Below are 55,710 nucleotides of genomic sequence, written 5' to 3'. Positions count from 1 at the left end.
CGGGCAGCCTTCGGGCTGCCCAATGCATTACAGCAGCCCTTTATCACGGAACGTCGCGGCGGTGGCTTCATTCAGATCGTAGCTCGCCAGATCCTGCGGGCTGACCCACGCGTACTGCTCAAACTCTTCGTTAAGGGTTATCTCGCGGTTTTCGCTGATGCAGTCGAACATCAGATAAATCATGTACACCTGCTCCTGGCTGCCGTCGGTGTAGGTTTTCACCCGCACGTCATCGCGGAAGGTCCACGGCTCAATGTGCGAGATAATCAGCGCTTCCCCCAGCTCTTCCCGGATCTCACGCCGTAGCCCTTCTGCCATGGTTTCACCCGGCTCAATGCCGCCACCGGAGAGCGCCCACTGGCCGGGAAACACCCCGCGATCTTGTGGCATTTTGCACAGCAAATATTGGCCCTGATTCTGGATTATCGGGCAGGCAATCACTCTTTGTCGCATGGTCATCTCCCTGAAAATAAGCCGCTGAGTTATAGCACAGATAAGAAAAAGGGTCTGCGCGCTGGCAGACACCTGGGGGAGAATTTTATCCGTTAATACAATAATATTTTTATAATAATTTCATTCAATATATTAATTAGATGAATGCATAAAGATAAATAAAGTAATTTTGTTTTATGTTGTGAGTGAAAATAATGATTGAGGTCTAAGTTTTTACTGTAAATATAAAAAGCATTACGCACCGTATGTATCTGCCGCTTATCATAAGTGACGCTCAAGATGAGCCTCGTTAACAATATACCAGGAAGGTATTTATGCCGGCACTTCAGTTCCCCTGTAAGATATTCAAAACCCAGAAAAAGATGGATGACTATACCGCCAGCGATATGAAATGCGGCGATCTGTCTGACATCGTTTTGAGGGCGCGGTTTCATTTGGTGGATATTTCCACCAGAGTGAACCCTTACACGTTGACGGCAATCAGCCCCTTCAGCCAGCCGCAGTCAATGTTCCACGGATCCCGAGGGGAAGGTGATAAACTGACCCAGAGGGAGTGCGCAAACATCCTTTTTGATGAGTTTCGGCACCTATCCCGTCCGTTTGCGTGCCACCCCCCTTACAACGTGCTGATTAAGCTGATGATTTCTCATATGCAGAAAAATAGCGACAAATCGTTCTGCCATCCATTACTGGATAGCGCGTTGGAGGCGCATATTTTAAGTGATAGTTCGTCTGAAAACAGTACAAGACTCCGTTTGCAGAAAGTTTTCGGGCAGTATATTGACTGGGAAAACAAACGTTATCCATTAAAAGACATAAAAAAATTAGGGGAGGCAATTATGCGTGGAAAATTGCCAAAATTTGACCGCTTCCAGGACAACTTTAACGGCCTGGGCATCACTGTGCACGATACCTGGGCAACGCATATCACGATTAAGTCCCTGGTAGTTGGTAAAGAGCGATATCGTGCCGTTGTGCATTATAAAGTCCAGGACCACTTTGGGCTGGATGATGAGGACATTTCAAAGGTGAAATTTAACCAGTTCCGTTTTTTCCGGATCTGGTTTGTCCTTCAGCGCTACAGCGAGTTTGTCTTTAAACCCTTTATGACCAATATGCAAGCCACCATTGAAATTACCGGGGGGCGCAATGACATTCAAAAATAAGAAAGCAGTTTCCTTGCTAGTTTTTGCGAGCTGTGTGTTAGCAGGTTACCTGCTATGGGAGTCACTTCGCCCGGTGGAGATTGTCGCCGTGCATCAGAGAAATACCTATAGCGATGTTTTAGTTAAAAATTTCCCTTTGACGAGTAGAGGTAAAATAAACTGGTGGCTGCAAAATCAAGAGATGCTAAAAGCGAAGTATGATATTCCAGGGCCTGAATACTACAGTGGCCACACTATTACGATTTGGCTTTTCGGTGAGGGCTATAAAGAAGAGGGGAAGTATGACCGACTCTGTTTCGATGATATGAAAACAAAAGTTAACTGCATTGATAAGGATGTGGTTTTCATTGTTGACTACAGTAAAAATACGGGGTTAGAGCTCACTGTTAATGGCAGTATCTATAGGCTGGAAGAAAATGGAAATCTTATAAAGATATATTGAGATGTTTTGTTTTTTTGATGTTCAATGTGATCGCTACCATTGAAATTACCGGGGGGCGCAATGACATTCAAAAATAAGAAAGCAGTTTCCTTGCTAGTTTTTGTGAGCTGTGTGTTAGCGGGCTATCTGCTATGGCAGTCACTTCGTTCGGTGGAGATTGTCGCTGTTCATTACGATGGTAACTATAGCGATGTTTTGGTTAAAAATTTTCCTTTGACGAGTAGAGGTAAAATAAACTGGTGGCTGGAAAATAAAGATATGCTGAAAGCGAAGTATGATATCCCAAGACCTGCATCCTACGGCGGCTATACGATTATTTTTTGGCTATTCGGTGAGGGGTATAAAGAAGAAGGAAAGTATGATCGACTTTGTTTCTATGATATGAAAACAAAAGTCAACTGTATTGAGAAAGATTTAGTTTTTAGAATCAATTACAGTAAAAACGCAGGGTTGGAGCTCACTGTTAATGGCAGTATCTACAGGCTGGAAGAAAATGGAAATCTTATAAAGATATATTGAGGGTATGTTTTTTATTGATGATTACTGTGGTGGGGGCATTAACAATATAGCACTTTCTCTGCTATTCAAGCATAAGAACATCTCTCAGCCCGGCTGGTGAAAATCACACAATCCGGGCTGAGTTTCCTCAACTTAATCTGCAAAACCCTTTAGAAGCGATACTGAATTCCGACGCCATAGGTGTAGCTGTCGTTACTCAGGCCCGCTGACCCGCTGCCCTGGGTCCAGGTTTCCCCAGTATTATTATTACGGGTTTTTGTTGATGCTTTTGCTTCGGAAAAACGCGTCCACGTTAATTCCGTGTACAGCCGGGTATTTGGCGTGACGTAATAACCGGCGGAGACGGTTGCAGCATAATAATTGGAATGACTACTTTTCTCGCTAAAGCTCAGCTGACGCATATAGTGCTCGTCATTATCCTGAGCATTAACCAGCGGGCTGAATTTAAATTGCCCTGCAATATCAAAGTCCTGATAGCGGTAGCTACTGGTCAGCCCAATATACGGCACGCTGAATTTCTGACTATACCCAATTCCCGGTTTCCCGGCGGGGAATTCACCGATAAGTGCACCGTTGAAATAATTGTATGAGCCGCCTCTCGCCGTCCAGCTATAGCGAGTTTCCTGGTAGCCGGTTACCACGCCGAGATTGTATGTCGGCTCCTTCAGCAGCCAGCCGGTAAGATTGAAATCGAGCTGGTTGGCATAATTCAGGCTGGTATCCGGGTGGGTAGATTTGTCGCTCCAGTGGCTCTGGCCAGGCGTTTGCCAGTCATAGTCGGACATATGCGAGCCGCGAGAGGCGAAGGTTGTCCAGCCGTTAGCATTGAGGGTGATGTAGCGCTGTGCGTCCCAGCTAATACCGCCTTTAATAATAGGGGTATTTTTGATTTTCCATTTCAGTTCACTTAATTTACTGCCATCGCCTTGATTATAAACGAGCTCTTTAGATTCTCCGTTTAAAATGCTGGTGGAAATATTGGTGGTGAATGCATCGGGTGAAAAATTAAAGCTGGTTGAAGCTAGCAGCGCCGGGCTAAACAGCAATGCGGCGGCTACAGGCAGGTATTTTTGCTTGTGCATGATGTATCGTTCTGTTTTCTATCACATTGGTTTGGTGTTGCAAAAAATAAACCTGTACGGACAGGTTAAGGGCCGTAAAGGGTTATTGTTGCGCGATAAATTATGTTGTTGAAAATTATTATTAGTTTGTCTTGCCAGGCAAAACGGGAGCTATTTTATGGACCGTTCCTTGACAGGGGAAAGATTATTTTCTGCTGGTGAATATTTGAGCGGTGAATCGTTTGATTTTAAAGAAAATTAAAATTGTAGCTTTTTGTTACAAGGATATATCATAACTATTCATATGTATTTATTGAGAAAATTTAGCTTAAGTCGCGTTTAGTGAATTTAAATATGTAAGCGAACTAATAATTATTTGGCGATGAAAGTTTTGCTGCTCGTAGCATATTCATTTCATTCTCTTTTTTACATAATGCGTGCCACCGCGCCGCTGAGCACTCGGCGTAATATCGAAAAAACGTAAAGCTGCTACCCTGCATGCCGACACTACATCCAGATACTTTGACCAGGAATGACTTATGGAGCCGTTACTGACCACCCCGCGCCTGACGCTGCGCAAGTTTACTCGTGCCGATTTGCCCGCTTTTATTGAATACCGTAACCAGCCGGAAGTTGCTCGCTACCAGAGCTGGGATGGCTATAGCGATGCCGATGCCGAGGCGTTTTATGCCCAGCAGGCGTCGCTGGGCTTTAATACCGATGAAAGCTGGTTTCAGATTGCGGTGGTGCGCAGCGAAGACCAGCGTTTATTGGGTGACGTTGCCGTTCACTTCTTCGATGAAGGCCAGCAGGCAGAGTTGGGCATGACCTTTGATGAGAGGCATCAGCGTCAGGGCTTTGCTTTTGAAGCTTTGCGCGGCGCGATTGATCTGTTGTTCACCACCTTCAACAAGCATCGCCTGGTGGCGACGGTTGATGCTAGGAATGACGCCGCCGCTGGCCTGCTGGAAAAGCTGGGTTTTCGTCGGGAAGCACACTTTCACAAGAATATTTTCTTTAAAGGTGAGTGGGGGAATGAATATGCCTATGCGCTATTGCGCAGCGAGTGGAAATAAACAATGGCCTGCTTAGCGGGCCATTGTTTATTTAGCCGTGGCGAATAGCGAATAATATCAGTGGGCCAGTGAAATATTCACTTAGCGTTATTTTATGATTTTGTGCGTTTTAATTTAGCGCCTAATGCGATGTTTAGCTTTTGTTTAACCTTTAATTTACATTCTTACTATACTCGTTCGAATCCCTTTCAGGTATGCATTCGCTGTCTTCCGGCGGCGTGCTTCTATTCGTCTTTCAAAAAATAAAATGTTCCGGAAATTCATCTGTTAAAGACATTATCCGGAGCAGTGGCAAGGACATCAATATGTCAGATTTAAACATCACTCTTGATACCGCAGCCCTGACGCATCCGCTTTCTCAATGGGGCAATACGGCTGCTGAGTCGGCTGTGAGCGAGCTGGAACAGGGCAAAGTTGTTTTTCTGCCGCAGCTGGCGTTTGCGCTGACCGAACAGGAAACCGCGCTGCTTAACCCCGCGGTCGTGGATCCGAAACGTAAAAACATCAGCTATCAGCCCCTGAAGGATAAATTGACCGGCGTGGCTGTAGCCGATCAGGAGCCAGAAGTTCGCGCCTTGCTAAAACGGCATTACGAATCTTGCCTGCAGCTGATTGCCACTCTTCTGCCGGAATACCAGCAGGTGCTACATTCGCCGACCAACAGCCTGCGCCTGCACCCCGTTAAGCAGTGGACGCAGAACACTTCCTGGCGTAAGGACGACAGCCGCCTGCACGTGGACGCGTTCCCGTCCCGGCCCAACTATGGCGAGCGTATTTTGCGTATTTTCACCAACATTAATCCGGCCGGTGAAAGCCGCAGCTGGCGCGTGGGTGAAGCCTTCCCGACGCTGGCCGAACGCTTCCTGCCGTGCCTGAAAAGCTATTCCCCGGTAAGCAGCTGGCTGCAGAACGCCGTCGGCATTACCAAAAGCCGCCGCAGCCATTACGACCACCTGATGCTGCAGATGCACGACGCGATGAAGGCCGATGCGGATTATCAGAAGCAGGGCCCGCAGGTGGCCATTGATTTCCCACCGGGCAGCAGCTGGATCTGTTTCTCTGACCAGACGCCGCATGCCGCGATGGGCGGGCAGTTTATGCTGGAGCAGACGTTTTTACTGCCGGTAGACGCCATGCAAAATCCACAGCATTCCCCGCTGAAGGTGCTGGAAGGACTGCTGCGTAAGCCGCTGATTTAGCCATAATGAGCGCGTGTAAAAAGCCGCTGGTGCGGCTTTTTTATTGGTAATCCGTAGAGGCAAGACTGCGCTATTTATTTTCTGAAGTAAGTAATGATTTTTTGTAGAAATGAAGGTGAAATTTCTTTTTTTGCCCACGATGGATTAAGTAAATCATCGGGCGATAAGTATAAGTTGCCGTCATCGTCCAGGACTTTTGCATTGAGCGCGGCGGCGATATCCAGCATTTTGCAATACAATGCCTGAGCAGGCGATTTTGCAGAAATATTCCCTGTATGCCAGTCCAGCCAGTTAATTTCATCCCCTCGCCAGATGACATGATAGGGTCCATTTATGGGCGAAAAGCTGAGTTCAGGATCGTTATTTACATACTGAATCCATTCTTCTGCAAGAATAGGATTACTCTCCCCATCCCATGCATGTTCCGTTCTGGTGATATACATTTCCCAGCCCATAATATATCTCCGCTTTGTACATTATTTTTGATATCAGTTTATGCAGAGATAAATATCATGGCTGGATGTTTTTCCACAGATATAAAAAAGGCCAGAGCGATCTCTGACCTTTTAGGCGTTTCCCAGGGGAATTAACGCATGGTGACAAACTCTTCCGCTGCGGTCGGGTGGATCGCCACGGTGTTGTCGAAGTCTTTCTTGGTCGCGCCCATTTTCAGCGCCACGGCGAAGCCCTGCAGGATTTCATCCATGCCGAAGCCGATGCCGTGGATCCCGACGATTTTCTCGTCCGGGCCAGCACAGACCAACTTCATGCGGCACGGCTGGCGGTGAGAGGTCACGGCGGTGTACATGGCGGTGAAGGAGGATTTGTAGACCTTCACGTTATCGTCGCCGTACTGCTCGCGCGCCTGCGGTTCGGTCAGGCCCACGGTGCCGATTGGTGGGTGGCTGAACACCACGGTCGGCACGTTGCTGTAGTCCAGATGCTCGTCCGGCTTGTTGTTAAACAGGCGCTCGGACAGGCGGCGACCGGCGGCAACCGCCACCGGGGTCAGCTCAACCGCGCCGGTGTTATCGCCCACGGCATAAATCCCCGGCACGTTGGTGTTCTGGAACTTATCTACCTTGATGTAGCCTTTGGCGTCCAGCTCAACCCCGGTTACCTGCAGGTTGAAGTTGTCGTTAGCCGGTTCGCGGCCGATCGCCCAAATCAGGGTGTCGACGGTTTCCGCCCGGCCATCTTCCAGCTCAAGCGTCAGGCTGCCGTCTGCATTTTTCACGACCGCTTTCGGAATCGCGTTGGTGTGCAGGGTTGGGCCTTCTGCTTCGATAACCTCCAGCAGCGTTTCAACGATCAGCGGGTCGAAGGTGCGCAGCGGCGCATGTTTGCGCACGAACAGGTGCGTTTCTGAACCCAGAGCGTTAATCACGCCCGCGATTTCCACCGCGATATAGCCTGCGCCAACAACCGCCACGCGTTTTGGCAGGCCCGGCAGCTCGAAGAAGCCGTCGGAGTCGATGCCGTACTCAGCGCCAGGGATGTTCGGGTGGCTTGGGCGGCCGCCGGTAGCGATCAGAATATGGTCTGCGGTGATGGTTTCGCCGTTAACTTCCACGGTGTGGGCATCCACGAACTTCGCAAAGCCGCGGATCACGTCCACTTTATTCTTACCCAGTACGTTGTCGTAAGAGGTATGAATACGGTCGATATAGGCGGTGCGGCTGGCGATCAGCTTGTCCCAGTCGAAGTGGTTCAGCGTGGTGTCAAAGCCGTAGTCCGGGCCGTAGTTGTGGATCGCTTCGGCGATCTGCGCCGCATGCCACATCACTTTTTTAGGCACGCAGCCGACGTTCACACAGGTGCCACCCAGATCCTTCGCCTCAATCAGTGCGCATTTCTGCCCATACATTGCCGCACGGTTAATCGAGGCGATACCGCCGCTGCCGCCGCCAATGGCGAGGTAGTCATAATGTTTGGTCATGATGTTTCCCTTTTGAGTCGAAAATTAGGCGCGATTGTAGCGCGCCGGGATAAAGGTTCTACCGATTACTGTGATAGCCACGTCATACTTCAAGCTGCAGCGGCATTGGCTAGCTTTCTTATTCAGGCACAATCCAGCTCAGCGTGGTGGAGCCGGTCCCCGTTGGCACCAGCTTTTTGTGCAGCCACGGCAGCACGTTCGCCATCTGCTGTTCCAGCTTCCACGGCGGGTTAATCACAATCATGCCGGAAGCCGTCATGCCGCGCTGGTCGCTGTCCGGGCGAACCGCCAGTTCGATCTGCAGGATGCGGCGGATGCCGGTCTCTTCCAGGTCGCGGATCATGCGTTTGATTTGCTGACGCAGCACCACCGGGTACCACAGCGCGTAGGTGCCTGTGGCAAAACGCTTATAGCCTTCGGCAATCCCTTTCACCACGTCCTGATAGTCGGTTTTGATCTCATACGGTGGGTCGATGAGGATCAGACCGCGACGGGAAACCGGCGGCAACTTGGCTTTCAACTGCTGGTAGCCGTCGGCGCGCTCGACGCGGGCCCGGTCGTCTTTCTGGAACTCAGAGCGCAGCAGCGGGAAGTCGGACGGATGCAGCTCGGTCAGCTGCAGGCTGTCCTGCTCGCGCAGCAGGTGGCGGGCAATCAGCGGAGAGCCAGGGTAATAACGCAGGTTGCCGCTGCGGTTCAGATGCTTCACCGCGCCAATATAGGCTTCCAGTTCGGCAGGCAAATCGTCCTGCTGCCAGATGCGGGAGATACCTTCCAGATACTCGCCGGTGCGCTCCGCATGTTCGCTGCTCAGCTGGTAACGACCGGCGCCTGCGTGAGTGTCGAGATAGAGAAACGGTTTCTCCTTCTCTTTAAGCGATTCAATAATCAGGCTTTGAACGGTGTGTTTTAGTACGTCGGCATGGTTACCGGCGTGAAAGCTGTGGCGATAGCTGAGCATGAGGGATGGTGTTCCGCAAATAAGAAAACAAATTTCCCACAGTTTACCGCAGATTGCGGCGGATTACCGCCCGGGCGCGGCGCTGTTTCAGTTCGGGAGAAAGCGTTTCAAAACATAACGGTGTCATAAAAATGTCAAATCACCAGGATAGCGTCGCTGCCAGGCAAGGTAATCGTTTGAATAAAAGGAAAAATAATGAAACTTCGTATTTCTGTGCTGGCCGCCGCGTTAGCCGTCTCTCTGTCCGCGCTGGCGAAAGATGTGTCTCTTCCTCAGGCCGCGGCGATAGCCAATAGTGTGACCCCGGCCAACAGCAGCCAGGCGTTTGATGAGATTGAAATGCAGTCTCTGGCGGCGTTGCGCGCTGCCCTGAAAGGCGATGCGGATAAACTGACCCGCGACCAACTGGATAAAGCGAAGCAAAGCAAAAAGCTGGCGGATACCGCCTGGCTGAAGGCGAGCGGCTATGACTTCCAGACTAAAGCTAACCAGAAGGCGGGTATTGAGCTGCTTTCTGCCTTCAGCAAGTTGCCGGACTCGGTGATTAAGCAGAACCTTGAAACCGTCACCAACATCAACCTGAACGCCGTGCAGACTTCGCGCCATCAGGCGCTGGCGGATGCCGAGGGCATCAACCACCTTTACTTCCTGAGCGATGCCATGGGGCCGCGCCTGGGGAAAGCCTTCCTGGCCGCCTACGATAAAGGCGAGCTGAGCAAAGCCGCGGCGCTGATTAAAGCCTCCGAAGTCAGCACCAGCGCAGCGAAGAAGCACTTCAATAACCCGCGTCCGTTCCTGATCCAGGGCAACACCATTCACCTCGTGCCGGACGATGTGGTGATTAAAGACAACAAACCGTACACCGCAGACGGCGGCTCCTTCCCAAGCGGCCACACCAACACCGGCTACACCGATGCGCTGCTGATGGCCGAAATGGTGCCGGAGCGCTTTGAAGCCCTGGTTGAGCGCGGTGCGCGCTACGGTTACTCGCGCATTGTGCTGGGCGTGCATTACCCGCTGGACGTGATGGGCTCCCGCATGGTGGCGCAGCGCAACGTCGCCAACTATCTGAACGACCCGAAATACCGTGCGTTGTTTAACGAAGCTCGCGATCAGCTGCGTACCGCGCTGGAAAAAGAGTGCGGCACCACTTTGGCCGAATGTGCGAAATCTTCCGCAAAAGACGATCCGTACCGCGCCCCGGCGATGAAAGAACTTTACCGCTTCACCATGACTTACGACCTGCCGCAGCAGAAGGGTGAGAAGCAAGCCCTGAAAGTACCGCAAGGGGCGGAAATTTTGCTGGAAGCCGCGCTGCCTAAGCTTTCCGCCTCCCAGCGCCGCGACCTTATGGTGAAAACTGCGCTGCCTGCGGGCTACCCGCTGTCCGGCACGACGGCAGACCAGCAGTTCTGGCAGCGCCTGAACCTGCCAGCGGCCTACGCCATGGCCGCGAAATCCCACTGATTTATCCCCTGGGGCAGCGCCTGCTGCCCCATTTCCCGGCGACCGCAGCGCAACGCCCGGGATTGAAATTCGCTACACTTAACCCCATGCTAGACTCCATGCACAAAGCGCCGCTTGAGCGCTTCTCTCTCCCTTTTAATCAGGAACGCGCTTATGACCAATCCTTTACTGACCTCTTTTGAGCTGCCGCCGTTTTCCGCCATCAAACCTGAGCATGTTGTTCCGGCCGTGACTAAAGCGTTGGACGACTGCCGTGCGGCGGTGGAAAGCGTGGTTGCGCAGGGCGCGCCTTATAGCTGGCAGAACCTGGTTCAGCCGCTGGCAGAAGTGGACGATCGCCTGGGCCGCCTGTTCTCCCCGGTCAGCCATCTGAACTCGGTACAGAACAGCCCGGAGCTGCGCGAAGCCTATGAGCAGACGCTGCCGCTGCTGTCCGAATACAGCACCTGGGTTGGCCAGCACGAAGGCCTGTATAATGCCTACCGCGACCTGCGTGACGGGGCGAACTACGCCAGCCTGAGCGTCGCCGAGAAGAAAGCGGTGGATAACGCGCTGCGCGACTTTGAGCTGTCCGGGATTGGTCTGCCAAAAGACAAACAGCAGCGCTACGGGGAGATCTCCGCTCGCCTGTCCGAGCTGGGGTCCACCTACAGCAACAATGTGCTCGATGCCACCATGGGCTGGAGCAAACTGATCGCCGACGAAGCCGAGCTTGCCGGAATGCCGGAAAGCGCCTTAGCCGCAGCGCGCGCTCAGGCGGAAGCCAAAGAGCAAGACGGCTGGCTGCTGACGCTGGATATCCCAAGCTACCTGCCGGTGCTGACCTACTGCGACAACCGTGCGCTGCGCGAAGAGATGTACCGCGCCTATTCCACTCGCGCTTCTGACCAGGGCCCGAATGCCGGGAAGTGGGATAACACCCCGGTGATGGAAGAGATTCTGGAGCTGCGCCACGAGTTGGCTCAGCTCCTGGGCTTTGGCAACTACGCGGAAAAATCCCTGGCCACCAAAATGGCGGAAAACCCGCAGCAGGTACTGGAGTTCCTGTCAGACCTGGCCAAACGCGCCCGTCCGCAGGGTGAAGCCGAGCTGGCTCAGCTGCGCGCCTATGCGAAAGAGCATTACGGCGTGGAAGAGCTGGAGCCGTGGGACATCACCTGGTACAGCGAAAAACAGAAACAGCATCTCTACAGCATCAGCGACGAACAGCTGCGCCCGTACTTCCCGGAAGAGCGCGCGGTAAATGGTCTGTTCGAAGTCGTGAAGCGCATCTACGGCATCACCGCCAAAGAGCGGAAAGATATCGACGTCTGGCACCCGGACGTGCGCTTCTTCGAGCTGTATGACGACCAGGGCGAGCTGCGCGGCAGCTTCTATCTCGACCTCTACGCTCGCGAGCACAAACGCGGCGGGGCGTGGATGGATGACTGCGTGGGCAAAATGCGCCGCGCCGATGGCTCACTGCAAAAACCGGTGGCCTATCTGACCTGTAACTTCAACCGCCCGGTGAACGGCAAACCTGCGCTGTTTACCCACGATGAAGTGATCACCCTGTTCCATGAATTTGGTCACGTCCTGCACCACATGCTGACCAAAATCGAAACCGCGGGCGTGTCCGGTATCAACGGCGTGCCGTGGGATGCGGTCGAGCTGCCGAGCCAGTTTATGGAAAACTGGTGCTGGGAGCCGGAAGCGCTGGCGTTTATCTCCGGTCATTATGAAACCGGTGAATCTCTGCCTGTTGAGCTGCTGGAAAAAATGCTGGCGGCGAAAAACTACCAGGCAGCGCTGTTTATTCTGCGTCAGCTGGAGTTCGGCCTGTTCGACTTCCGCCTGCATGCGGAATTCAACCCGGAGCAGGGCGCGAAAGTGCTGCAGACGCTGGCCGAAATTAAGAAACAGGTTGCCGTGGTGCCGGGGCCGAGCTGGGGCCGCTTCCCGCACGCCTTCAGCCATATATTTGCCGGTGGTTACGCGGCGGGTTACTACAGCTACCTGTGGGCCGACGTGCTGGCGGCGGACGCGTTCTCTCGCTTCGAAGAAGAGGGTATTTTCAACCGCGAAACCGGCCAGTCGTTCCTCGATAACATCCTGACCCGTGGCGGTTCGGAAGAGCCGATGGAGCTGTTCAAACGCTTCCGCGGGCGCGAGCCGCAGCTGGACGCGATGCTGGATCACTACGGTATTCAGGGTTAAGCCACCACGTGAAAATCTGTTTACTGACTGAAGCAGGCGCCGACTCCGGCGCCTTATCTGTTTTGAGCGAGCGCTGGCAGCTCGAGCATGATGAAGAGGCGCTGATGGCGCTGGTGCTGACGCCTGAAAGGCTGGAGTTACGCAAACGCGACGAGCCAAAGCTAGGCGGCATTTTTGTTGATTTTGCCTCCGGCGCGATGGCGCACCGCCGTAAGTTTGGCGGCGGGCGTGGCGAAGCGGTGGCAAAAGCCGTGGGCGTGAAGGGCAGCTATCTGCCAGACGTGGTTGACGCGACGGCGGGGTTAGGGCGAGATGCCTTTGTGCTGGCGTCCGTCGGTTGCCGCGTGCGGATGCTGGAGCGCAATCCGGTGGTAGCCGCGTTGCTGGATGACGGCCTGCGCCGAGGCTACGAAGCTCCTGAAATCGGTGGTTGGCTGCAGGAGCGATTACAGCTGATTCATGCCTCAAGCCTGACGGCGCTCAGCGATATCACGCCGAGACCGGATGTGGTGTATCTCGACCCGATGTTCCCCCACAAGCAGAAAAGCGCGCTGGTGAAGAAAGAGATGCGCGTTTTCCAGTCTTTGGTGGGGCCGGATGAAGATGCAGACGGGCTGCTTGCCCCAGCCAGAGCGCTCGCGAAGAAAAGGGTCGTTGTGAAGCGTCCGGACTACGCGCCGCCGCTGGCCGACGTCGCCACGCAGAATGCTGTGGTGACCAAAGGGCACCGGTTTGATATTTATGCCGGGACGCCGGAGTAATTACTAAAACGCTGGAAAGTGCCTCGCAGAAGAGATTGCTTCCCCTCGCAACTTTACGGCTGCATCGGCATGTTGTATGCCATGCAGCCGATCCGACGTTATGCCCGCCAGCTCAGGCACCAGATGACTCCCGAAGATAACTTGCTGTGGTATCAACCCCGCAGCAGGTGTTTTGCTACGTTTAAGTTTCGTCGCCAGCATCCGGTTGGGCTTTATATCGTGGACTTTGCCTGCTGCGCTGTTCGCCTGGTGATCGAGCTGGACGGTGGGCAGCATGAGATGCAAAAGGGCTATGATGAACGAAGAACGACGTATTTGAATGAGCAAGGGTGGCGGGTGAGGCGGTTCTGGAATAACGAACTGCGGGAGAATCTGGAGGGGATGTTGACGGTGATTCTGCAGGATTTGAGTGAGCTGTGACCCTCACCCCGGCCCTCTCCCTGGAAGGGAAAGGGGGGAAAATCAAAGGATTGGGCTCTATCGAGTCCCCTCTCCCCTTTGGGGAGAGGGTTAGGGTGAGGGGCAATACCGTTACTCGTCTTCTTCATCACGCAGTGGAACAATCAGCATATCCACATGCACGGTATTGATCAGCTGGCGTGCAGAGGACATCAACTTGCTCCAGAAATCCTGGTGGTGACCACAAACCACTAAATCCATATCGTATTTTTTAATGGCATCGACCAGCACCTGGCCCAGATCGCCGCTGCCGCTCAGGGTTTCGGTAATCGGGTAACCTGCCCCGGTAGACAGCTCGGTGAGCGCGTGGTGAGTCTCTTCGGAAATGCGTTTCTGCATATCGCCCAGATTGACATCAATCAGCCCGGTATACAGATCGGAGTAATTCACATCGACATGAATCAGGGAAACTTTCGCGTTGTAAGGCCGAGCCATGGAGACGGCTTTTTCTACCAGGACTTTACTCTCAGGGGAGAGGTCAACCGCGATCAGAATGTGTTTGTAAGCCATAATGTTACTCCTTCCATAAGTTATCGATGACTCTCGCCGTCATCTTTTAAACCGTAGCGGCATGAGCTACGGTCACCCGATCTAAAGACTTCAATTGTAGATGGTATTTCGCTTTTATCGAACCTTCTTCAGCCCGACAATGCGCCATCCCTCAATCACATTCAAGCGAAAAATGAATGCGGCCACTTTGATAAAGATTAACGCGGTGGTAAAAAAATTAAGGGATCTCCTACACTATTAAATGAGCCGGGCGGGAAGAGATCTGTGACCTGTATCGGTTATTCGTTGCAGGATTGTCTGACAGGGTTTTCGGGGAGAGCGGTCGTCCCGAAGCAAAGGCTTCGAGGGCTTCGCCGGGAGGGGTACATGATCAGCACCGTCGCGCTGTTCTGGGCGCTTTGTGTAGTTTGTGTAGTGAATATGGCGCGTTATTACTCTTCACTGCGCGCGTTACTGGTGGTGCTGCGCGGGTGCGATCCGCTGCTGTATCAATACGTTGATGGCGGCGGTTTTTTCACCTCACATGGTCAACCCAGCAAGCAGGTCAGGCTGGTGCGCTATATCTACGGCCAGCGCTATGTCGATCATCATGATGAAGAGTTTATTCGCCGCTGTGAGCGCCTGCGCCGCCAGTTTATTCTGACGAGTTCGCTGTGTGGTCTGGTGGTGATTAGCCTGATTGGATTAATTATCTGGCACTAGTTGTAGGGCAGCGTTATGGACAAGCATAAAAAAAGCGGGCCAGTTTCCTGACCCGCTTTTTCTTTGGCTACGGCTTACACGAAGCGCAGCGCAATCCAGTACAGCCCGCCGGAGAGCAGAATCGAAGCCGGTAAGGTGAATATCCAGGCCATCAGGATATTGGTTACCGTCTTACGCTGCAGGCCGCCGCCGTCCACGATCATGGTCCCTGCCACGGAGGAAGAGAGCACGTGGGTAGTGGAAACCGGCATCCCGGTGTAGCTTGCCAGACCGATAGAAACGGCTGCCGTCATCTGCGCGGACATCCCTTGCGCATAGGTCATGCCTTTCTTACCGATCTTCTCGCCGATGGTGGTCGCCACGCGACGCCAGCCGATCATTGTACCCAGACCAAGAGCCAGAGCCACCGCCAGAATAATCCAGACCGGCGCGTACTCGATGGTGCTAAGCATGTCGCCTTTCAGTTTCTTCAGCAGGCGCTGGTCGTCGGCGCTCACTTCCGGCAGCTTCGCCACTTTATCGGTGGTGTCGGAGATGCACAGCATAATGCGACGCAGCTGGCTACGCTGCTCAATACTGAGCTTGTCGTAGCTTTCGATATCCGTCAGCATCAGCTTCGCGCGATCCAGCGCGTTAATCGCGTTGGCCGGGTGGCAGTGGAACTGAGCCGGTTCAGTTGCGCCCGCTTCCGGAGAAGGGATCAGCTGTTCCGAGCCGGTGGCTTTCTTCAGCAGGTCAGGGCGTTGCTGGAAGAAAGTTTCGACGTTGTTCACCGCATCGCGAGTACGGGTGATTTCGTAGCCGGAAGCATTCATGTTAACCACGAAGCCCGCCGGTGCGACGCCAATCAGTACCAGCATAATCAGACCGATGCCTTTCTGGCCGTCGTTAGCGCCGTGAGAGAAACTCACGCCGATAGCGGACAGGATCAGCGCGATACGCGTCCAGAAAGGCGGCTTTTTCTTGCCGTCTTGCTTTTCACGTTCCGCAGGCGTCAGGTGAATACGCTGCTTTTTCTTGGTGTTGCTCCAGTAACGGCGCAGCAGGAAAATCAACCCACCGGCAATCACCAGCCCGACAATCGGGGACAGAATTAAGGAAGCGAAGATCCCAATGACTTTCGGGATATTCAGCGCGTCGACAACCGAGGTGCCGGTCAGCAGCGCGTTGGTCAAACCGATACCGATGATGGCACCGATAAGCGTATGGGAGCTGGAGGCCGGCAGACCAAAATACCAGGTGCCGAGGTTCCAGATAATAGCGGCCAGTAACATAGAGAACACCATGGCGAGACCATGAGAAGACCCTACGTTTAACAGCAGATCTGTAGGCAGCATATGCACAATGGCATAGGCCACGCTCAGCCCACCGAGCAGAACGCCGAAGAAGTTAAACAACGCAGCCATTGCCACCGCAAGTTGCGATCGCATAGCGCGGGTATAAATTACCGTTGCTACTGCGTTGGCCGTATCGTGGAAACCATTAATGGCTTCGTAGAACAGCACAAATGCCAGAGCAAGCAAAAGTAAAAGCCCGGTGTGAAGATCCAGGCCGGCAAACAAATGTAGCATAGACGTTACGCCATTTTGAGGACATGAACGCGGCGCATTATGTAAGACAACCTCCACCGCGGCAAAGTGAAATCTGGACTTTTTTTGATTTTAGTCGCCATCTGGCGCACAGGTGGAATGATTTACATTTTGTTTATCAATCACCTGCATTTGTTATTCACCTTAAAGCTGGTGCGACCAGCCTCAGGTCTTTACAATCCGTTGCCTTAAGCATAGTCGGGAGTCGGTCGTGGAAAAGTTTGATGCCATTATTATAGGTGCGGGTGCAGCTGGAATGTTTTGTGCGGCGGTTGCCGGGCAGGCGGGCAGCCGCGTATTGCTGATTGATAATGGGAAAAAACCGGGCCGTAAAATCCTGATGTCCGGCGGCGGACGCTGCAACTTTACCAACCTTTATGTCGAGCCTGCGGCGTATCTGAGCCAAAACCCGCATTTCTGCAAATCTGCGCTGGCCCGCTACACCCAATGGGACTTTATCGACATGGTGGGCAAGCACGGCATCGCCTGGCACGAGAAAACCCTCGGGCAGCTGTTCTGCGACGATTCTGCCCAGCAGGTAGTCGATATGCTGGTGGCCGAATGCGAGAAAGGCAAAGTAACAATGCGCCTGCGCAGCGAAGTGCTGAGTATTGAACGCGACGAGCAGGGGTACACCCTGCAGCTAAACGGCGGCAGCGTGCAGGGCGCGAAACTGGTTATCGCCAGCGGCGGTCTGTCGATGCCGGGGCTGGGGGCGACGCCGTTCGGCTATAAAGTCGCCGAACAGTTTGGCCTGAAGGTGCTGCCGACCCGCGCGGGCCTGGTGCCGTTCACGCTGCATAAACCTTTGCTCGAACAGTTGCAGGTGCTGTCCGGTGTCTCGGTGCCGTCCGTCATCACCGCAGAAAACGGCGTCAGCTTCCGTGAAAGCCTGTTGTTTACCCATCGCGGCCTGTCCGGCCCTGCCGTTCTGCAGCTTTCCAGCTACTGGCAGCCGGGCGAATTCGTCAGCGTGAATCTGCTGCCGGACACCGATCTGGACGGTTTTATTCACGAGCAGCGCAACGCGCACCCAAACCAGAGCCTGAAAAACACGCTGGCGATGGTGCTACCGAAACGCCTGGTTGAGTGCCTGCAGCAGCTGCAGCAGATCCCGGACGTCACGCTGAAGCAGCTCAACAGCCGCCAGCAAAGCGAGCTGATTGACACCCTGCAAGCCTGGCGCGTTCAGCCCAACGGCACCGAAGGCTATCGCACGGCGGAAGTGACCCTCGGCGGCGTGGATACCAACGAACTTTCCTCCCGCACCATGGAAGCGAAAAAATCCCCGGGCCTCTATTTTATCGGCGAAGTGATGGACGTCAGCGGCTGGCTGGGCGGCTATAACTTCCAGTGGGCCTGGAGCTCCGCCTGGGCGTGCGCGCAGGCGCTGGTTGATGCAGGTTAAGCATTGTTGTCCCCTGCCAGCATGAAAAGGAAGCCATGATGAAGATAGAAAACTATCAGGAAACGGATTTTGCTGGCGTACAGCGCCTTTTAACCAGCGTTTTTGGGAAGGATCATGCGGTTGCCCTTACTCAGGAATTGGCGCTTCGCCTGGTCATTCATCATCCTCAACATTCAGACGTCATTATCGGCCATGCAGCGCTTTATATGCGTGAAATGTCCTGCCAGGAGCAGCGCTTTTTAGCTGGAATCATCGGCGATGTGGCTGTTGCCCCCGAGTTTCAACGGCAGGGATTAGCGGCAAGCATGCTGAAAGAACTTCATCAGTGTTTGAAAGATAAAAAGAGCGATTATTCCTTTTTGTTTGCCTACCAGGAAGGCGTCTATAAATCCTCAGGTTACCGGCAGCTAACGCTGCCTATTCGCTACTTCGATGTGGTGGATAACAGGTGGAATACCTACTTCTATAACGGTGGCATGATTCGCGCTACGTCGAAGGTAGCGCTTGAGGGGATAATCGATTTTAACGGCAGGCAGGGTTTATTAATGAAGCCCGGTATGCCGGTGAACGGCAGGCGCCGTGATAGATTGTGATATGTTATGCACTATTGCAGCTATTTGAGGGCTAAACGTGACAGATTATGACGCATTGCCTGAACAGCGCCAGGCGATGATCCACCAGATCCTGACCGAAACGGGCAGGGTGATCGGGGCTGATGTGGCGCGGAAGCTGGGCGTATCCGAGCACACCATCCGCCGGGATCTGCAGGAGCTGGCGCGTCGCGGCCTGTGCAAAAAGGTTTATGGCGGGGCCATCAGTCAGTTCCAGCAGTCTGCCAGCTTCGAAACCCGCGTGTCCCAGGATGTGGGTGAGAAATCCCAGGTGGCACGGAAGTGCGCCGGGATGATCCAAGCTAATACCTGCGTGTTTCTCGACGCCGGTTCAACCTATCTGGCGATGGTGGAGTTTATCCCCGAAGAGCTGGATCTCACCATTGTCACCAATTCCCCGCAGATTGCAGCGGCGCTGAGCGGGCGCACGCGGGGCGAACTGATTCTGTTGGGCGGCAAAGTTAACCCGCTGACCGGCAGCACGCTGGGTTCCGACACGGTCAATCAGCTGCGCGGCATGGTTTTCGACCAGACCTTTATCGGTGTGTGCGGGCTGGATCCGCAGGCTGGCCTGAGCGCGGTTTATTACGAAGACGCCTGTTTTAAGCGGGAAGTGCTGAGCCAGAGTAATGAGGTGATCGCCGCCGTAACGGCCAACAAGATGTCCCAGGTGGCTCGCTATAAAGTGGCACCCTGCGAAGACATTGATATTGCGGTGGTGAGCGCCGAAACCAAAATTGCCGATTTCGGCGGCGTTAACCTGCGGATTGAAATCGCGGGCTAGCGGAACGGGCGGCTAAGAACCCGCCCTTCTTCAGACTTTGCTTTGCAACGCCAGCAGGCTTTTTATCGTGTGCTGGACCGCGCTTTCATCATTGCTGCCGGTAATAAACCGGGCTGCGGCCTTGGTCTCTTCAAACGCATTACGCATCGCGAAGCTGTATTCCGCCTGAGCCAACAGTTCCAGGTCATTATACCCGTCGCCAAAGGCGAGAGTCTCCGCCGGGCTGACGTTCAGTAACTGCTGGAGCCTTTGCACCGTTGTCCCTTTATGGACGCCATAATCCGCAATATCTATCCACGCCGCTTCGGACACCACGATGTAGACGTCCTGCTCAAACGGCTTGAGTACCGGGCGAGTCTGCGGGCAGTTTCCGGCTTCGTCATAGACGCTTATCTTCACGAAATCACAATTGAGTTCGGCAAAAGAGTCCACCAGCGCCAGGCTGGCGTAGGACTGGCGCATTTTGTCCTGCAGCCGCTGCGGCACGTCTTTGCGAATAAACGCGCTTTCGCTGCCGCAGGCAACAATCACGTGGCTGTCACTGGCTGCTTCCAGCGTGTCGATAATGCGTAATCCCAGCGCATTGTTGATAAGCGATTCGTAGACATATTCGCCGTTCCTTTTAATGCGCGTGGCGCTGTCGCCGATGATCCATAAATCCTCGCGGTAATCGGCGAACAGCTCTTCTACCCGCTGGCACTGCTTGCCGGTACAGGCGGCGAAATGGACGCCTTGCTCGGCCATTAAGCGGTGGGTCTGGGCAAATAATTTACGGTCATAGTCGCCGTGGCTATTGAGAAAAGTGCCGTCCAGGTCGGTAATAATTAGCTTTATCATGTTGTTATCCCATCGGTAAGTGTTCTGTAGGCGTTTATATTTTTAGTTTTGAAACGAAGGGCAGGTTGCGGTACTTGTTTTGCCACGGCATGCCGTAGCCAATGAGCAAATCGTCATTGTCCATCATCCAGGCATAAGATTGCTCGGCGGGGATCTCTACGCGACCAGGCTTCACAAATAAGGTGGCGATGGAGAGCGATTTCGGAGCGTAATGTTCGATTAAATGCTCGACCAGACGCTTCATGGTCCCACCGGACTCAATGGCGTCATCCACCAGGATAACGTCCTTCCCCCTGATGCCAATATTGTCATGGTAAACGATGGTAGAGCTGTTGTTTCTGTCGCCGGGCGTGTGCGGGCAGGAAATATAGTCCATTGAAATATCGAAGGTGAGCTGCCTGACCAGATCGGCGGTAAACAGAATCCCACCGGGCACGACCGTGATCACTACCGCTTCGTGATAGCGACTGTTCAGCAGCCGGGCGACTTTGGTGACGCCTTCGGCAATCGTCGACTCATTCATCACGATCTGTCCTACATGATTGTTTCTCACTGCTGCATCCTCGCTAAAGTGTCATTGCTCGTTGTTGCTCGATTAAAATAAGATCGAATGCTCGATTGTGCAATATTAGCGTGATGACAGCGTATTTTTTGTGATCTAAAACGATCGTGCAGGCAGGGTATGCTCAATGCTGCATTACCGAGCATTGAGCAAAGGGATCTACTGGCGGAGATTGAAACGGATTGGCAGCGTGAGGGTTATTTGCGGCTGGCCTGGCGCGATATCATCCGTGGGGGCGGGCAGCGGAACCGCGCGCGTCGGCAGGGCAAGGGCTTCGCGATCCAGCGTTGGCGTACCGCTGCTTTTTGCCAGCGCCACGCTAAGGACCTGGCCCTCCCGATTCAGCGTCAGGCTCAGATAAACCACGCCCTGGGCCTGCTGGCGTAAAGCCTGAGCCGGGTAACGTTTGAAGCGGTCGAGCCGCTGGCGCAGTAGCCCGACCCAGTTCACTTCGCCTGGGCTGGGGGCGCTCACCGCGCTGCTTCCTGCCCTGCCGGCGCTTTGCTGCGGGTAGCTGGCGGGTGCATGCGTTTCAGGTGCAGGAGGTGTAGGGGCCGGCGGCACTTCCGCATCGTGCGGCTTAACCGGCTGAGGTTTGGCGATGATTTTATGGTGCATTTTTTTAGCCACAACGAGCTCCGGGTTCGGGGCCTCCACGCTCTTCACCGCTTCTTTTGACTCGGCCTTTTCCTGAGGTGCGGCCGACTGGATCTGTTTGATCTTATCGGGCTGCTTGGCTGGCGTGGCGACAGAGGCCGGATCGTCTGTCGGGAGGATCATCAGCGCAATAGGCGGTGGCGCGGTGGCCGGTTGTTCCTGCGTGGGCCGGTTGGTTAGCCAGAGAAAAACGCCCGCGTGCAGCAAGAGCGCCAGCACCAGCCCGATGCTGCGGCGTGTGGGAGGCAGGCCGTCGGACCAGGCAGGAAAGGGCTGTCTTATCGGCAGGGTAGAAGGCATGACAAAATACTCCGCAGCCGGGCTAAAGGCTGTTGTTTCAGTGGGGATAAGAGAGAGGACACGCGAAACGCCCAAACGGGCAGGCTGACATGAATAACGAGACAACTGACATGGATTACTCCGTCTCGAAGCATTATTCACTGCGTGAAAGGCTGACCCAGTAACGAGATAGCGTATTTATTCTGACGGGCAGGACGCGGGGGAGCACAGCCAGAATCTGGTCAGTATCTGCCAGCGGAAAAACGCCGGACAGCCGCAGGGCCGCAATATCCTCGTCGCAGCGCAGGACGCCGGGGCGGTAGCGGTTAACTTCCCGCAGGAAATCGCTCAGCGGCATATTGTCGGCCAGCAGTTTGCCGTGCGCCCAGCCAGGCTCTTTTTCACCGCCGTGCAGGCCCCCGGATTCAGCCCCGCTGAGCCATGCGCCCTGGCCTGCCGCGAGCTGTAGCCCGGCGAGGCCAGAGCTGCGCGGATAAAGCCGGACTGCGCCGTGGTAAACCGCCACGCGGGTAAGCCCCGGTTCCAGCTTTACCCGGAATTGGGTGCCCAGCGCGAGCACTTTGCCCTGTGGCGTCGTCACGCTAAAGGGCCGGGGCCATGCCGCCAGCTTTTCCTGCTGCCCGGTCGTAATCAGCAGGTCGCCGCCGAGCAGCTCAATCTGGCGCTGTTGCCCGGTAAAATCCACGTTTAGTGCGGTTTGGGTGTCCAGTAATAGGCGGCTGCCTTCGCTGAGTTCAACCTGCCGCTGCTCCCCCGTCCCGGTGCGATAATCGGCAATGAACGCTTCCCAGCCGTGCTGCTGTCGCCCCCATTCCAGCGAACCACCGAGTAGCAGCAGAGCGCCTAATCCTTTTAGCGCCCGACGCCTGCCGCTGTTTTTTAACGAAGAGAGGCTCTGCCGCGCCAGTTTGCCGTCAACCTGCCGGAAGCTGGCGCAAACCGCCTCGACGTGCCGCCAGGCTCGCTGATTCTCGGCGCTGGACGCCAGCCATTTTTGCCAGTCGGCTTTATCCTGCTCGCTAACGTCGTCCGACATCATCAGCGTCAGCCATGAGGCGGCGGCCCAGGCGCTGTCCCGGTCGATGGCTTGCCCGTTTTGGTCAATAAAAGGATGGGAGGTCATGAGCTGAGCGCGAAGAAACAGTGCAGGTTGGCTCGCTGGAGATACTGCTTCACGGAGCTGCTGGAAACGCGCAGGCGCTCGGCGATATCGCAATAGCGCATTCCCTGCAGGTGGGCCAGCAAAAAGGCTTCCCGCACCTGCGGCGGCAGGCCGTCCAGCGCCGCATCAATCTGTTCCAGCACTTCCAGAATCAGCAGTCGGGTTTCAGGGGAAGGGTGTTCTATTTCCGGCTGAGTCGCCAGCGCCTCCAGCCAGGCCTCTTCGATTTTCTTGCGGCGATAATGGTTGGCAATCAGCCGTCTGGCGACCGTGGCAAGAAAAGGACGTGGCTGGCGAATGGAGGCCAGATCGGGGCTGACCAGAATATTAATAAAGGTGTCCTGAGTCAGATCCTGCGCCTGTTCCGGGCAGCCGACTTTGTTGCGAAGCCAGTGGTAAAGCCAGCGCTGATGATCGCAGTAAAGCTGCTGCGCAACCTGTTGGGAACGGGACATGATGTGACTCACCATTGATCGGTATCAGGGCGTGATAAATATTTAAATGATAATCATTATTATTTTCATTTCTCTATTTTTATGTCAAGAGATTGCGAAGTATTAATGTATTTTTGCGGGCGACGAGAACGCAGCGCCAGCACTGGCGCTGCGGGTAACACACTAGAATTTCTGCGAAATGGTCAGTTTAACGTTGCGGCCGATACCGGACACGGATTCACCCAAGTACGGGTAGTAGTCGGTGTTAAACAGGTTGTCGACGGCAATGCGGGCTTCCATGCCTTTCACCTGCTCCGGCTGCCAGGACGCAAACAGGCCCTGCAGCGCGTAGCCGCTGGTTTTTGGCAGCGCCCAGATGCCCGCTAACGGGTCGCCATCCTGCGGGGAGCGATCCTGTTTACGCACCATGTCCATGGTCCAGCCGAACGTCATGTTCCACTCCGGGGCTTTTACGCCCAGCGTGGTGTGGGCGGTGACCGGCGGAATTTCTGCGATCCAGGTTTGGTTGCCCCACGGGTCGCGCGGAGAAGCGTCACGCTGCCCACGAATGGTGGAGAAGGAGAAGCTGCCGAAGATACGGCGGCTGTCGTAAAACGATTCAATCTCCAGACCCTGGATGGTGTAGCCCGGCAGGTTACGATAGTTCGACAGCGGAGAACCGCAGTTAGCGCCACTTTTCACCGACTGCGCCTCGCACAGCACGCCGCGACGGTAGAAGATTTCATCTTTGCCGCGGTTGCGGAATAGCGTGGTACGAATCTGTACGCTGTCGTCGTCCGCCAGCAAATTATTGAAGTTCAGGATCATCCCGCCGCGAACGCTGTTAATGGTTTCCACTTTCAGGTCGCGGCTGGTGCCGGACACGTTAGACAGCGCGTACTGCACGGTGTACTGCTCATCAATGGTCGGCGCTCGCCACGTGCGGGTCACATCGGCAAACAGCGACACATTCGGCGTGGCTTTCCAGACCAGCCCAAGCGCAGGCGTAAAGCCGTGATAACTTTTGCTGCTGTAGTCGTGGCCGACTTTAGGATTACTGCTGTTGTACATTGAGGCGATGTTTGGCTCACCGGTATTGGTGACGCTGTCGTAGCGCACGCCCGGCGTTACGGTGACGCTGCCGAGCGTCATGCTGTCCTGCAGATACAGGCCGCGCGTTTGCTGTTCCCCGGCGGGCATGTAGTACGGCTGGAAGTAGCCGTAGTTGTAGGCGGCATTTTTCTTGTAGCCTGGGTAGTACATCAGCGCATCGCGTTGGTTTTTATGCCAGCTTGCGCCGATTTCCAGCAGGTGATCCACCGGCCCGGTGCTGAAGCGGCTCTTGTTGCTGATCTCCACCAGGTTGTCTTTGTAATCCACCCAGCTCTCATTGCCGAGCGAGCCCAGGAAGCTGGACGCTCCGGCGGAGTCGGGGCGGGTATCATGCTGTTTGGTTTTGGAGTAAGCGTAGTTCAGCGTCAGATCCAGCCAGGGCTTGTCCGCCGGGGCCAGGTTCCACTTCACGGAGTAGTTTTCGTCGGTCTGGTTGCGGTACACCAGCTTCCTGCGCCAGGCCTCGTCTAACCCGTATTTGTCGACATCCGCCTGACTCGGGGCGGCAATTTCGTCCCGCTTGGCGGCGAAGGGCTGCCAGCCGGTGGATTCGGAATGCATGGCCGAAAGCGTCAGCGTCTGCGCGTCGGTCAGGTAGAGATTGGTTTTGGCAAGCCAGGTCCCCTGGCGGTTAGCGGAATAGTCGAAATGCGTGCCGTCCGGGCGGGTAATATTGCCGCCATCGCGTTTGCTGGCGTAGAGCATCCCGTCGGCAAAGCCTTCTGACGTTCTGCCATACAGTGCGCCGCTGTAGATATTCTGGTTGTCGTTGGTGTGGAAACCGTACTTCAGCATGCCGCCAAAGTTTTCGCCGGGCTGTAAGAGGTCGGCCGCGTCTTTGGTGACGATTTTGATGCTGCCGCCAAAGCCGCCGTTGCCGTTGGCGAGGTTAAACGGACCCTTATCGACGTCGATTTGTTTGATTAGCTCTGGTTCGATAAACACCGACCCCTGGCGGTACTTCTCAAACCCTTTGGGCGCGCCGTCCAGCGTCACTTTGATGTCCTCCATGCCGCCCATGCCCCAGATATTCAGGCTTTGCCCGCCCGGGCGCGGTGAACCTGCGGAAGAGACACCCGGCAGCTTATCAAGCAGGGCGGCGACGTTATCAGCCTGAATGCGCTCGATATTCTCTTTTTTCAGCGTTGAGCGCCCGGCCACGACGCTGTCATCCAGGCCGCTGAGCACGGAAAGCTCTGGCACGATAATCGGCGCGTTCTCGCCAGAGGCTGCCGGAAGGGAAACAAGCCGATAGCTATTGCCGTCGCGCACGGCTTTCAGGCCGCTGCCCGTCAGCAGATGATCAAACGCGCTTTGTACGGAATAAGTCCCTTTGAGGCCAGAAGTCGTTTTGTTTGACGTCTGATCCGGGGTGAAGACCAGCAGCACGTTGGCGTCATTCGCCAGCGTTTGCAGGGCGCCGCTCAAAGGCCCGGCAGGCACGGAAAATGCCTGGCTGGCGGCTGAGGAGGCTTCTGCCGCCCAGGATAATGTCGGTAAACCAGTTGCCAGCGCCAGCAGGCCGGATAAGGCGATGCCGGACGCAAGCGGGGCGCGAGGGAGCTGTGCAGGTTGGCTCGCGTCGGAAATGGCCGTAGCCTTTCCGTTATTTTTTATCGTCATGATGTATCCCTGAAGGTGAGTCACAAGAAGTACTGCTTCAGAGAGGTCACGCGAGACTGAAAATCAGGCAGAAAATTTTTAAATTAAAAACGGCCGTCGGGTTCTACATCGTCAGCACTATGCGGAATCGTGCCTTGCCGGACTTCATTTTTTGCCACGCTTCGTTGGCCTGTGCCAGCGGGAATATTTCCGTCATCGGCTGCACGTTGTTCAGCAGGCTAAAACGCAGAGCGCTTTCGGTTTCATACGGGGTGCCGGTCAGCGAGCCTTCGATTGACAGCTCCCGGCCAACCACCATACCCGGAGAAAGCACGAGCGGCTGCTGGCCGACCCCGAGCACCATCAGCTTGCCTTTGGGCTGCAGGGCTGGCAGCAGAGAGGACGCGATAGCGTTGTCCGTGACCGTGGTGACGATCGCCTTTACACCGCCGAGTTTTTTCAGCGCTTCGGCAGGATTATCCAGGCTGCTGTCGAGATAATCGCGGGCACCCAGCGCCAGCGCAGCTGGTGGTTTATCGCTTCCACGCCCGATGGCGATAACCCGAAACCCCATTTTAGCGGCATACTGCACGGCAAGGTGGCCCAGGCCGCCAATGCCGAGGACTGCGATGCTGTCTCCCGGCTGAGCACCTGATTTACGCACTGCGTTAAAGGTGGCTATTCCGGCGCAAAGCAGCGGCGCGGCGTCGACTGCGCTTAGCGCATCCGGGATTGCTACAAGGCCGGTCGCCTTCGCCAGCATCATTTCGGCATAGCCGCCGTCCTGCGAGCTGCCGACGACCGGCTGGTGGCTGCAAAGCGTGAACTCGCCGCGGCGGCAGGCATCGCATTCATTGCAGTGCCCGCCAAGCCTGCCCACGCCAACCCGCTGCCCAACATGCAGGCCAGAAGGTACGCCACTGCCAAGTTTCAGCAGCGTGCCGACAACTTCATGCCCCGGCACGCGCGGGTAAGACACGTTCTTTTCCGTGCCGTCGATAACGCCGCCGTCAGCGCCACAGATGCCGCAGGCTTCTATTTTTATCAGCACTTCGCCTGCGCCAGGTTCTGGTACGAGGCGCTCGACAAGTTCGAGGCTACCGTTGCCGCTGGCCTGCATCGCTTTGTAGGTCATTTGCATTCTCCGGTGAAAAAAGCGGCACCCTCAGGAAGGATGCCGCTTAGGCTCAGGCTTTTGGCAACGCGTCGAACGCGTCCAGGGCGTGAGCGGTGTAGGTCAGCGCCGCCCCGGTGTTCAGCGAAATGGCGACCGCCAGCGCTTCGGCAATCTCTTCCCGGGTTGCGCCGTGTTTTGCGGCGGCTTTAACGTGTACCGACAGGCAGCCGTCGCAGCGGGTGGTGATCGCCACCGCCAGCGCAATCAGCTCGTGGGTTTTGGCATCCAGGTGGCCCATGGCGGAAGCACCCGCGTCCATCTTCATCAGCCCTTTCATAAACTCCGGCTGCAGCTTCGCGTAATCGCCCACCACACCCAGTAATTCTTCGCGATGTTCATTCCAGTTCAGCAACATACAAACCTCTTCAGTTAATTTCAGGCGACGCTATAAATGCGGACTTCCGGGGCGGCGTTCAGGAACGGTTTCAGGGCTTCAACTACGTCGCGGGTGAACAGGTCAGAACCCAGATAGGCTTCGGCCTGGGCGGCGGTGTTAAAGCCGTGCAGTACCTGGACGTCCTGCTCGCGGATCAGCAGTTCCTTGGAGACTGCACCGTCGATGGTGGTCAGGAAGGCCGTTTTGTACTGCTGGTAAACGCCCGCGGCTGCGGCGCGATTCTGCGCGCTGATATCAAGGGTGATTTGCAAATAAGCCATGGTTCACTGCCTCTTGTTGTGTGGCTCATGCCGTTGCACGAGCGGAGATGAGGGAGAAAAAAGCGGCAGAGCGAAGAAGAAAAAGGCTGCCGCTTGCCTCTCCGTGTTGGCGCATTATGTGAATCAGCGTGAGGGTTAACAAATGACTTAATCTTGACTGGCAAGATAGATTTTCTTCTTTGGTGGGTGGTTTTTTTGCTGGCCTGGTGATTCTTGTTCATTGTGGATCTGTCTGTCGTGGCGGCTTTGCGCAGAATAGGAAGCCAATCTGAGTATCTGGAGCCACCATGCAAAATAGAAGCGCGTTGCCGCTCAGTCAGCCGACTGCTCACCCGCAAACCCGAGGCTGGATCAGCGGCTTTTTAGGGATGCTTATTTTTAGCGGCTCGCTGCCGGCCACGCGCGTTGCGGTGCTGGAGCTTGATCCTCTTTTTCTGACGGCGATACGAGCCACTCTTGCGGCGCTGCTGGCGGCCGGCACGCTGCTGATTTTGCGGCAGCCGCGACCGCAGCGGGGAGACTGGCTGCCGCTTTGCCTGGTGGCCGTCGGCGTGGTGCTGGGTTTCCCGCTGCTGACGGCTTTAGCACTGCAGCACACAACCTCGGCACACTCGCTGGTCTACATCGGCCTGCTGCCGCTGGCGACCGCCTGTTTTGGCGTGTTGCGTGGAGGAGAAAGGCCACAAGCGGCTTTCTGGCTGTTTTCTCTGGCGGGTGCTGCGCTGGTGGCAGGTTTTGCTTTGAGCCACGGGACAGCAAGCAGCTGGCAGGGCGATGCGCTAATGCTGGGCGCCATTGCGCTGTGCGGGCTGGGTTATGCTGAAGGTGCGGTGCTCACCCGGCGGTTGGGCGACTGGCAGGTGATTTCGTGGGCATTGGTAATTTCTCTGCCGCTTAGTGCCGCGGCTACTGCTTTTACCGTTCCGTCGGCGGGAGACGCTATCAGCGCTCAGGCATGGCTCGCGCTGGGCTATGTGTCGCTGTTCAGCATGTGGATAGGGTTTATTTTCTGGTATCGCGGCCTTGCATTGGGCGGGATTGCCGCCGTCGGGCAACTGCAATTGTTACAGCCCTTTTTTGGTCTGTTGCTTGCCGGATTGCTGCTTCATGAAGAAGTACATACATCGATGATTGCCGTGATGCTTGGCGTGCTGGTTTGCGTGTTCGGCGCTAAGCGCTTTTCCCGCTAAAAAGAAAAACCGCCGGGGAAGGCGGTTTCTCAGAGGTTAGTCGATATTCAGCTCGGAGAAGCTGGTAATGACTTTGCCGACAATCCCGTAGTCGATAGCTTCTTTCGGCGACATCCAGTAGTTACGGTCGGTGTCCTGCTTCACCTTCTCCAGCGGTTGGCCGGTGGCTTCTGAGATCATCTTGTTCACGCGGTCGTGCATGCGAATAATCTCTCTGGCTTCGATCTCAATGTCCGTGGCCTGGCCGCGCACGCCGCCCAGCGGCTGGTGGATCATAAAGCGCGTGTTTGGCAGCGAATAGCGGTGCTTTTTGTCCGCCGCGAGGAAGATGGTGATCCCGGCGCTGGCAACCCAGCCGGTGCCGATGATATGGACTTCTGGCTTGATGAATTTGATCACGTCATGAATGGTGTCCGCCGCCTCAACGTGGCCGCCCTGGCTGTTGAGGTACAGCTTGATGGGTTTGTCGTTGATGCTTTGCAGCAGCAAAAGCTGGGCAACCACCTCTTTGGTGATCGCCTGAGTGATTTCGCCGGAGATAATAATCGAGCGGGAATCCAGCATTTTTTGCTGCATCAGTCCTGAGGCATTGGCGGGGGTGGCGCTTTCTTCAGGTTCATCTTTTTCTAAATAGGTCAGCATAATCAGGCTCCTGCCAGGTTTATGGCGTAATCAGGGATGCACTTGAGCATAGCACTTCATCCAGACGCTGCACGGCGCGAACGATCTCTTCGTCGCTGTAACCACCGAGGCCCAGCAGAATGCCGGACTTCTGTTTTTCTGGGGTAAACATGTGCGACACCGCACGAACGGCGATTCCGGCCTGCATCGCCCGCTCCACAACCTGATGGTCGTCCAGGCCCTGGCGCAGCCAAAGCACCATGTGCATGCCCTGGTCGCAGGGCTGAAGCCAGGCCACGTCCGGGGAAATGTATTGTTCTACCGCCGCCATTAACACGCGGCGTTTTTCGGCATAAACACCGCGCATTTTGCGCAGGTGGCGGTCGAGGTGCCCCTCTGAAATAAAGCTCGCCAGCACATGCTGGTCTGCCCCTGGCGGCTGCCTGTCCATCAGAATGCGTGCCCCGCAGAAGGCGGAAACCAGCTGCTTGGGCACTACGGCGTAGCCGAGACGCAGCGACGGGAAGAGGATTTTGCTGAAGGTGCCGAGGTAGATAACGTTCTCCGGCCCCAGGCCCTGAAGCGCCGGGAACGGGTGGCCCGCGTAGCGCATCTCGCTGTCGTAGTCGTCTTCAATGATCCAGGCCTGGTTGGCCTGCGCCCATTCCAGCAATGCGGCGCGGCGCGACATGCTGAGCGGCATGCCCAGCGGGTACTGGTGCGAGGGCGTGACAAACGCAGCGCGGGCGTTGGGGGCCAGCTTTTTCCCCAGCTCCACGTCCAGCCCTTCGTCGTCCACGGCGACTCTGACCATGCTACGGTCGCGGAACATCGTCTCAAACAGCGAAGTCGCACCTGGGTAGCCCGGCTCTTCCATCCAGACGGCATCGCCTGCCTCCAGCAGGATTTGCAGGGTCAGGTACAGGCCGTGCTGGTTGCCGGAGGTGATGATGACCTGCTCCGGGGTGCAACGCACCGAGCGCGACTTTCTGACGTATTCACAGATAGCCTCGCGCAGAACCAGAACGCCTTGCGGATCGGCATAGCCCGACGGGGCACCGGCACCCCGCGCCCGAATGCGGTTGCCTAGCCTGCGCCACACGTCGTCCGGGGCCGTGTCGCCAACCGGAACGGAAACGGCAAACGGCTTCGGCGCCAGCGTTTTAAGCTGCTCGCCTACTCTGGCAAAAGCCTGAGCCTGGGCAGACAGCGGGATGGCTGCTGCTGTACGAGCCGCCGGTTCGGGCAGCGGGCTTTCCGGGGCGTAGGCCACGCGGGTGCCGGAGCCGTGTTTCGACACCAGAAACCCTTCCGCAACCAGCTGCTCGAACGCCTCCAGCACGGTGCCGCGCGCCACGTTAAGGGCGCCCGACAAGACGCGGGTGGAGGGCAGCAGGTCGCCGCTCTTCAGTTCGCCTTTGTGAATGGCGTTTTTCAGCGCTTTGGCTAGCTGCAAACTAAGCTGCCCGCTGCGGCGGTCAAGCTCGCCAATGGCGGGGATATCTACTGCTCGGGCTTTACGTGACATGAATTGTGGCTCGGTCATATAGCTGTAATCTGGTTCTTTATCATAAACCACTTCGAACATAAGCTGGGCAAAATTACCGCAAATGAAGGTCTGCCCATGTATATTCCTCGCCCTTTTCAGGAGCCCGATATTGCTGTGCTGCAGCGGCTGATTCAGGCCAATCCCCTGGGCCTGCTGGTTGTACAAATCGAAGGTGTGCTGGAAGCGTTTGATATTCCCTTTGAGCTTTGCCCTGATGAGGGGGAGTTCGGCGCGCTCCGCGCGCACATTGCCCGTGCGAACCCGTTGTGGCGCGGCCTTCAGCCCGAGCAGGATGTGCTGGTGGTGTTCCGTGGTGCACAAGGTTATATCTCCCCGAGCTGGTATCCGGGCAAGCAGGAGCACCACAAGGAGGTGCCGACCTGGAACTACCAGACCGTGCAGGCGCGGGGGAGGATTGCGGTGCGGGACGACGCGGATTTTGTCCTGCGGCAGATAACCAGCCTGACGCGGCACCAGGAAGCGCAGAGCGAGCTCCCGTGGCAGGTAAGCGATGCGCCCCCGGCGTTTATCGGCTCAATGCTTAAAGCGATTGTCGGGATTGAAATCCCTCTGGCTTCTCTGGTCGGCAAGACCAAGCTCGGCCAGAACAAGAAGTTTGGGGATCAGGCCGGGGCCGCGCAGGGACTAATGGCAAAGGGTGAAGTGGCCATCGGCGAGGCGATGTTAAGCAGCCTCGCAAAGCGTCGTCAGACTTAACATTCGGGCTGCTGAAAGAGGGTGAGCAGCGTGGTGATTGGCTCGTCCAGTGGGGCTAAATCCTTTTTCACGATCAAATGCAGGGGCGTGGCACGCCTTGCCCCGTGACTGAGCGGGAGCGGTTTAAGCGTGCCGTTTTCAATCTGCGGAGCAATCCGTTCTTCAGGCAGCCAGCCGTAGCCAACCTGCCAGGTCACGGCTTCGCACGCGGCATCAAGCGTGGAAAAGGTCCAGTCAGCCGTGGGCGAGGATTCGCTGCTGTTTTGCCCGGCAAGGCGGATCAGCGGATAGGTCGCCAGGTCCGCTTCTTCTAAGGGGGCGGGAAGCTGATGCAGGGGGTGATCGCGGTGCGCCACGGCCACAAAATCAACGTTTCTGAGCCACTGCCCGCGGCCCGTGAGATCCTGACGGCGGGTTAGCACCATGACATCCGCTTCTGCCAGATCGGCTGTGTCGGTTTCCAGAATCTCCGTCAGATGAACCTGCGTGCTGGCATGTAATCGCTGAAACTGATGGAGGATGGCGAACAGGCGGGCGCGCGGGAATATGCAGTCCACCACTAAGTCTATGCGGGTGCGGATGCCGTTTTTTAACGTAGCAGCGCGGCTTTCAACGTAGTGAAAGCTTTTCAGCAGCGGGCGAACCTGCGCCAGCAAAAGTTCCCCTTCAGGCGTCAGTACCGCCTTACGCCCTTCTGGCTTCAGCAAGCTAACGCCAAGCCGCTCCTGAAGTAATGCAAGGTTATAGCTGACGGAGGACTGGCTGCGGAAAGTGGCTTCTGCCGCTTTGGCGAAGCTGCCCAGCTCAATGACCAACTCCAGAAGTGCCCACTGCTCAAGGGTTGTTTTATGCATATCATCTAAAAAATGGATGAATTTGATACAAAAGTAGCGTTATTCATCGAAAATGTGAAGGTCTAAGATGCGCTTAACCCCACAGAGGAGCGCCATCATGAGTCACTTTGATAAACACGATTTAAGCGAGTTCGTCGGCAAACATCTGGTTTATACCTACGATAATGGTTGGAACTACGAAATTTATGTAAAAAATGCAACTACCCTGGATTACCGGATCCACAGCGGCATTGTGGCCAATCGCTGGGTGAAAAATCAGGATGCGCACATTGTGCGTGTGGCAAGCAGCGTGTACAAAATTTCCTGGACTGAACCTACGGGTACGGACGTCAGCCTGATTGTGAATCTCGGCGATAAGCTGTTCCACGGGACGATTTTCTTCCCGCGCTGGGTGATTAATAACCCGGAGAAAACGGTGTGTTTCCAGAACGAGCATATTGCGAAAATGGAAGCGTTCCGCGAGGCTGGCCCGGCTTATCCAACGGAAGTTATTGATGAATTTGCCACCATCACGTTTGTTCGCGACTGCGGCGAGAATAACGAAGCGGTGATTGCCTGTGCCGCCAGCGAGCTGCCGGCGGACTTTCCAGAAAACCTGAAATAAGCGTTAGCCCGGCAGGCGTTTTTTCGGCCTGCCGGGACCCAGCAGAATCGCCAGTTTCGCTCCGCCCTGGGTAGATTCCATGAGGATTTTACAAACGCTGGTGAGCGGCACCGAGAGCAACATGCCCACCGGGCCGAGCAGCCAGCCCCAGAAGAGCAGGGAGAGAAATACGACGAAAGTCGACATCCCCAGCCCACGCCCCATCATGCGGGGCTCCAGAATATTCCCCAGTACCATGTGCACCACCAGGAACAGCGCCCCGACCATCAGCATCTCATAGGTGCCGTTGAGCAGCAGAGCCTGAATCATCGGCGGCACGGCGGAGATCACCGACCCAATATTGGGAATGTAGTTGAGCAAGAAGCCCAGCACGCCCCACATCAGCGCAAACTGCACGCCCAGCAGCTTTAGCCCCAGCCAGATAACGATGCCGGTCAGTAAACTGATAAAGGTCTTCAGCGCCAGATAGTGGGTGACGCCTTTCAGCGCTCGGTGCATGCCGGCGATATGCAGCTTAGGGTTGGCCAGCGCAAAACGGAGTTTATAAGGTACATGGCGCACTTCAAACAGCATAAAAATCACCGTCATCGCCAGTAGAAGCACGCTGGCCATCGCCCCGGAAAGCCCGGTCATCAGCGTTGTGGCAAAGGTCATCAGCTTGTCGGAGTCCAGCTTTTGCAGCAGGCGTTCCGGCGACAGCGGCAGGTGCAAAAACGGCATCGCGTGCTCGATTTCACGCACTTTCTGCGTCAGCAGTTTGTTGAACTGCGGCATTTGTTCCATGAAGTCATTCATCGACGTTGCCAGCACGCCAACCAGCAAAGTGAGCATCACCAGCATGACCAGCACCACGATGGCAATCGCGAGCGGGCGGCTGAGGCCGCGGCGCATAAACCAGGTCACCAGCGGGTTGAGAACAATGGCGAAAAATACCGCCAGCAATAGCTGAACGATGATGTCGGCTGCGGCGTGAATACCGGCGAGAATAATCACCAGGGCCGCGAGTTTGAGCAATATATGCAGGCCGGTCTTATCAGGTTGTGGGGCTGTCATGCAGACGTCCGATCGGGAAAATGTGCTTTTAGTGTAGTACTTCCTGGCAGGGCGACGGCGGCAGTCTGTCTGAAAATGAAGGAAAAAAATGGCCCCGCGGAGGCGGAGCCATTGATGTATCGCGCGGCGATTACTTGATGACGATGGTGTTGATGATGTTTTCCGCGTTGGTCTGCGCCAGCTGCTGGTTATCCGCAGGCAGCGTGATTTGCATGGTCAGCAGTTTATCGTCCACTTTGCCAATGATGATGGAAGAGTACGCGGTCTGTCCTTTGGCGGAGATCACGCTGTCCAACTGCTGCAGGGTGTGGCCTTTAATCTCGATGGATTTGTTGGTTACCACCTGAAGCTGCGGGTCGCGTGCGCGCTGCTGCTCTTCCAGGCCTTTTGCCAGCGTGGCAAGGTCGCTCGTCGGGTTGTCGCTGACAATCACGATCACCGCTTTCTGGCCGGTTGCGTCAGAATAAACGTGCATGTTGTTGGACTGGGTGCCCACCTTGCCGCTCTGATCGCTCATGTCCGCTGGCAGGGCAAAGCTCAGCTTGCCGTCCAGCAGTTCAACTGGCTGACCGCTGGCGCTGCTGGCTTCCGGCGCGCCGGTGGTGGCGGTTTTGCTGTCGTTATTATCACAGGCGGCAAGACCCACTACCAGCAGGCCAATACCGACATATTTTACCAGTTTGCGCATCGCGTTCTTCCTTTCCGTTAGCAAGCCAAAAGGCCAATCCCTGCATCTTAACACAAGATATTCAGCCCGCGTTTAACCAGGCTGCAGCGCGGAGATTTCAGATTTATCTGCGAGGCGTTTCAACAGCATATTAAGCAGGACGCCGTACATCGGCAGGAAGAATACCAGGCTAATAAGCACTTTGAAGCAGTAATCGACCACGGCGATTTCTACCCAGTGCTGGGCCATAAAGGCGTCCGGGCTGCGCCAGAAGGCGATAAAGAAGAACGACAGCGTATCGCTCACGTTACCGAACAGCGTGGACACCGTTGGGGCCAGCCACCAGCAGTGATTCTGGCGCAGGCGGTTAAAGACGTGCACGTCCAGAATCTGGCCGAGCGCGTAAGCCATGAAGCTGGCAACCGCGATACGGGCAACAAACAGGTTGAAGTGGGTTAGCGCTTCAAAGCCCTGCCAGCTTCCCATGTAAAACAGCGAGGAGATGCCGTAGGAAATCACCAGCGCCGGGATCATCACTGCGAAAATAATCCGCCGCGCCAGCGGAGCGCCGAAAATACGCACCGTGAGGTCGGTCGCGAGGAAGATAAACGGGAAGCTGAAGGCGCCCCAGGTGGTATGAAACCCAAAGACGGAGACCGGAAGCTGAACCAGATAGTTGCTGGAGGTGATCACCAGCAAATGAAAAAGCGATAGCCAAAACAGCGCATTAGTGCGCTGGCGAGTGCTGAACTGCATCATGTTGTAGCCTTTTTAGTAGTGGGGTGAGGGAACCCAGTCAAAAATGTAAAGCGCGGGGATGATACTGCTTTAGTTTCTCAATGCAATGGTTAATTTTAACGCAATCGTTCACGCGGCTTGCGCCAGATTTTACCCGGCGTAAACTAGCGCGGTTTTTGACGACCTGAGAGTGCTATGACCGATTTGTTCGCAACCCCTGACCACACGCTGGATGCTCTTGGCCTGCGCTGCCCGGAGCCGGTGATGATGGTGCGCAAAACCGTGCGCAATATGCCCGTCGGCGAAACGCTGCTGGTGATAGCCGACGACCCGGCCACTACGCGCGATATCCCCGGTTTCTGCCGCTTTATGGAGCACGAACTGGTCGCCAGCGAAACCGACGCGCTGCCTTACCGCTATTTGCTGCGTAAGAGTCACTAATCCCCTCACCAGGCTAATCCGCTGCTCAGAAAAAGAGGGCGGGTGATATGCCAAATCGCCGTGACAGTTTGCGGATGTGATCGGTGGTTAGCTGGCGTTCACCGCTGAGAATGCGGGAGACCATCGACTTGCTGCCAATCTCTTGTTGAAAATCGCTCTGTTTCAGATGGTGATGCTCCATCAGGGTTTTCAGTATGGCTATCCCGGCAGGTATGGCCTGCATTTCCTCGCGGAACGCCTGCACGTCAGGCTGCGCGTTTTCCCAGGCCTGGATCTTACTACTGAGAATCTCAACCAGCGGACTTTCTGGATCATTGATGAGCAGATATTCGACCAGCTCCAGCGCAGCCAGATAATCTTTTTCGCAGGTGCTGCCTGCCAGTAGCGGAACCGCTGTTTTTAAAGCTTCGGCGGCCTTCAGTGCATCCGCAATCATCGCTTCTTTCCCCGGTGTTTTTCAGTAAATCGCATGTATTCGCTGTGCGTCATGACGTGGCGGATGTAGAACTTCTGGCTGGTAAAAAAGATAAGTGCAATCAGCCTGAGTTCATTTCCGGCTATGTTGATGACGTAATGTTTATCGAGATATTTAAAGTTATCCAGCGTGGGATAAATCCGCTTAAGTGAGTCCGGTGTTGGGAAGAAGCCTTTTTCCAGCACTTTGCCAAGGATTTGCAGTTCCTGCTTATGTCTGGGAAATTTTTGACCGGCTTCCACAAGCGCCTTAAGCGTAATCAGGTGCATCACTTCATCCTGAAGTTGACTGATTGGCAATTAATATGCTCATAAGTTGCCAATCAGTCAACTTATGGGCGGGGATTTATTTTTACACAGGGGCATCCTTGCCCCTGCTTGCGGAGTAAAAAACCGGAAGCTGCCTCGAAAACTATTTCTTCCGCAGCAGGCGAATGGCGTTCGCCGTGACCAGCGCGGTAGCGCCTGAGTCTGCCAGCACCGCCAGCCACAGGCCGGTCAGGCCGAGCAGGGTGGTGACCAGGAAAATCCCCTTCAGCCCCAGCGCAATCGTCACGTTCTGGCGAATGTTGTTATGGGTGGCTCTGGCGAGCCGTACCATACCTGCCAGTTCGGTCAGACGGTTGTGGGTTAGCGCGGCATCTGCCGTTTCCAGCGCGACGTCGGTGCCGCTGCCCATCGCGATGCCGATGGTCGCCGCTTTCATCGCCGGGGCATCGTTGATGCCGTCGCCGACCATTGCCAGCGGCGCGGTGGCATTGAGTTTATTCACCGCTGCCACTTTGTCTGCCGGCAGCAGGCTGGCGCGGTAATCAATGCCAAGCTCGCGGGCGATTGCCGCCGCCGCGCGTGGGTTATCCCCGGTCAGCATTACGCCCTGAATCCCGAGCTGGTGGAGTGCCGTAACCGCTTCGCGGGCATCGCTGCGCAGCGTATCGCGCATAGCGATGGTGCCCAGCAGTTGCCCCGCACGCAGCACTACGATCACCGTCTGGCCCTCTTCTTCCTGCTTCGCGATCCGTCTTTGCCAGGTTTCGCTGAGTGTCTGGCCGTCAAGTTTGGACGGTGAACTGAGCAGCAGCGTTTCGCCCTGAATGCTGGCTTCTACGCCAACCCCGGCGAGAGCGCGGTGATTTTCTGCGGCGACAGGAGGCAAGTTGCGCTGTTGCGCCGCGTTGACAATGGCCTTCGCCAGTGGGTGGGTGGAACCTTGTTCAACCGCCGCGGCGAGCGCCAGAAGCTGGTCTTCTTCTGTTCCTTCTTCCACCGCTATGGCCGTAACCTGAGGTTTACCTGCCGTCAGGGTGCCGGTTTTGTCGAACGCGACCTGCTGGATTTGACCGAGACGTTCCAGCGCGGCCCCGCCTTTAATCAACGCGCCTCGACGAGCCGCCGCGGCAAGACCTGAAGTAATGGCCGCAGGCGTGGAGATAACCAGCGCGCATGGGCAGCCGATCAGCAGCAGCGTCAGGCCTTTATAGATCCACGGTTCCCAGCCCTGGCCGAAGAACAGTGGCGGGATGACGGCGGTCAGCAGCGCGAGCAGCATGATGATCGGCGTGTAAATCCGGCTAAAACGATCGATAAAGCGTTCGATAGGCGCACGGCGCTCCTCGGCTTCTTCAATCAGCCGCAAAATGCGGTCGATGGCGCTGTCGCCGGGCTCGGAAATCACCTCCAGCTGAACAAGGCGATCTACGCTGGTGCTGCCTGCGGCGACTTTTTCGCCCTGCTGGCGCTCTACCGGCACGGATTCCCCGGTCAGGGCACTTTCGTCAAAGCTGGCAAAACCGCTGAGCAGGCGGCCGTCGGCGGGCAGTCTGCCTCCGGCGGCAACTTCAATCACGTCGCCTGGGCGAAGATCGGCCTGCGCGACGGTTTCGCGCTCGCCGTCCCGGAGGCGAATAGCGACGTCCGGCTTTAGCGCCATCAAGGCGCTTACCCCGCGGCGTGCTCGGCTGGCGGCATAGGATTCGAGGCGTTCGCCGATGAGGAACAGCAGCAGAACCATCGCCGCCTCGGCGGTGGCGCCGATAAACAGCGCGCCGATTGCGGCGACGCTCATCAGCGTTTCAATGGCGAACCAATTGCCGCTGCGAATCAGGCGCACGGCCTGGCGCGCGATCGGCCACAGGCCAACCAGCGTGGTGGCGATAAACGCCAGGTTGCCGAGCGGATGGTTGAATTGCTCGAGCCCCCAGCTGATCACCATCAGGACGATGAGCAGGATCAGCGGCAGGTTCTCTTGCAGGCTGCTGCTTTTTTCCTGCTTCGGGGCGCTGGCGTCGTTCAGCGTGTAGCCTGCGGCCTTGACCGCTTTTTCTACGTCGTCGCGAATGTCTCTTGAGGCGCTGACCAGCAGTTTTTCGGTAGAAAACACCACCTGAACTTGCTGCACATCGCTCACCTGTTTCACCGCATTTTCCACTTTGCGTGCGCAGGCCGCGCAGTCCATTCCCGCGACGTACCAGCTGTAGCGGCTGCCGTTGTCGGCAATTTCTGGCTCTGGTTTTTGTGCAGAGCAGGCGTCATCTGCGCAGCAGGAGGGGCCTTCCGCCTGCAGCGGGCTTAGTTTGGCAAACGCAAACTGCGGTGGCTTTTTGCCGTCTTGAGGTGTGTTGAGCATGGCGCCCTCCGGTAATGATAATTTTCTCATTACCGATGTTACTCTCTGGAGTTGACTCCAGAGTCAAGCGTCTTTTTTACCGCCGGATATTTCTGGCTGGCCGGCGGCAGTTTTCAGGATTGGCCTTTGCTTCCCCACGGCGCTTCCCCTAGTATTATCCGCAGGTCGGGATGAGAATGAATCGATGAAAAAACCACTGACAATCAAGGATATTGCGGAGCTGGCGCAGGTGTCTATCGCCACGGTCTCCCGGGTGCTGAACAATAACAGCTGGGTGGCGGACAAAACGCGTAGCCGGGTTGAAAAAGTGATTCAGGAGCATAACTTCAGCCCGAATCTGCTGGCGCGGGGGATGATTTCCAAGAAAACCCAGACGCTGGCGATTGTCGTTTCCGATATCAGTAACCCCTACTTTGTGATGCTGGTGGCGCAGATTGAGCACGAAAGTCTGCGGCTGGGCTACAAGGTCACGCTGTACGACACGCAATCGGCAAACAGAACCTCCCGCGAAGCACCGGTGGTGCCCGAAGAGCATATTTTTAATTCCATTACCGACAGCCAGATAGACGGCGTGATCATTCTCGGCGGTAATATCGACTACAACGACATTGCCGCGACTTATCTGCAGGAACTGAAAAAGCTGATCGCCACCGTGCCGGTCGTGGTCGTGGGGCGTAACCTGCCGGGCGTGGAATATGCCTGCGTTGAACGCGATCAGGCGGGATGTGTGCGCTTAGCCACTCGTCACCTGTTTGAGAAAGGTTACCGGCGCATTGGTTTTATCGGCGGGTCAAAGAATGTATATATTACCCGCGAGCGCGAGGCGGTATTTCGGGCCGAGCTGGAAGCTGCGAAATTGCCGGTAGAAAATAGTTTTATTGTGCTGAATAACTTTTATTTACAGCATGGCTATGAGGCAATTGAAACGCTGATTTCAACGAATACAAGCTTGCCGGATGCCATTGTGGCAATTAACGATCATGTTGCCAAAGGCGCGATCCGTGCGCTAAAGGATCACAATCTGTCTGTGCCAGATAATATCGCCATAGTGAGCTGTGAATATTTCCCTGGCAGCGAGTATTTTATTCCCCGCATTGCCACCGTTGACCACCAGAATGCTTTGATTGGCAAAGCGGTCATGACAAAGTTAATGGCTATTTTGAATGAAAATGCTGCCGGTATCGCAGTCGAAAAAATACCTCTTACGCTATTGAACGGCGAATCCTGTTAGTTTTCAGCGGCGGATCTCTTTTTCAGGCATCCGCCCGTTTCTCCCCTTCACATTATTTTTTGATCTCGCTAACAGTTGCGCGATCTGGCGTTGACAAGCCTCGTCAGACTCCTCTAGCCTAAAACCTGAAAACGTTTTCAGGTTTTGATTACAGGAGAGCCGATGAAACCGACAATGATGACCTACATCCATGAAGAGCAGGCGACATTAAGCGCCATGCTGTCTCGCTATCCGTCCGATCTTCCGGTGCTCGGTGGGAAGAAAGAGTGGCTGGTGCTGGCCACGGGCTCCAGCATTAACGCGATCAAAAGCGCGAAGTACTACGTGGAAAAACTGGCGGACGTTCGTGTCACCGTCGAAGAGCCGTTCCACTTTCAGCATTACGAAAAATTCAGTGATACCACGGATTTGGTGATAGGCGTTTCCCAGAGCGGGGAAAGCACCTCGACCCTCAACGCGATTCAGCATATTCGCCAGACTCACCCGGTCAAAACGGTGGGCATCACCAGCAAAGCCGGGAGCGAGCTTGCCCGCGCCGTGGACCACGTGATTGATATCGAGATCGGCGAGGAACGCGTCGGCTACGTCACCAAAGGGTACGTTGCTACGATCCTGAAATTTATGCTGCTGGGCGTGTTTGTCGCTCGCCGCAGCGGGAAGATCGACGCTGAACAGGAAGCGGCTGAGCTGCATAAGCTGGACGTTGCGGTGAAATCGATTCCGGGCGTGATTGCCGACACCGAAGCTTTCTTCACCCAATGGCAGGCCGAACTGGCCGCTTCCCCGCGCTTCACCTCAATTGGCTACGGGCCGAGCGTCGGCGTGATCAAAGAGATGGAAACCAAGTTTGCCGAGACGATTCGCGTGCCATCCCAGGGCGTTGAGCTCGAAGCGTTTATGCACGGGCCTTATTTCGAAGTGAATGGCAGCCACCGGATGTTCTTTATTGATACGCCGGGCGTGGCTCGCGAGCGTTTATTACTGCTGAAAGCCTATGAGCAAAAATATACCGACTACGTGTACACCATCAAATTAGGTGAGGACAACGATCCGCGCACGCTGGCGGTGAAAGCCAATATTGATGAGTTTATTGCTCCGCTGATCATGGTTATCCCTTTCCAGATATTGGCTCACCATATTGCAGAGGCAAAGGGCAATAATCTGCCGCAGCGGATCTTTACCGATTTTGGCGTGTCCGTAAAAAGTAAAACGAAGCCAGGCGATTACGCCTGAGGCACAGTATTCCCTACACAATAATAACGTCCCTACCTTGCTACTGAGGAATGATTATGGCTACCTTCAGTCAACTTGCCCGACAGATAATTCAGCATGTCGGCGAGGCAGAAAATATAGAGCATCTTACCCACTGCGCAACCCGTTTGCGTTTTACTATCAAAGATAAAAGTAAGATTAATAAAGATGAGCTTTATAAGTTGCCAGAGGTAGTCAAACTGGTTGAAAACCCAGGGCAATTCCAGATTGTTATTGGGCCAAAAGTTGAAAAAGTCTTTCTGGCTATCACGGCGCAGATGGGGGAGCCGTCCTCAGAAGAAGCCTCTGCGCCGCAGGGCTCGATGATTAATCGCCTGCTGGCCACGCTTTCCGCTATTTTCACGCCTTACATCGGCGTGCTGGCGGGCGTGGGGGTGGTGAAAGGGATTGTGGTGTTGCTGCAAACAATGAACCTGGTGGATACCCATTCGTATGTGTTCACCGTGTTCAATGCGCTTTCCAGCGGCGTTTTCGTCATGCTGCCGCTGTTTATCGCGGTAACGGCTGCGGAGCGCTTTAAGGCCAATAAATATAGCGCCCTGGCGCTGACGGCGGCGATGATTTTCCCGCTGACGGATGCCAGCGTGCCCGGGGCCTTCCACGTTATGGGCCTGGCGCTGAACGTGAAAATCTACGGCGGGGCGGTGATCCCGGCGGTCTTTGCCGTGCTCTTCCTGAGCCACGTCGAACGCTGGCTGAAAAAGGTGATCCCGGAGATCGCCGCGCTGGTATTCGTGCCTTGTTTGTCGCTGATCGTCAGCGGCTTTGTGGTGTTCACCGTGATTGGCCCGGTGGCTGACTATGTTGGCGTCGGCATCGCCAACGGCTATGCGTGGCTGTACAACCTCAGCCCGGTGATTTCCGGTGCGCTGTTAGCGGGGATTGGGCAGCTGTTCGTGGTGTTTGGCGTGCACTGGGGCATTATCCCGCTGGCGTTAATTAACATTCAGGTCAACGGCTATGACACCATTATGGCGATGTTTATGTCGGCGGTAATGGGGCAGTTTGGGGCGGTATTTGGTGCCATCTTTATTGCCCGTAACCTGAAAGATAAGCAGATTGCGATTTCCGCTTCGCTCTCCGCTTTCTTCGGCATTACCGAACCGGCGCTGTACGGCGTGAACCTGAAATACCGCATGTTATTTGTTTTCGGCTGCATTGGCGCAGCGCTGGGCGGCGGGATTACCGGCCTCCTGGGCGTGAAAACCTACAGCTTCCTGCCGGTGCTGAACGTGTTCGAGCTGGGGCTGTTTAGCGGGCCGGAATCGAAGATGATTTACGAGGTGATTGCTATCGCGGTGGCGTTTACGGTGCCTGCGGTGTTGACCATTATCTACGGCAAAACCCGCAGGCTGGAACCTGCCTCCCTGGCGGAAGGCAGGCGTTAACCTCAGATATACAGGGCGCGAACAATCATAAAGTGCCCGGCAAAGTAGCAGGCGGCGGCAATGGCGCTGTCGCCTCTGAAGCGGTGACGATAGTGGCTGACCAGCCAGACAATGTTGCCCAGCAGCAGCAGGCTAGCCCCCACAAACCCGGAGAAGTTCGGGGCCGTCGGGCGGAAGAAATAAAGCTCGGCGGCAAGCCAAACCATCACCAGCGTCATACCGATAAACGTCAGAATAGGCACGCGCAGCGCTTCCAGCCGCGTCCAGATAGTCGCGACCAGCAGTGCGCCAATAATCAGCAGAGCCAGCGGTAGCGGCCAGAAAATGGCCAGGCTCATCTGGCTGGCAAAATAGATGGTGTACAGCAGATGCGAAAGGAAGAATGCCCCCACGGCGTAAAGCAGACGTTGAGTGGGCAGTAGCGTGAGCGCATCGCCGACCAGCGTTGCCAGAAGACCCGCCACAATCAGGTAGCCGGCCGCTTCAAACATCGGTGCCTGCCAGGCCAGCAGCAGCAGGAGCAGCAGGGTCAGCGGCTTGAAGAGCCAGCGCTGCCAGGTGGCGCCGCGCCAGGAAGCATCAATGTAAATCCAGGCCGATAACGCAACAGCAATAAATGACCAAAGCATGGCATATCCTTATTTTAATTGTTGGCGTAACACCGTTCAGTCTAGTGGCTAAGCGGCGCAGATGACAACGGCGCGGCGCCAGGGTTATGCTGAAAAGTGTCTGACAATTAGAGAAAAAGCCATGAGCAAGCCCCCAACTTTCATTATCGCCATCGTTGTGGTCATCGTCGTAGCCGCCTCCTTTCGCTATTTTCAGCAGCGCCGCCAGAATATCGAAAACGACGCGGCGCCGCTGAGCGTAAAAAAAGTGGTGGTGGCGACCAAGCGTGAAAAACCGTCCAACGACCGACGTTCGCGCCAGCGTGAAGTCACTCCGCCGGAAGACTCGATTCGCTATGAGGTTTGGTTTGCGCCACAGAGCGGCGGGATGGAAATGAAAATGCGCGTTGAAGCGGCGGAATACCATGCGGTATCGGTGGGAGATACAGGTACGCTGAGTTACAAGGGGACGCGCTTTGTCAGCTTCGTCCCCGAAGAGACTCACTTGCCCTGACGCAGCTTTTTCTGCCAGACCAGCAGCTCAAACACGCCAAAAACGAAAATCTTAATCTGTTCACCGCGGGCAAGCGCCGGGCCGTCTTTCGGCTGTGTGGCTTTCAGCAGGCTCAGCTGCAGGCCGTGCATAATCACCATGAAGATCAGCGCGACGTTAACGAAAATGTTCAGCGGGCGCGGATAAGGGTGAACCAGGTTAAAGATCAGAAAGCCCCAGACGCAAAGCATCAGCAGGCGGCCAAAGTTAATCAGAATCGGCATTATGCGGCTCCTTGAGCTTCACGAATAAACAGGCGATAAGCCACCTGACCGGCGACTTTTTCACGGTGCAGCACCCAACTGGCAGGCACCGCTGGCAGACCATTTTCCACTTCACTTTCTACGTAGATTAGCGCGTCATCCGCCAGCCAGCCGTTTTTCTCGAGCAGGCTGAGCGTTTCATCCAGCAACCCCTTACGGAACGGCGGGTCGACAAAGACGACGTTGTGCTGTGTGCCGGGCTGCGCGAGCACATTCAGCGTATTGGCGTTGAGCACTTTGCCATTGCTGGCTTTTAAGGTCGCGAGGTTCTTTTGCAACTGCTGGGAGACTGCGCGATCCATTTCAATCAGCGTCGCGCTGGCGGCATAGCGGGAGAGCGCCTCCAGTCCGAGCGCGCCGCTGCCGGCAAAACAGTCGAGGCAATGGGCATCTACCATTGACGGGGCCAGCCAGTTGAAAAGCGTTTCGCGCACGCGGTCTGTCGTCGGGCGCAGGCCGGGGCTGTCCGGAACCGGGAGTTTTCGGCCGCGCCATTGGCCGCCGATGATGCGAATCTGGCCGGAACCAGAGGATTGGGGTTTCTTCATTGCTCTCACTGCGATGCTAAATTTTGCGGTTATTCTAGCGGCGCACGCCCGGCCAGGAAACCTTAATCCACTGGCGTGATGCGGCGCCGGGAAAGTGATAGACTAACGCACTATTTTTTATGCCCGTGGCAAGCAGAATCGGGTCTGTGCCATGAATTAACAGCGAGGAGTGTAGTCGCAAATGGCGAAAGAGAAAAAACGTGGCTTTTTTTCCTGGCTGGGATTTGGCCAGAAAGAGCAGCAGCCGGATGTCGAAGCAGAACAAAAAGTAATAGAAGAACAACCGGTTACTGAGCAGGCTCCCGCGCAGGATGAACCTCAACAGCCTCAGGCTGTCGAGCAGGAACAGCAGGACTTAGTTAGTGAGCACTCACTGGAGGAGTCCGAAAAGTTTGCTGAGCAGGTCGTGGAGGTTAACGCCCAGCTTGCAGAAGAAGCGGAAGAGAAAGCGCTGGCGGCCGAGCCGGAAATGATTCCTGAGCCGGAAGTGACCGTTGAGCCCGAGATCGTGGCTGAACCAGAGCCTGTGGCGGTTATCGAGCCAGAACCCGTTGTCGAACCTGAGGCCGTTGTCGAGCCTGAGGTGATTGAACCTGCGGCTGTTGTTGCAGAGCCGGAAGTCATTGAGCAGCCTGTTGCGGCCGTGGAGCACGAAACGCTGCCGTTGCCGGAAGAGATTGCCGAAAATGTAGATCAGCCTGACGAGTGGCAGGCCGAGCAGGACGAAATCGTCAACGAAGAAGTGGCTGAAGCCGAGGCGCTGTTCGCGCACGAAGCTGCCGTGGAAGATGAAGCCGTGGCTGAAGAAGCTGTTGATGAAGAGCCGGAAGAAGAGGCTGTCGAAGAGACTGCTCCGGTTGCCGTGCAGCAAGAGCAGGAAAAGCCGACCAAAGAGGGCTTCTTCGCCCGCCTGAAGCGTAGCCTGGTCAAAACTAAACAAAACCTCGGTTCCGGATTTATCAGTCTGTTCCGCGGCAAGAAAATCGATGATGATCTGTTTGAAGAGCTGGAAGAGCAGCTACTCATTGCCGACGTTGGGGTTGAGACAACCCGGAAAATCATCACCAACCTGACCGAAGGCGCAAGCCGCAAGCAGCTTCGTGACGCGGAAGCGCTGTACGGTCTGCTGAAAGAAGAGATGAGCGAAATCCTCGCCAAAGTGGACGAACCGCTTAATGTGGAAGGCAAAACGCCGTTTGTTATCCTGATGGTTGGCGTTAACGGCGTGGGTAAAACCACCACTATCGGCAAACTGGCTCGCCAGTTCGAGCAGCAGGGCAAATCCGTGATGCTGGCGGCAGGTGATACCTTCCGTGCGGCAGCGGTTGAGCAGCTTCAGGTTTGGGGCCAGCGCAACAATATTCCTGTTGTCGCCCAGCATACCGGCGCGGACTCCGCTTCAGTTATCTTCGATGCTATTCAGGCGGCGAAGGCGCGTAACATTGATGTGTTGATTGCCGATACCGCAGGGCGTTTGCAGAATAAATCGCACCTGATGGAAGAATTGAAGAAAATTGTCAGGGTTATGAAAAAGCTGGACGAAGATGCCCCGCATGAGGTTATGCTCACCCTCGACGCCAGCACCGGTCAGAATGCCATAAGCCAGGCTAAACTGTTCCACGAAGCGGTCGGGCTGACGGGCATCACCCTGACCAAACTGGATGGTACCGCCAAGGGTGGCGTAATCTTCTCTGTGGCAGACCAGTTCGGCATTCCGATTCGCTACATTGGCGTCGGCGAACAAATTTCTGATTTACGACCGTTTAATGCGGGCGACTTTATAGAGGCACTTTTTGCCCGAGAGGATTAACAATGATTCGCTTTGAACACGTCAGTAAAGCCTATCTCGGTGGGAGACAAGCGTTGCAGGGAGTGACCTTCCATATGCAACCGGGCGAGATGGCCTTTCTGACCGGCCATTCTGGCGCAGGGAAGAGTACTCTGCTCAAGCTTATCTGCGGTATCGAACGGCCCAGCGATGGGAAGATTTTTTTCAGCGGCCATGATATTAGCCGCCTGAAGAGCCGTGAAGTGCCGTTCCTGCGTCGTCAGATTGGGATGATCTTCCAGGATCACCACCTGCTGATGGACAGAACCGTGTACGACAACGTGGCCATCCCGCTGATCATCGCGGGCGCCAGCGGCGAAGATATTCGCCGTCGCGTGTCTGCGGCATTAGATAAGGTCGGCCTGCTGGACAAAGCGAAGAACTTTCCTATCCAGCTTTCCGGCGGTGAACAGCAGCGCGTGGGCATCGCTCGCGCCGTGGTAAACAAGCCGGCTGTGCTGCTGGCGGATGAACCGACCGGGAACCTTGATGATGCGCTGTCGGAAGGTATTCTGCGCCTGTTCGAAGAGTTTAACCGCGTGGGCGTAACGGTGCTGATGGCGACTCACGATATAGGGCTTATCTCACGTCGCAATTACCGTATGTTGACCCTCAGCGACGGCCATTTGCATGGAGGCCTGGCAGGTGAATAAACACAGTGCGCTCAACCATATCAAGCGCTTCAGCAACAAGCTGGATAAAATCAACCAACTGAATAAGTTAGGCGACCTTGGCCGTTCGGTGAAAAAACGTGGCAAAGGGCCGCAGTCTAAAAGTAAATCCCTGAAAGGCGGCGTGAATGAGCAGTTCCGCTACGCCTGGGAAGGGGCGCTTCAGGATCTGAAGAGCAAGCCGCTGGCGACCTTCCTGACGGTAATGGTGATTGCCATCTCCCTGACGCTGCCGAGCGTTTGCTATATGGTTTACAAGAACGTAAACCAGGCGGCGACCCAATATTATCCGTCCCCGCAAATCACCGTTTACCTCGATAAGGCGCTGGACGATAACGCCGCGCAGCAGGTGGTGGGCGCGATTCAGGCGGAGGAGGGCGTGGATAAAGTTAACTACCTCTCCCGCGAAGAAGCGCTGGGCGAGTTCCGTAACTGGTCGGGCTTTGGCGGCGCGCTGGATATGCTGGAAGAGAACCCGCTGCCCGCCGTGGCCGTGGTGAACCCTAAACTGGATTTCCAGAGCACGGATCATCTGAATACGCTGCGTGATCGCGTGGCGAAGATTCATGGCGTCGATGAAGTGCGCATGGATGACAGCTGGTTTGCCCGTCTGGCGGCGCTGACCGGGCTGGTCGGGCGAGTGGCGGCGATGATCGGCATCCTGATGGTTGCAGCGGTGTTCCTCGTCATCGGTAACTCGGTGCGTTTGAGCATCTTTGCCCGCCGCGATACCATCAACGTGCAGAAGCTTATCGGGGCAACCGACGGCTTTATTTTGCGTCCATTCCTGTATGGCGGTGCGCTGCTGGGCTTTAGCGGTGCGTTTCTGTCGCTGATCCTGTCTGAGATTCTGGTGATGCGCCTCTCTTCGGCGGTGACGGAAGTGGCGCAGGTGTTCGGGACTAAGTTCGATATCAGCGGGTTGGGCTTTGACGAATGCCTGCTGCTGTTGCTGGTCTCGTCGATGATCGGCTGGCTGGCAGCCTGGCTTGCCACTGTTCAACATTTACGCCGTTTTACGCCGGAGTAAAAAGTTTTTGATATACTCATTCCCTGCTACGATAACGTCGTCCGCAGGGAGTGCGTTTTACACCGTAGTGACCCCTGCGATGCTGCAATAACCGTCACACTTTGTGTGTAATCTATTCACAGCTTTACATTGAACTTGTGGATAACATCACTGTCTGAGAGTACAGTGAAGGGTACGGTCTGGGCCTGACGTGTTGTCGGTGCGCCTCAGCCACTTGAATGGCAAGCCGTACTTAGTCTCTAAGAGAGGGTTTGAATGACCAAAGAAATGCAAAATTTAGCTTTAGCCCCTGTTGGTAACCTGGAGTCGTATATCCGGGCTGCAAACGCCTGGCCGATGTTAACGGCTGAGGAAGAGAAGGAGCTGGCTGAAAAGCTGCATTACCAGGGCGATCTGGAAGCAGCGAAAAAGCTGATCCTGTCTCACCTGCGCTTTGTTGTTCATGTTGCGCGTAACTATTCCGGCTACGGCCTGCCGCAGGCAGACCTTATCCAGGAAGGCAACATCGGCCTGATGAAAGCAGTACGCCGTTTTAACCCAGAAGTGGGTGTTCGCCTGGTCTCCTTTGCGGTGCACTGGATCAAGGCTGAAATTCATGAATACGTGCTGCGTAACTGGCGTATTGTGAAAGTCGCGACCACCAAAGCACAGCGTAAGCTGTTCTTTAACCTGCGTAAAACCAAGCAGCGCTTGGGCTGGTTTAATCAGGACGAAGTCGAAATGGTGGCCAACGAGCTTGGCGTGTCCAGCAAAGACGTGCTTGAGATGGAGTCACGCATGGCGGCGCAGGATATGACTTTCGACATGTCGAATGACGACGACGCTGACGGTCAGCCGATGGCGCCGGTGCTCTTCCTGCAGGATAAGTCTTCCAACTTTGCCGATGGCATTGAAGACGACAACTGGGAATCTCACGCCGCAGACAAACTGAGCGATGCGATGCAGGGCCTGGATGAACGCAGTCAGCAGATCATTCGCGCGCGCTGGTTAGATGAAGACAACAAAAGCACGCTGCAGGAACTTGCAGACCGCTATGGCGTTTCCGCCGAGCGCGTTCGTCAGCTTGAAAAGAACGCGATGAAAAAATTGCGCGCCGCTATCGAAGCTTAACGCCGATACACACGTCGCACTAAGAGCGCCCCACTTTATGTTGGGGCGTTTTGCTTTTTATGCTCCGGCATACATGCCAGCAGCACGGTAAACGCCGCTTCCATTTCGCTCTCCGGCAGGCTGGCGAACCCCATCAATAATCCCTTCTTGCGCCGTTCGGTCAGGTAGTAACGCGACAAGGGCCGCACCAGAATATTGCGGGCGTTAGCGCGCTCAGCAATCGCCACATCATCGGCCTCATCAGGCAGATTCAAAATCAAATGCAGCCCGGCGTTATCGCTGAAATCTGACAGCGCCTGTGGCCCGCAGTGGCGGGAGATCAGGTCGGTCAGGAAGGCGCGACGGCGGCCGTAGAGCAGGCGCATCCGGCGAATATGGGCCGAATAATGCCCGGCGGTAATAAACTCTGCCAGCGCCTGCTGAATAAGCGAATGCCCGCCGCGATACAATTCCGCATGGGCGGTTTTCAGGTCATTGACCAGCGGACGAGGCAGCACGACGTAGCCGAGCCTTAAGCCCGGATAAAGCGTTTTACTGAAGGTGCCGATGTAAACCACCGGCGCGTCGGTGACCAGCCCCTGCAGCGCCGGAATAGGCTGGCCAGAAAAGCGAAATTCGCTGTCGTAGTCATCTTCAATAATCCAGCTGCCGTGCTGGCGGGCGAGTGCCAACAGGCGCTGGCGGCGCTCCAGGCTCATCACCGCCCCCAGCGGGTACTGATGAGACGGCGTGACGAAGATTAAGCGCGGCGCTTCGCTCACTTTCTCCGGCGGGCAAAGGCCGTTCTCATCGACGGTGAGCGGCGTGACCCGCACATCATTCATCGTCAGTACGTGGCGAATGCCCCAGTAAGAAGGTTCTTCGATCCACGCCAGGTCGTCTCTGTCGCACAGCATCCGGGTGACCAGATCGATAGCCTGGTGGATCCCTTCGGTGATCAGGATTTGGTCGACCTGGCAGTTTACTCCTCGGGAAACACGCAGGTAATCGACCAGCGCATGCTGTAGTTCAGGTGTGCCGCCGTTGCAGCTATAGCTCAGGCGCTCCGGTTTAGGACGGCGGCTGATGCGCGCCTGGATCTTGCTGAATAGCGGATGAGGGAAGGCGTTGACGTCTGGTACACCGGGAATAAAAGCTCCCCACTGGCGCGGGCTGGCGCTCACCTGAGAAAGAAGATGCTGTCCGCGGCGGGAAATAGATACCTCAGGAGCCGGAGCCGTGCCACCTTCGGCAGGGCTTCCCGTGGAGGTGAAGCGATCCGGCAGCGTTTTTTCAACAAAAGTGCCGCTGCCCTGGCGGGATGAAACGTACCCCTCGGTCATAAGCTGCTCATAAACTGTTAACACAGTGTTACGGGAAATGCTGAGTTCGCTGGCTAAGTCGCGGGAGGCGGGCAGGCGGCTGTGGGGCGGCAATGAGCCATCCAGAATGGAACGGCGCAGCGCGTTATAAAGACGTTTATGCAGCAGGATATCGGTCTCTGCCTGTAGCCTGACAAGAATCAAATCACCCACTAAGTCTCGCAATTGGATCCCTCAGATAAACTGAATTGGCACTCGATTATAGGGCCAATACCTGTGTAAATAAACGACATTGTTTCTGATTTGTTGCGATAAAGTGACTGACATAACAGGAGAGACCAAGGTGAAAAGTGCAGAGCTGAATCAGCGCCGTTTACAGGCCACGCCGCGCGGTGTGGGCGTGATGTGTAGCTACTTTGCAGAGAAGGCAGAGAACGCCACTCTGTGGGATGTGGAAGGCAACGAGGTTATCGATTTTGCCGCCGGGATCGCCGTGCTGAACACCGGCCATCGTCACCCGAAAGTGATTGCCGCTGTAGAAAAACAATTGCAGGCCTTTACCCACACGGCTTACCAGATTGTCCCCTATGAAAGCTACGTTTCACTGGCCGAGCGTATTAACGAACTGGCGCCGATTGACGGCCCGGCGAAAACCGCGTTCTTCACCACCGGTGCGGAAGCGGTTGAGAATGCGGTGAAAATCGCCCGCGCTTATACCAAACGTCCCGGCCTGATCACCTTCGGCGGCGGCTTCCATGGCCGAACCTTTATGACCATGGCGCTGACCGGCAAAGTGGCACCGTACAAAATCGGTTTTGGCCCGTTCCCTGGCTCCGTCTACCACGCGGTCTACCCGAACGCCGCTCACGGCGTGACGACTGACGATGCGCTCAAAAGCCTGGACCGTATCTTTAAAGCCGATATCGCCGCGGATCAGGTGGCGGCCATCATACTGGAGCCGGTTCAGGGAGAAGGCGGCTTCAACGTGGCGCCCCCTGAATTTATGCAGGCGCTGCGCCAGCTGTGCGACACCCACGGCATTCTGCTGATTGCCGATGAAGTGCAGACCGGCTTCGCACGTACCGGCAAGCTGTTTGCGATGGACTATTACGACGTCAAAGCCGACCTGATGACGATGGCGAAAAGCCTGGCCGGTGGCTTCCCTCTGTCCGGCGTTGTGGGCCGTGCCGAAGTGATGGATGCCCCTGCGCCTGGCGGCCTGGGCGGCACTTATGCAGGCAACCCGTTGGCGGTTGCCGCGGCTCACGCGGTGCTGGATGTAATCAACGAAGAACAGCTGTGCAAACGTGCCACCCAGCTTGGTGAACACCTGAAAGAAGTGCTGAATCAGGCGCGCCAAAGCTGCCCGGCAATTGTCGACGTGCGTGGGCAGGGCTCGATGGTGGCGGTGGAGTTTAACGATCCGCAGACCGGGAAACCTTCGCCAGAATATACCCGTGAAGTTCAGCTGAAAGCGCAGGAACAAGGGCTGCTGCTGCTGAGCTGCGGCGTCTACGGCAATGTTATTCGCTTCCTTTATCCGCTGACCATTCCTGATGCTCAGTTCACCAAAGCGCTGGCCATTCTGTCCAGAGTGCTTAAGGGCTAATCCCCGTAGTTTGCGGCGGCAGGGAAGCCCGCCATACACAAGGCGGCCGCAGCATTTTTTCCCCAGCGTGAAGTGGTTTATCACCCTGATATCCCCTGTTTTCCGGCGGACGTTACCGCCGGAGTAATACGGAAAATATTATGTCTGAAAACTCCACCTTCTCTCCCGCCGTTGCGCGCGGGGAGCGGACTGTTGTCCCCGGTAAATCCCTGAGTTTCGTTGAAGGCGTGTCGATGATTGTCGGCACTAACATTGGTGCGGGCGTGCTTTCTATCGCCTATGCCTCGAGCAAAGCGGGCTTCTGGCCGCTGTTATTCTGGCTGGTGCTGGTGGGCAGCCTGACCACCGTGACGATGCTTTACGTCGCTGAATCCACTTTGCGTACCCGCCAGCATTTACAGCTCAGCGGGCTGTCGCTGCGCTACGTCGGGCGCTTTGGCGCGCTGATGATGTTCCTTTCCGTCTGCGTAAACAGCGTCGGGGCGTTGACCGCCTATATGACCGGCAGCGGCAAACTGCTGCACTCTTTGTTTGGTATCTCCCCGGCCCTGGGCAGCGTGCTGTTTTTCATCCCGGCTGCGGGCGTGCTCTACATGGGCCTGAAAGCCATCGGGCGCGGGGAAAAGTTTATTAGCGTCGGCATGGTGGTGATGATAGTGGTGCTGGTGATTGCGACTTTGCTGAAAGAGACGACCAGCGTCGGCTACCTGCTGGAAGGCAACTGGCTTTATATGGTGCCGGTGTTCAACGTGGTGGTGTTCTGCTTCTCGGCGCAGTACATCGTGCCGGAGATGGCGCGTGGTTTTGCCGACAAGCCCGAAAAGCTACCTAAAGCCATCCTCGTTGGCATGGTGGTGACCTTCGCGCTGCTGGCCCTGGTGCCGATGTCGGTCATCATGCTTAACGGGCTGGACGATATCTCTGAGGTGGCGACGATTTCCTGGGGGAAAGCGCTGGGAGAGTGGGCATTCTTCTCGGCGAACCTGTTTGCGCTGTGCGCCATGCTGACGTCGTACTGGGGGCTGGGCGGGAGTTTCCTGACCAATATCTTTGACCGCTTCCGCCTGGGCAGCGATGAGCCTTCTCTGAAGCGTTTTCTGGTACTGCTGGTGGTCGCGATCCCGCCGTTTGTGCTGGCCTACAGCGGGCTGGTGTCGTTCGTGAATGCGCTCTATTTTGCGGGCGTGTTCAGCGGCGTGATTTTGTCGATTATGCCGATCCTGATGATTAAAGGCGCCCGCCGCAGCGGCGATGTCACGCCCGGCTGGACCTGCCCGGCATTTATGACCCACCCGCTGATCCAGATTTTCATCGTGTTGCTTTACCTCTGCAGTGCCGTTTATGCGGTTGCTTCCGCTCTGGGATATTTGCCGGCAGGTTGGTGATTCCGAGGCCTGCTCCCCCGCGCCCGGAGGCTTTCCGGCGCGGTTATTTTTTTGTCACATTCCCGTTATCTAACCTTCAAATATGTCTTTCCAAATTATCGCAAATGGCGCTATGTTTAGCATAGTGTGCTGCCGTAGCGCCGGCTGCTGCCCTTAAGTTAGCTATCATATGCTTTTCTTATACCTACAAACAGAATAATGCGCTAATAAACAACAACACAACAAATTCAATAACCATAACAATGGGGACTCTCAGGATGAAAATGACGGGTAAAGCCTTACTGGCAGGATGCGTTGCACTGGCAATGAGCCACGCGGCGATGGCAAAAGATATTAAGGTCGCGGTAGTAGGGGCAATGTCTGGGCCGGTCGCGCAATACGGCGATCAGGAGTTTACCGGTGCCGAGCAGGCGGTGGCTGACATTAACGCCAAAGGCGGGATCAAAGGCGACAAACTGGTTATCACCAAATATGACGATGCCTGTGACCCGAAACAAGCGGTCGCGGTAGCGAACAAAGTGGTGAACGACGGCATCAAGTACGTGATCGGTCACCTGTGCTCTTCTTCTACTCAGCCAGCGTCTGACATTTACGAAGACGAAGGCATTCTGATGATCACCCCGGCAGCTACGGCACCGGAGCTGACCGCTCGCGGCTATAAGCTGACTCTGCGTACTACCGGTCTCGACTCTGACCAGGGCCCAACCGCGGCGAAATACATTCTGGAACACGTGAAGCCTAAGCGCATTGCTGTGATTCACGATAAGCAGCAGTACGGCGAAGGTCTGGCGCGTTCCGTGCAGGATGGCCTGAAAAAAGGCGGCGCTAATGTGGTGTTCTTCGACGGGATCACCGCCGGTGAGAAAGATTTCTCCACGCTGGTTGCTCGCCTGAAGAAAGAGAACATCGACTTTGTTTACTACGGCGGCTACCACCCGGAAATGGGGCAGATCCTGCGCCAGTCCCGCGCTGCTGGTCTGAAAACTCAGTTCATGGGGCCTGAAGGCGTAGCGAACGTTTCCCTGTCTAACATCGCCGGGGATTCAGCAGAAGGCCTGCTGGTGACCAAACCGAAGAACTACGATCAGGTTCCGGCCAACAAACCGATTGTGGACGCGATCAAAGCGAAGAAACAGGATCCAAGCGGCGCATTCGTCTGGACCACCTACGCAGCCCTGCAGTCGCTGGCTGCTGGCCTGAACCAGAGCGCAGATCCGGCGGCTATCTCTAAATACCTGAAAGGGGCGACCGTGGATACCGTGATGGGGCCGCTGTCGTGGGATGAGAAAGGCGACCTGAAAGGCTTTGAGTTCGGGGTGTTCACCTGGCATGCCAACGGCACAGCCACCGACGCAAAATAAAAGCAAACGGCAACCAAAGGGTTGCCGTTTTAGTGTTTTCGCGGGCGATGAGCGCCGGGTTACAATTCAACCCTCACCCCTGCCCTCTCCCAGTGTACGGTCCGGGGACATCGTGAACACTTGTTCGGGGACATGGTAGACACTTACAACTAAGGCATAAGAACCCGTTTATGGAGCCGCTTATGCCGTGGGATGCGAGAGATACCATGTCATT

Annotated in this window: 57 protein-coding genes; 28 read left to right on the top strand and 29 right to left on the bottom strand. The window is 55.7% G+C overall.

From position 1 onward, the window contains the following. Positions 1–27 precede the first annotated feature (27 nt). On the bottom strand, positions 28–453 hold the full coding sequence (gene nudI / locus A936_RS13520; RefSeq protein WP_008458672.1) for a nucleoside triphosphatase NudI: 426 nt from the start codon (positions 451–453) through the stop codon (positions 28–30). A 314-nt stretch (positions 454–767) separates the two neighbouring features. On the opposite strand from nudI, the gene A936_RS13515 reads away from it, so the two are divergent. The 3 genes from A936_RS13515 to A936_RS13505 are packed head-to-tail and all read left to right on the top strand — an operon-like array spanning position 768 to position 2,580. Then, the gene (locus tag A936_RS13515; protein WP_008458669.1) at positions 768–1,619 is read left to right on the top strand and encodes a YPO3983 family protein; all 852 of its coding nucleotides are present in this window, start codon (positions 768–770) and stop codon (positions 1,617–1,619) included. Continuing rightward, positions 1,603–2,061: a DUF943 family protein gene (locus A936_RS13510; RefSeq protein ID WP_008458667.1), complete on the top strand. Its 459-nt coding sequence runs from the start codon at positions 1,603–1,605 to the stop codon at positions 2,059–2,061. Before A936_RS13515 ends, A936_RS13510 begins: the two co-directional genes overlap by 17 nt. A gap of 60 nt (positions 2,062–2,121) precedes the next feature. Next, complete coding sequence (locus A936_RS13505) at positions 2,122–2,580, top strand: DUF943 family protein (RefSeq protein WP_008458665.1); 459 nt, start codon at positions 2,122–2,124, stop codon at positions 2,578–2,580. 149 nt (positions 2,581–2,729) lie between these two features. On the opposite strand, the gene A936_RS13500 is transcribed toward A936_RS13505, so the two are convergent. Then, positions 2,730–3,662, bottom strand: coding sequence for an omptin family outer membrane protease (locus A936_RS13500; RefSeq protein WP_008458663.1), 933 nt, complete (start codon positions 3,660–3,662; stop codon positions 2,730–2,732). 518 nt (positions 3,663–4,180) lie between these two features. Here A936_RS13500 and A936_RS13495 point away from each other — a divergent pair. Together A936_RS13495 and kdoO are read left to right on the top strand one after the other, a co-directional pair. Then, a complete protein-coding gene (locus A936_RS13495) occupies positions 4,181–4,717 on the top strand; it encodes a GNAT family N-acetyltransferase (RefSeq protein ID WP_008458662.1) in 537 nt (178 codons plus the stop codon). Between the two features lie 305 nt (positions 4,718–5,022). Further along, complete coding sequence (gene kdoO / locus A936_RS13490) at positions 5,023–5,916, top strand: Kdo hydroxylase KdoO (protein WP_008458661.1); 894 nt, start codon at positions 5,023–5,025, stop codon at positions 5,914–5,916. Between the two features lie 74 nt (positions 5,917–5,990). On the opposite strand, the gene A936_RS13485 is transcribed toward kdoO, so the two are convergent. The 3 genes from A936_RS13485 to A936_RS13475 all read right to left on the bottom strand — a co-directional run bounded on the left by A936_RS13485 (position 5,991) and on the right by A936_RS13475 (position 8,816). After that, positions 5,991–6,371, bottom strand: a complete 381-nt coding sequence (locus A936_RS13485) for a hypothetical protein (protein WP_008458660.1) — start codon at positions 6,369–6,371, stop codon at positions 5,991–5,993. Positions 6,372–6,502: 131 nt separating this feature from the next. Beyond that, the gene (gene gorA, locus A936_RS13480) at positions 6,503–7,855 is read right to left on the bottom strand and encodes a glutathione-disulfide reductase (RefSeq protein WP_008458659.1); all 1,353 of its coding nucleotides are present in this window, start codon (positions 7,853–7,855) and stop codon (positions 6,503–6,505) included. A gap of 118 nt (positions 7,856–7,973) precedes the next feature. After that, the gene (locus tag A936_RS13475) at positions 7,974–8,816 is read right to left on the bottom strand and encodes a 23S rRNA (adenine(2030)-N(6))-methyltransferase RlmJ (RefSeq protein WP_008458656.1); all 843 of its coding nucleotides are present in this window, start codon (positions 8,814–8,816) and stop codon (positions 7,974–7,976) included. Positions 8,817–9,011: 195 nt separating this feature from the next. Between A936_RS13475 and A936_RS13470 the strand changes: the two genes are divergently transcribed. The 4 genes from A936_RS13470 to A936_RS13455 all read left to right on the top strand — a co-directional run bounded on the left by A936_RS13470 (position 9,012) and on the right by A936_RS13455 (position 13,660). After that, positions 9,012–10,283: an acid phosphatase gene (locus tag A936_RS13470; protein WP_008458654.1), complete on the top strand. Its 1,272-nt coding sequence runs from the start codon at positions 9,012–9,014 to the stop codon at positions 10,281–10,283. Between the two features lie 153 nt (positions 10,284–10,436). Continuing rightward, positions 10,437–12,479, top strand: a complete 2,043-nt coding sequence (prlC, locus tag A936_RS13465; RefSeq protein WP_008458652.1) for an oligopeptidase A — start codon at positions 10,437–10,439, stop codon at positions 12,477–12,479. 8 nt (positions 12,480–12,487) lie between these two features. Then, on the top strand, positions 12,488–13,240 hold the full coding sequence (rsmJ, locus tag A936_RS13460) for a 16S rRNA (guanine(1516)-N(2))-methyltransferase RsmJ (protein WP_008458650.1): 753 nt from the start codon (positions 12,488–12,490) through the stop codon (positions 13,238–13,240). An 81-nt stretch (positions 13,241–13,321) separates the two neighbouring features. Further along, positions 13,322–13,660: an endonuclease domain-containing protein gene (locus A936_RS13455; RefSeq protein WP_034809233.1), complete on the top strand. Its 339-nt coding sequence runs from the start codon at positions 13,322–13,324 to the stop codon at positions 13,658–13,660. Between the two features lie 111 nt (positions 13,661–13,771). Here A936_RS13455 and uspA read toward each other — a convergent pair whose 3' ends face one another. Further along, positions 13,772–14,209: a universal stress protein UspA gene (uspA, locus tag A936_RS13450; RefSeq protein WP_008458645.1), complete on the bottom strand. Its 438-nt coding sequence runs from the start codon at positions 14,207–14,209 to the stop codon at positions 13,772–13,774. Positions 14,210–14,575: 366 nt separating this feature from the next. On the opposite strand from uspA, the gene uspB reads away from it, so the two are divergent. Further along, complete coding sequence (gene uspB / locus A936_RS13445) at positions 14,576–14,911, top strand: universal stress protein UspB (protein ID WP_008458643.1); 336 nt, start codon at positions 14,576–14,578, stop codon at positions 14,909–14,911. Positions 14,912–14,985: 74 nt separating this feature from the next. Here the strand turns inward: uspB and pitA are convergent, their stop codons facing one another. After that, positions 14,986–16,482: an inorganic phosphate transporter PitA gene (gene pitA / locus A936_RS13440; protein ID WP_008458642.1), complete on the bottom strand. Its 1,497-nt coding sequence runs from the start codon at positions 16,480–16,482 to the stop codon at positions 14,986–14,988. A 229-nt stretch (positions 16,483–16,711) separates the two neighbouring features. On the opposite strand from pitA, the gene A936_RS13435 reads away from it, so the two are divergent. The 3 genes from A936_RS13435 to A936_RS13425 are packed head-to-tail and all read left to right on the top strand — an operon-like array spanning position 16,712 to position 19,303. Then, a complete protein-coding gene (locus tag A936_RS13435; RefSeq protein ID WP_008458641.1) occupies positions 16,712–17,908 on the top strand; it encodes a BaiN/RdsA family NAD(P)/FAD-dependent oxidoreductase in 1,197 nt (398 codons plus the stop codon). 35 nt (positions 17,909–17,943) lie between these two features. Then, positions 17,944–18,501, top strand: coding sequence for a GNAT family N-acetyltransferase (locus A936_RS22445; RefSeq protein ID WP_083845853.1), 558 nt, complete (start codon positions 17,944–17,946; stop codon positions 18,499–18,501). 37 nt (positions 18,502–18,538) lie between these two features. Next, positions 18,539–19,303 carry a DeoR/GlpR family DNA-binding transcription regulator gene (locus A936_RS13425; protein WP_034809200.1) on the top strand — a complete coding sequence of 255 codons (765 nt, stop codon included), beginning with the start codon at positions 18,539–18,541 and terminating at the stop codon, positions 19,301–19,303. A 30-nt stretch (positions 19,304–19,333) separates the two neighbouring features. Here the strand turns inward: A936_RS13425 and A936_RS13420 are convergent, their stop codons facing one another. From A936_RS13420 to A936_RS13380, 9 genes are all read right to left on the bottom strand, one after another. After that, complete coding sequence (locus A936_RS13420) at positions 19,334–20,140, bottom strand: HAD-IIB family hydrolase (protein WP_008458638.1); 807 nt, start codon at positions 20,138–20,140, stop codon at positions 19,334–19,336. A 34-nt stretch (positions 20,141–20,174) separates the two neighbouring features. Next, positions 20,175–20,693 (bottom strand): phosphoribosyltransferase, encoded by a 519-nt coding sequence (locus A936_RS13415; RefSeq protein WP_237717583.1) that lies wholly within the window; start codon positions 20,691–20,693, stop codon positions 20,175–20,177. Positions 20,694–20,861: 168 nt separating this feature from the next. After that, positions 20,862–21,659 carry an energy transducer TonB gene (locus tag A936_RS13410; protein ID WP_008458634.1) on the bottom strand — a complete coding sequence of 266 codons (798 nt, stop codon included), beginning with the start codon at positions 21,657–21,659 and terminating at the stop codon, positions 20,862–20,864. A 133-nt stretch (positions 21,660–21,792) separates the two neighbouring features. After that, the gene (locus A936_RS13405; RefSeq protein WP_008458632.1) at positions 21,793–22,782 is read right to left on the bottom strand and encodes a FecR domain-containing protein; all 990 of its coding nucleotides are present in this window, start codon (positions 22,780–22,782) and stop codon (positions 21,793–21,795) included. Next, positions 22,779–23,276, bottom strand: a complete 498-nt coding sequence (locus A936_RS13400; protein ID WP_008458630.1) for a sigma-70 family RNA polymerase sigma factor — start codon at positions 23,274–23,276, stop codon at positions 22,779–22,781. Before A936_RS13400 ends, A936_RS13405 begins: the two co-directional genes overlap by 4 nt. Before the next feature lie 162 nt (positions 23,277–23,438). After that, the gene (locus A936_RS13395) at positions 23,439–25,991 is read right to left on the bottom strand and encodes a TonB-dependent receptor (protein ID WP_008458628.1); all 2,553 of its coding nucleotides are present in this window, start codon (positions 25,989–25,991) and stop codon (positions 23,439–23,441) included. Positions 25,992–26,094: 103 nt separating this feature from the next. Continuing rightward, complete coding sequence (locus A936_RS13390) at positions 26,095–27,111, bottom strand: alcohol dehydrogenase (protein WP_034809196.1); 1,017 nt, start codon at positions 27,109–27,111, stop codon at positions 26,095–26,097. Positions 27,112–27,157: 46 nt separating this feature from the next. After that, complete coding sequence (locus A936_RS13385; protein WP_008458624.1) at positions 27,158–27,502, bottom strand: carboxymuconolactone decarboxylase family protein; 345 nt, start codon at positions 27,500–27,502, stop codon at positions 27,158–27,160. Positions 27,503–27,522: 20 nt separating this feature from the next. Beyond that, positions 27,523–27,804, bottom strand: a complete 282-nt coding sequence (locus A936_RS13380; RefSeq protein ID WP_008458622.1) for a hypothetical protein — start codon at positions 27,802–27,804, stop codon at positions 27,523–27,525. 287 nt (positions 27,805–28,091) lie between these two features. On the opposite strand from A936_RS13380, the gene A936_RS13375 reads away from it, so the two are divergent. Beyond that, on the top strand, positions 28,092–28,994 hold the full coding sequence (locus tag A936_RS13375; protein ID WP_008458619.1) for a DMT family transporter: 903 nt from the start codon (positions 28,092–28,094) through the stop codon (positions 28,992–28,994). 36 nt (positions 28,995–29,030) lie between these two features. On the opposite strand, the gene A936_RS13370 is transcribed toward A936_RS13375, so the two are convergent. Together A936_RS13370 and pdxR (A936_RS13365) are read right to left on the bottom strand one after the other, a co-directional pair. Next, on the bottom strand, positions 29,031–29,636 hold the full coding sequence (locus A936_RS13370) for an ATP-dependent Clp protease proteolytic subunit (RefSeq protein WP_008458618.1): 606 nt from the start codon (positions 29,634–29,636) through the stop codon (positions 29,031–29,033). 19 nt (positions 29,637–29,655) lie between these two features. Continuing rightward, positions 29,656–31,143, bottom strand: coding sequence for a MocR-like pyridoxine biosynthesis transcription factor PdxR (gene pdxR / locus A936_RS13365; RefSeq protein ID WP_034809225.1), 1,488 nt, complete (start codon positions 31,141–31,143; stop codon positions 29,656–29,658). 96 nt (positions 31,144–31,239) lie between these two features. On the opposite strand from pdxR (A936_RS13365), the gene A936_RS13360 reads away from it, so the two are divergent. Next, a complete protein-coding gene (locus A936_RS13360) occupies positions 31,240–31,881 on the top strand; it encodes an FMN-binding negative transcriptional regulator (protein ID WP_008458614.1) in 642 nt (213 codons plus the stop codon). On the opposite strand, the gene A936_RS13355 is transcribed toward A936_RS13360, so the two are convergent. Then, on the bottom strand, positions 31,878–32,735 hold the full coding sequence (locus A936_RS13355; RefSeq protein ID WP_008458613.1) for a LysR family transcriptional regulator: 858 nt from the start codon (positions 32,733–32,735) through the stop codon (positions 31,878–31,880). The two genes, A936_RS13360 and A936_RS13355, sit on opposite strands and share 4 nt — an antisense overlap. A gap of 97 nt (positions 32,736–32,832) precedes the next feature. On the opposite strand from A936_RS13355, the gene A936_RS13350 reads away from it, so the two are divergent. After that, on the top strand, positions 32,833–33,339 hold the full coding sequence (locus A936_RS13350; protein WP_008458611.1) for a phenolic acid decarboxylase: 507 nt from the start codon (positions 32,833–32,835) through the stop codon (positions 33,337–33,339). Between the two features lie 3 nt (positions 33,340–33,342). Here A936_RS13350 and A936_RS13345 read toward each other — a convergent pair whose 3' ends face one another. The 3 genes from A936_RS13345 to A936_RS13335 all read right to left on the bottom strand — a co-directional run bounded on the left by A936_RS13345 (position 33,343) and on the right by A936_RS13335 (position 35,818). Beyond that, positions 33,343–34,392, bottom strand: coding sequence for an AI-2E family transporter (locus tag A936_RS13345; RefSeq protein WP_008458610.1), 1,050 nt, complete (start codon positions 34,390–34,392; stop codon positions 33,343–33,345). 130 nt (positions 34,393–34,522) lie between these two features. Further along, positions 34,523–35,080: a DcrB family lipoprotein gene (locus tag A936_RS13340; RefSeq protein WP_008458608.1), complete on the bottom strand. Its 558-nt coding sequence runs from the start codon at positions 35,078–35,080 to the stop codon at positions 34,523–34,525. 72 nt (positions 35,081–35,152) lie between these two features. After that, positions 35,153–35,818 (bottom strand): 7-cyano-7-deazaguanine/7-aminomethyl-7-deazaguanine transporter, encoded by a 666-nt coding sequence (locus A936_RS13335; RefSeq protein WP_034809192.1) that lies wholly within the window; start codon positions 35,816–35,818, stop codon positions 35,153–35,155. A 174-nt stretch (positions 35,819–35,992) separates the two neighbouring features. Here A936_RS13335 and tusA point away from each other — a divergent pair, with 174 nt between their 5' ends. Then, positions 35,993–36,238 carry a sulfurtransferase TusA gene (tusA, locus tag A936_RS13330; protein WP_008458604.1) on the top strand — a complete coding sequence of 82 codons (246 nt, stop codon included), beginning with the start codon at positions 35,993–35,995 and terminating at the stop codon, positions 36,236–36,238. Between the two features lie 25 nt (positions 36,239–36,263). Here the strand turns inward: tusA and A936_RS13325 are convergent, their stop codons facing one another. The 3 genes from A936_RS13325 to zntA all read right to left on the bottom strand — a co-directional run bounded on the left by A936_RS13325 (position 36,264) and on the right by zntA (position 39,338). After that, on the bottom strand, positions 36,264–36,674 hold the full coding sequence (locus tag A936_RS13325; RefSeq protein WP_008458601.1) for a helix-turn-helix domain-containing protein: 411 nt from the start codon (positions 36,672–36,674) through the stop codon (positions 36,264–36,266). Continuing rightward, positions 36,671–36,982, bottom strand: a complete 312-nt coding sequence (locus A936_RS13320; protein WP_008458599.1) for a type II toxin-antitoxin system HigB family toxin — start codon at positions 36,980–36,982, stop codon at positions 36,671–36,673. The genes A936_RS13325 and A936_RS13320 overlap by 4 nt, the downstream gene beginning before the upstream one ends. Positions 36,983–37,124: 142 nt before the next feature. After that, entirely contained in the window at positions 37,125–39,338 is a 2,214-nt protein-coding gene (gene zntA, locus A936_RS13315) for a Zn(II)/Cd(II)/Pb(II) translocating P-type ATPase ZntA (RefSeq protein ID WP_008458595.1), read from the bottom strand. 184 nt (positions 39,339–39,522) lie between these two features. Between zntA and A936_RS13310 the strand changes: the two genes are divergently transcribed. The 3 genes from A936_RS13310 (at position 39,523) to A936_RS13300 (ending at position 43,229) form a co-directional block, all read left to right on the top strand. Then, on the top strand, positions 39,523–40,569 hold the full coding sequence (locus A936_RS13310; protein ID WP_008458591.1) for a LacI family DNA-binding transcriptional regulator: 1,047 nt from the start codon (positions 39,523–39,525) through the stop codon (positions 40,567–40,569). Between the two features lie 162 nt (positions 40,570–40,731). After that, positions 40,732–41,802, top strand: a complete 1,071-nt coding sequence (locus tag A936_RS13305; protein WP_008458589.1) for an SIS domain-containing protein — start codon at positions 40,732–40,734, stop codon at positions 41,800–41,802. Between the two features lie 56 nt (positions 41,803–41,858). After that, positions 41,859–43,229 carry a PTS transporter subunit EIIC gene (locus A936_RS13300; protein ID WP_008458587.1) on the top strand — a complete coding sequence of 457 codons (1,371 nt, stop codon included), beginning with the start codon at positions 41,859–41,861 and terminating at the stop codon, positions 43,227–43,229. 2 nt (positions 43,230–43,231) lie between these two features. On the opposite strand, the gene A936_RS13295 is transcribed toward A936_RS13300, so the two are convergent. Then, positions 43,232–43,858: a lysoplasmalogenase gene (locus tag A936_RS13295; protein ID WP_008458586.1), complete on the bottom strand. Its 627-nt coding sequence runs from the start codon at positions 43,856–43,858 to the stop codon at positions 43,232–43,234. A gap of 121 nt (positions 43,859–43,979) precedes the next feature. Here A936_RS13295 and A936_RS13290 point away from each other — a divergent pair, with 121 nt between their 5' ends. Further along, positions 43,980–44,351: a DUF2500 domain-containing protein gene (locus A936_RS13290; RefSeq protein ID WP_008458585.1), complete on the top strand. Its 372-nt coding sequence runs from the start codon at positions 43,980–43,982 to the stop codon at positions 44,349–44,351. On the opposite strand, the gene A936_RS13285 is transcribed toward A936_RS13290, so the two are convergent. Next, positions 44,339–44,608: a DUF1145 family protein gene (locus A936_RS13285; protein ID WP_096754169.1), complete on the bottom strand. Its 270-nt coding sequence runs from the start codon at positions 44,606–44,608 to the stop codon at positions 44,339–44,341. The two genes, A936_RS13290 and A936_RS13285, sit on opposite strands and share 13 nt — an antisense overlap. Positions 44,609–44,613: 5 nt before the next feature. After that, positions 44,614–45,201, bottom strand: a complete 588-nt coding sequence (rsmD, locus tag A936_RS13280; protein WP_008458581.1) for a 16S rRNA (guanine(966)-N(2))-methyltransferase — start codon at positions 45,199–45,201, stop codon at positions 44,614–44,616. A gap of 181 nt (positions 45,202–45,382) precedes the next feature. Between rsmD and ftsY the strand changes: the two genes are divergently transcribed. The 4 genes from ftsY to rpoH all read left to right on the top strand — a co-directional run bounded on the left by ftsY (position 45,383) and on the right by rpoH (position 49,840). Continuing rightward, complete coding sequence (gene ftsY, locus A936_RS13275; protein ID WP_008458579.1) at positions 45,383–47,011, top strand: signal recognition particle-docking protein FtsY; 1,629 nt, start codon at positions 45,383–45,385, stop codon at positions 47,009–47,011. 2 nt (positions 47,012–47,013) lie between these two features. Further along, positions 47,014–47,682, top strand: a complete 669-nt coding sequence (ftsE, locus tag A936_RS13270) for a cell division ATP-binding protein FtsE (protein WP_008458576.1) — start codon at positions 47,014–47,016, stop codon at positions 47,680–47,682. Next, on the top strand, positions 47,675–48,730 hold the full coding sequence (gene ftsX, locus A936_RS13265; RefSeq protein WP_008458575.1) for a permease-like cell division protein FtsX: 1,056 nt from the start codon (positions 47,675–47,677) through the stop codon (positions 48,728–48,730). Before ftsE ends, ftsX begins: the two co-directional genes overlap by 8 nt. Positions 48,731–48,985: 255 nt before the next feature. After that, positions 48,986–49,840 carry an RNA polymerase sigma factor RpoH gene (gene rpoH, locus A936_RS13260; RefSeq protein ID WP_008458573.1) on the top strand — a complete coding sequence of 285 codons (855 nt, stop codon included), beginning with the start codon at positions 48,986–48,988 and terminating at the stop codon, positions 49,838–49,840. 35 nt (positions 49,841–49,875) lie between these two features. Here rpoH and pdxR (A936_RS13255) read toward each other — a convergent pair whose 3' ends face one another. Then, entirely contained in the window at positions 49,876–51,366 is a 1,491-nt protein-coding gene (pdxR, locus tag A936_RS13255; RefSeq protein WP_008458570.1) for a MocR-like pyridoxine biosynthesis transcription factor PdxR, read from the bottom strand. Positions 51,367–51,484: 118 nt separating this feature from the next. Here pdxR (A936_RS13255) and A936_RS13250 point away from each other — a divergent pair, with 118 nt between their 5' ends. The 3 genes from A936_RS13250 to A936_RS13240 all read left to right on the top strand — a co-directional run bounded on the left by A936_RS13250 (position 51,485) and on the right by A936_RS13240 (position 55,496). Further along, positions 51,485–52,750, top strand: a complete 1,266-nt coding sequence (locus A936_RS13250) for a 4-aminobutyrate--2-oxoglutarate transaminase (protein ID WP_008458568.1) — start codon at positions 51,485–51,487, stop codon at positions 52,748–52,750. Between the two features lie 140 nt (positions 52,751–52,890). Further along, on the top strand, positions 52,891–54,135 hold the full coding sequence (locus tag A936_RS13245; protein WP_008458566.1) for an aromatic amino acid transport family protein: 1,245 nt from the start codon (positions 52,891–52,893) through the stop codon (positions 54,133–54,135). Positions 54,136–54,392: 257 nt separating this feature from the next. Beyond that, positions 54,393–55,496 (top strand): branched-chain amino acid ABC transporter substrate-binding protein, encoded by a 1,104-nt coding sequence (locus tag A936_RS13240; RefSeq protein WP_008458563.1) that lies wholly within the window; start codon positions 54,393–54,395, stop codon positions 55,494–55,496. The last annotated feature ends 214 nt before the right edge of the window (positions 55,497–55,710 follow it).

This window comes from Enterobacter sp. Ag1, assembly GCA_000277545.1.
Taxonomy (GTDB): Bacteria; Pseudomonadota; Gammaproteobacteria; order Enterobacterales; family Enterobacteriaceae; genus Cedecea.
Note: the sequence above shows the minus strand (reverse complement) of the source record. Positions and strands in the feature narration are given on the sequence as shown.

Excerpts from the sequence above, each read along its gene's own strand:
- pdxR (WP_034809225.1), bottom strand. The coding sequence starts at position 31,143 with ATGTCACGTAAAGCCCGAGCAGTAGATATCCCCGCCATTGGCGAGCTT.
- A936_RS13240 (WP_008458563.1), top strand. The coding sequence starts at position 54,393 with ATGAAAATGACGGGTAAAGCCTTACTGGCAGGATGCGTTGCACTGGCA.
- A936_RS13375 (WP_008458619.1), top strand. The coding sequence starts at position 28,092 with ATGCAAAATAGAAGCGCGTTGCCGCTCAGTCAGCCGACTGCTCACCCG.
- A936_RS13355 (WP_008458613.1), bottom strand. The coding sequence starts at position 32,735 with ATGCATAAAACAACCCTTGAGCAGTGGGCACTTCTGGAGTTGGTCATT.
- ftsE (WP_008458576.1), top strand. The coding sequence starts at position 47,014 with ATGATTCGCTTTGAACACGTCAGTAAAGCCTATCTCGGTGGGAGACAA.
- A936_RS13320 (WP_008458599.1), bottom strand. The coding sequence starts at position 36,982 with ATGCACCTGATTACGCTTAAGGCGCTTGTGGAAGCCGGTCAAAAATTT.
- A936_RS13360 (WP_008458614.1), top strand. The coding sequence starts at position 31,240 with ATGTATATTCCTCGCCCTTTTCAGGAGCCCGATATTGCTGTGCTGCAG.
- nudI (WP_008458672.1), bottom strand. The coding sequence starts at position 453 with ATGCGACAAAGAGTGATTGCCTGCCCGATAATCCAGAATCAGGGCCAA.
- A936_RS13385 (WP_008458624.1), bottom strand. The coding sequence starts at position 27,502 with ATGTTGCTGAACTGGAATGAACATCGCGAAGAATTACTGGGTGTGGTG.
- pitA (WP_008458642.1), bottom strand. The coding sequence starts at position 16,482 with ATGCTACATTTGTTTGCCGGCCTGGATCTTCACACCGGGCTTTTACTT.
- uspA (WP_008458645.1), bottom strand. The coding sequence starts at position 14,209 with ATGGCTTACAAACACATTCTGATCGCGGTTGACCTCTCCCCTGAGAGT.
- A936_RS13245 (WP_008458566.1), top strand. The coding sequence starts at position 52,891 with ATGTCTGAAAACTCCACCTTCTCTCCCGCCGTTGCGCGCGGGGAGCGG.
- A936_RS13305 (WP_008458589.1), top strand. The coding sequence starts at position 40,732 with ATGAAACCGACAATGATGACCTACATCCATGAAGAGCAGGCGACATTA.
- A936_RS13475 (WP_008458656.1), bottom strand. The coding sequence starts at position 8,816 with ATGCTCAGCTATCGCCACAGCTTTCACGCCGGTAACCATGCCGACGTA.
- A936_RS13455 (WP_034809233.1), top strand. The coding sequence starts at position 13,322 with ATGCAGCCGATCCGACGTTATGCCCGCCAGCTCAGGCACCAGATGACT.
- A936_RS13505 (WP_008458665.1), top strand. The coding sequence starts at position 2,122 with ATGACATTCAAAAATAAGAAAGCAGTTTCCTTGCTAGTTTTTGTGAGC.
- A936_RS13325 (WP_008458601.1), bottom strand. The coding sequence starts at position 36,674 with ATGATTGCGGATGCACTGAAGGCCGCCGAAGCTTTAAAAACAGCGGTT.
- A936_RS13290 (WP_008458585.1), top strand. The coding sequence starts at position 43,980 with ATGAGCAAGCCCCCAACTTTCATTATCGCCATCGTTGTGGTCATCGTC.
- A936_RS13400 (WP_008458630.1), bottom strand. The coding sequence starts at position 23,276 with ATGTCCCGTTCCCAACAGGTTGCGCAGCAGCTTTACTGCGATCATCAG.
- A936_RS13350 (WP_008458611.1), top strand. The coding sequence starts at position 32,833 with ATGAGTCACTTTGATAAACACGATTTAAGCGAGTTCGTCGGCAAACAT.
- A936_RS13510 (WP_008458667.1), top strand. The coding sequence starts at position 1,603 with ATGACATTCAAAAATAAGAAAGCAGTTTCCTTGCTAGTTTTTGCGAGC.
- zntA (WP_008458595.1), bottom strand. The coding sequence starts at position 39,338 with ATGCTCAACACACCTCAAGACGGCAAAAAGCCACCGCAGTTTGCGTTT.
- A936_RS13395 (WP_008458628.1), bottom strand. The coding sequence starts at position 25,991 with ATGACGATAAAAAATAACGGAAAGGCTACGGCCATTTCCGACGCGAGC.
- A936_RS13410 (WP_008458634.1), bottom strand. The coding sequence starts at position 21,659 with ATGCCTTCTACCCTGCCGATAAGACAGCCCTTTCCTGCCTGGTCCGAC.
- A936_RS13300 (WP_008458587.1), top strand. The coding sequence starts at position 41,859 with ATGGCTACCTTCAGTCAACTTGCCCGACAGATAATTCAGCATGTCGGC.
- rpoH (WP_008458573.1), top strand. The coding sequence starts at position 48,986 with ATGACCAAAGAAATGCAAAATTTAGCTTTAGCCCCTGTTGGTAACCTG.
- A936_RS13495 (WP_008458662.1), top strand. The coding sequence starts at position 4,181 with ATGGAGCCGTTACTGACCACCCCGCGCCTGACGCTGCGCAAGTTTACT.
- rsmD (WP_008458581.1), bottom strand. The coding sequence starts at position 45,201 with ATGAAGAAACCCCAATCCTCTGGTTCCGGCCAGATTCGCATCATCGGC.
- A936_RS13405 (WP_008458632.1), bottom strand. The coding sequence starts at position 22,782 with ATGACCTCCCATCCTTTTATTGACCAAAACGGGCAAGCCATCGACCGG.
- A936_RS13485 (WP_008458660.1), bottom strand. The coding sequence starts at position 6,371 with ATGGGCTGGGAAATGTATATCACCAGAACGGAACATGCATGGGATGGG.
- A936_RS13420 (WP_008458638.1), bottom strand. The coding sequence starts at position 20,140 with ATGATAAAGCTAATTATTACCGACCTGGACGGCACTTTTCTCAATAGC.
- A936_RS13345 (WP_008458610.1), bottom strand. The coding sequence starts at position 34,392 with ATGACAGCCCCACAACCTGATAAGACCGGCCTGCATATATTGCTCAAA.
- A936_RS13340 (WP_008458608.1), bottom strand. The coding sequence starts at position 35,080 with ATGCGCAAACTGGTAAAATATGTCGGTATTGGCCTGCTGGTAGTGGGT.
- A936_RS13370 (WP_008458618.1), bottom strand. The coding sequence starts at position 29,636 with ATGCTGACCTATTTAGAAAAAGATGAACCTGAAGAAAGCGCCACCCCC.
- tusA (WP_008458604.1), top strand. The coding sequence starts at position 35,993 with ATGACCGATTTGTTCGCAACCCCTGACCACACGCTGGATGCTCTTGGC.
- gorA (WP_008458659.1), bottom strand. The coding sequence starts at position 7,855 with ATGACCAAACATTATGACTACCTCGCCATTGGCGGCGGCAGCGGCGGT.
- A936_RS13515 (WP_008458669.1), top strand. The coding sequence starts at position 768 with ATGCCGGCACTTCAGTTCCCCTGTAAGATATTCAAAACCCAGAAAAAG.
- kdoO (WP_008458661.1), top strand. The coding sequence starts at position 5,023 with ATGTCAGATTTAAACATCACTCTTGATACCGCAGCCCTGACGCATCCG.
- A936_RS13295 (WP_008458586.1), bottom strand. The coding sequence starts at position 43,858 with ATGCTTTGGTCATTTATTGCTGTTGCGTTATCGGCCTGGATTTACATT.
- A936_RS13390 (WP_034809196.1), bottom strand. The coding sequence starts at position 27,111 with ATGCAAATGACCTACAAAGCGATGCAGGCCAGCGGCAACGGTAGCCTC.
- A936_RS22445 (WP_083845853.1), top strand. The coding sequence starts at position 17,944 with ATGATGAAGATAGAAAACTATCAGGAAACGGATTTTGCTGGCGTACAG.
- A936_RS13310 (WP_008458591.1), top strand. The coding sequence starts at position 39,523 with ATGAAAAAACCACTGACAATCAAGGATATTGCGGAGCTGGCGCAGGTG.
- A936_RS13500 (WP_008458663.1), bottom strand. The coding sequence starts at position 3,662 with ATGCACAAGCAAAAATACCTGCCTGTAGCCGCCGCATTGCTGTTTAGC.
- A936_RS13380 (WP_008458622.1), bottom strand. The coding sequence starts at position 27,804 with ATGGCTTATTTGCAAATCACCCTTGATATCAGCGCGCAGAATCGCGCC.
- uspB (WP_008458643.1), top strand. The coding sequence starts at position 14,576 with ATGATCAGCACCGTCGCGCTGTTCTGGGCGCTTTGTGTAGTTTGTGTA.
- A936_RS13335 (WP_034809192.1), bottom strand. The coding sequence starts at position 35,818 with ATGATGCAGTTCAGCACTCGCCAGCGCACTAATGCGCTGTTTTGGCTA.
- prlC (WP_008458652.1), top strand. The coding sequence starts at position 10,437 with ATGACCAATCCTTTACTGACCTCTTTTGAGCTGCCGCCGTTTTCCGCC.
- ftsY (WP_008458579.1), top strand. The coding sequence starts at position 45,383 with ATGGCGAAAGAGAAAAAACGTGGCTTTTTTTCCTGGCTGGGATTTGGC.
- A936_RS13470 (WP_008458654.1), top strand. The coding sequence starts at position 9,012 with ATGAAACTTCGTATTTCTGTGCTGGCCGCCGCGTTAGCCGTCTCTCTG.